Annotated in this window: 41 protein-coding genes and 2 pseudogenes; 19 read left to right on the top strand and 24 right to left on the bottom strand. The window is 70.2% G+C overall.

The features are described from left to right. Positions 1-107 precede the first annotated feature (107 nt). The gene (locus ACFWBD_RS34160; protein ID WP_385675548.1) at positions 108-749 is read right to left on the bottom strand and encodes a hypothetical protein; all 642 of its coding nucleotides are present in this window, start codon (positions 747-749) and stop codon (positions 108-110) included. 249 nt (positions 750-998) lie between these two features. Here ACFWBD_RS34160 and ACFWBD_RS34165 point away from each other — a divergent pair. Together ACFWBD_RS34165 and ACFWBD_RS34170 are read left to right on the top strand one after the other, a co-directional pair. Continuing rightward, positions 999-1136: pseudogene (locus tag ACFWBD_RS34165) on the top strand (helix-turn-helix domain-containing protein); the annotation flags it as partial. Between the two features lie 519 nt (positions 1137-1655). Continuing rightward, positions 1656-2465 carry a hypothetical protein gene (locus tag ACFWBD_RS34170; RefSeq protein ID WP_385675661.1) on the top strand — a complete coding sequence of 270 codons (810 nt, stop codon included), beginning with the start codon at positions 1656-1658 and terminating at the stop codon, positions 2463-2465. A 31-nt stretch (positions 2466-2496) separates the two neighbouring features. On the opposite strand, the gene ACFWBD_RS34175 is transcribed toward ACFWBD_RS34170, so the two are convergent. Continuing rightward, the gene (locus ACFWBD_RS34175; protein ID WP_385675551.1) at positions 2497-4239 is read right to left on the bottom strand and encodes a pyruvate dehydrogenase; all 1743 of its coding nucleotides are present in this window, start codon (positions 4237-4239) and stop codon (positions 2497-2499) included. Between the two features lie 62 nt (positions 4240-4301). Continuing rightward, a complete protein-coding gene (locus ACFWBD_RS34180) occupies positions 4302-6710 on the bottom strand; it encodes a protein phosphatase 2C domain-containing protein (protein ID WP_385675554.1) in 2409 nt (802 codons plus the stop codon). Positions 6711-7159: 449 nt separating this feature from the next. Here ACFWBD_RS34180 and ACFWBD_RS34185 point away from each other — a divergent pair, with 449 nt between their 5' ends. Then, positions 7160-8143: a helix-turn-helix domain-containing protein gene (locus ACFWBD_RS34185; RefSeq protein WP_385675557.1), complete on the top strand. Its 984-nt coding sequence runs from the start codon at positions 7160-7162 to the stop codon at positions 8141-8143. A 72-nt stretch (positions 8144-8215) separates the two neighbouring features. Continuing rightward, positions 8216-8698, top strand: coding sequence for a DUF456 domain-containing protein (locus ACFWBD_RS34190; RefSeq protein ID WP_351758969.1), 483 nt, complete (start codon positions 8216-8218; stop codon positions 8696-8698). Between the two features lie 42 nt (positions 8699-8740). Here ACFWBD_RS34190 and ACFWBD_RS34195 read toward each other — a convergent pair whose 3' ends face one another. The 6 genes from ACFWBD_RS34195 to ACFWBD_RS34220 all read right to left on the bottom strand — a co-directional run bounded on the left by ACFWBD_RS34195 (position 8741) and on the right by ACFWBD_RS34220 (position 16401). Next, positions 8741-9253, bottom strand: coding sequence for a methylated-DNA--[protein]-cysteine S-methyltransferase (locus tag ACFWBD_RS34195; protein ID WP_385675561.1), 513 nt, complete (start codon positions 9251-9253; stop codon positions 8741-8743). Further along, complete coding sequence (locus tag ACFWBD_RS34200) at positions 9250-10755, bottom strand: DNA-3-methyladenine glycosylase 2 family protein (protein ID WP_385675564.1); 1506 nt, start codon at positions 10753-10755, stop codon at positions 9250-9252. The genes ACFWBD_RS34195 and ACFWBD_RS34200 overlap by 4 nt, the downstream gene beginning before the upstream one ends. A gap of 415 nt (positions 10756-11170) precedes the next feature. Further along, positions 11171-12343 (bottom strand): ribosome small subunit-dependent GTPase A, encoded by a 1173-nt coding sequence (rsgA, locus tag ACFWBD_RS34205; RefSeq protein ID WP_385675568.1) that lies wholly within the window; start codon positions 12341-12343, stop codon positions 11171-11173. Between the two features lie 522 nt (positions 12344-12865). Continuing rightward, complete coding sequence (locus ACFWBD_RS34210; RefSeq protein ID WP_385675571.1) at positions 12866-13117, bottom strand: hypothetical protein; 252 nt, start codon at positions 13115-13117, stop codon at positions 12866-12868. Positions 13118-13144: 27 nt separating this feature from the next. After that, a complete protein-coding gene (locus ACFWBD_RS34215; protein WP_385675574.1) occupies positions 13145-14332 on the bottom strand; it encodes a hypothetical protein in 1188 nt (395 codons plus the stop codon). Between the two features lie 950 nt (positions 14333-15282). Next, positions 15283-16401, bottom strand: coding sequence for a DUF3500 domain-containing protein (locus ACFWBD_RS34220; protein ID WP_385675577.1), 1119 nt, complete (start codon positions 16399-16401; stop codon positions 15283-15285). A gap of 449 nt (positions 16402-16850) precedes the next feature. Here ACFWBD_RS34220 and ACFWBD_RS34225 point away from each other — a divergent pair, with 449 nt between their 5' ends. Beyond that, complete coding sequence (locus tag ACFWBD_RS34225) at positions 16851-17051, top strand: hypothetical protein (RefSeq protein WP_385675580.1); 201 nt, start codon at positions 16851-16853, stop codon at positions 17049-17051. A gap of 180 nt (positions 17052-17231) precedes the next feature. Here the strand turns inward: ACFWBD_RS34225 and ACFWBD_RS34230 are convergent, their stop codons facing one another. The 3 genes from ACFWBD_RS34230 to ACFWBD_RS34240 are packed head-to-tail and all read right to left on the bottom strand — an operon-like array spanning position 17232 to position 19370. Beyond that, on the bottom strand, positions 17232-18986 hold the full coding sequence (locus tag ACFWBD_RS34230; RefSeq protein ID WP_385675583.1) for a tannase/feruloyl esterase family alpha/beta hydrolase: 1755 nt from the start codon (positions 18984-18986) through the stop codon (positions 17232-17234). Between the two features lie 25 nt (positions 18987-19011). Next, positions 19012-19218, bottom strand: a complete 207-nt coding sequence (locus ACFWBD_RS34235) for a hypothetical protein (RefSeq protein ID WP_385675586.1) — start codon at positions 19216-19218, stop codon at positions 19012-19014. Further along, positions 19209-19370: a hypothetical protein gene (locus ACFWBD_RS34240; protein WP_385675589.1), complete on the bottom strand. Its 162-nt coding sequence runs from the start codon at positions 19368-19370 to the stop codon at positions 19209-19211. The genes ACFWBD_RS34235 and ACFWBD_RS34240 overlap by 10 nt, the downstream gene beginning before the upstream one ends. 183 nt (positions 19371-19553) lie before the next feature. Here ACFWBD_RS34240 and ACFWBD_RS34245 point away from each other — a divergent pair, with 183 nt between their 5' ends. Continuing rightward, on the top strand, positions 19554-19898 hold the full coding sequence (locus ACFWBD_RS34245; RefSeq protein ID WP_385675592.1) for a hypothetical protein: 345 nt from the start codon (positions 19554-19556) through the stop codon (positions 19896-19898). A 59-nt stretch (positions 19899-19957) separates the two neighbouring features. On the opposite strand, the gene ACFWBD_RS34250 is transcribed toward ACFWBD_RS34245, so the two are convergent. The 11 genes from ACFWBD_RS34250 to ACFWBD_RS34300 form a co-directional block, all read right to left on the bottom strand. Next, on the bottom strand, positions 19958-21400 hold the full coding sequence (locus ACFWBD_RS34250) for a nickel/cobalt transporter (RefSeq protein WP_385675595.1): 1443 nt from the start codon (positions 21398-21400) through the stop codon (positions 19958-19960). 3 nt (positions 21401-21403) lie between these two features. Next, the gene (locus tag ACFWBD_RS34255) at positions 21404-22492 is read right to left on the bottom strand and encodes a DUF3500 domain-containing protein (protein ID WP_385675598.1); all 1089 of its coding nucleotides are present in this window, start codon (positions 22490-22492) and stop codon (positions 21404-21406) included. 133 nt (positions 22493-22625) lie between these two features. After that, positions 22626-23009, bottom strand: a complete 384-nt coding sequence (locus ACFWBD_RS34260; protein ID WP_385675601.1) for an aldehyde dehydrogenase family protein — start codon at positions 23007-23009, stop codon at positions 22626-22628. Further along, positions 22895-23161 (bottom strand): hypothetical protein, encoded by a 267-nt coding sequence (locus tag ACFWBD_RS34265; RefSeq protein ID WP_385675664.1) that lies wholly within the window; start codon positions 23159-23161, stop codon positions 22895-22897. The genes ACFWBD_RS34260 and ACFWBD_RS34265 overlap by 115 nt, the downstream gene beginning before the upstream one ends. Beyond that, the gene (locus ACFWBD_RS34270; protein ID WP_385675604.1) at positions 23158-24183 is read right to left on the bottom strand and encodes an ABC transporter substrate-binding protein; all 1026 of its coding nucleotides are present in this window, start codon (positions 24181-24183) and stop codon (positions 23158-23160) included. The genes ACFWBD_RS34265 and ACFWBD_RS34270 overlap by 4 nt, the downstream gene beginning before the upstream one ends. After that, positions 24180-25052 (bottom strand): ABC transporter permease, encoded by an 873-nt coding sequence (locus ACFWBD_RS34275; RefSeq protein WP_385675607.1) that lies wholly within the window; start codon positions 25050-25052, stop codon positions 24180-24182. The genes ACFWBD_RS34270 and ACFWBD_RS34275 overlap by 4 nt, the downstream gene beginning before the upstream one ends. Continuing rightward, positions 25049-25810 (bottom strand): ABC transporter ATP-binding protein, encoded by a 762-nt coding sequence (locus ACFWBD_RS34280; RefSeq protein WP_385675610.1) that lies wholly within the window; start codon positions 25808-25810, stop codon positions 25049-25051. Before ACFWBD_RS34280 ends, ACFWBD_RS34275 begins: the two co-directional genes overlap by 4 nt. Further along, complete coding sequence (locus ACFWBD_RS34285; protein WP_385675612.1) at positions 25807-26757, bottom strand: DUF6282 family protein; 951 nt, start codon at positions 26755-26757, stop codon at positions 25807-25809. The genes ACFWBD_RS34280 and ACFWBD_RS34285 overlap by 4 nt, the downstream gene beginning before the upstream one ends. 125 nt (positions 26758-26882) lie before the next feature. Further along, positions 26883-27554: a GntR family transcriptional regulator gene (locus ACFWBD_RS34290; RefSeq protein ID WP_385675615.1), complete on the bottom strand. Its 672-nt coding sequence runs from the start codon at positions 27552-27554 to the stop codon at positions 26883-26885. A gap of 254 nt (positions 27555-27808) precedes the next feature. After that, a complete protein-coding gene (locus ACFWBD_RS34295) occupies positions 27809-29308 on the bottom strand; it encodes a cellulose binding domain-containing protein (protein ID WP_385675617.1) in 1500 nt (499 codons plus the stop codon). 291 nt (positions 29309-29599) lie between these two features. Further along, positions 29600-30919 carry a radical SAM protein gene (locus ACFWBD_RS34300; RefSeq protein ID WP_385675620.1) on the bottom strand — a complete coding sequence of 440 codons (1320 nt, stop codon included), beginning with the start codon at positions 30917-30919 and terminating at the stop codon, positions 29600-29602. Positions 30920-31067: 148 nt separating this feature from the next. On the opposite strand from ACFWBD_RS34300, the gene ACFWBD_RS34305 reads away from it, so the two are divergent. From ACFWBD_RS34305 to ACFWBD_RS34365, 13 genes are all read left to right on the top strand, one after another. Further along, entirely contained in the window at positions 31068-32312 is a 1245-nt protein-coding gene (locus ACFWBD_RS34305) for an FAD-binding protein (RefSeq protein WP_385675623.1), read from the top strand. A gap of 152 nt (positions 32313-32464) precedes the next feature. After that, positions 32465-33718, top strand: coding sequence for an ROK family transcriptional regulator (locus ACFWBD_RS34310; RefSeq protein ID WP_385675626.1), 1254 nt, complete (start codon positions 32465-32467; stop codon positions 33716-33718). A 290-nt stretch (positions 33719-34008) separates the two neighbouring features. After that, entirely contained in the window at positions 34009-34260 is a 252-nt protein-coding gene (locus ACFWBD_RS34315) for a hypothetical protein (RefSeq protein WP_385675629.1), read from the top strand. A gap of 284 nt (positions 34261-34544) precedes the next feature. Further along, on the top strand, positions 34545-35810 hold the full coding sequence (locus tag ACFWBD_RS34320; protein ID WP_385675632.1) for an ABC transporter substrate-binding protein: 1266 nt from the start codon (positions 34545-34547) through the stop codon (positions 35808-35810). A gap of 20 nt (positions 35811-35830) precedes the next feature. Continuing rightward, positions 35831-36796, top strand: a complete 966-nt coding sequence (locus tag ACFWBD_RS34325; RefSeq protein ID WP_385675635.1) for a carbohydrate ABC transporter permease — start codon at positions 35831-35833, stop codon at positions 36794-36796. Continuing rightward, positions 36793-37689, top strand: a complete 897-nt coding sequence (locus ACFWBD_RS34330) for a carbohydrate ABC transporter permease (RefSeq protein WP_385675638.1) — start codon at positions 36793-36795, stop codon at positions 37687-37689. The genes ACFWBD_RS34325 and ACFWBD_RS34330 overlap by 4 nt, the downstream gene beginning before the upstream one ends. A 12-nt stretch (positions 37690-37701) precedes the next feature. After that, positions 37702-40575, top strand: coding sequence for a glycoside hydrolase family 2 TIM barrel-domain containing protein (locus ACFWBD_RS34335; protein ID WP_385675641.1), 2874 nt, complete (start codon positions 37702-37704; stop codon positions 40573-40575). Positions 40576-40666: 91 nt separating this feature from the next. Further along, the gene (locus ACFWBD_RS34340; protein ID WP_385675644.1) at positions 40667-41662 is read left to right on the top strand and encodes an ATP-binding cassette domain-containing protein; all 996 of its coding nucleotides are present in this window, start codon (positions 40667-40669) and stop codon (positions 41660-41662) included. Beyond that, the gene (locus tag ACFWBD_RS34345; protein WP_385675647.1) at positions 41662-42465 is read left to right on the top strand and encodes an ABC transporter permease; all 804 of its coding nucleotides are present in this window, start codon (positions 41662-41664) and stop codon (positions 42463-42465) included. Before ACFWBD_RS34340 ends, ACFWBD_RS34345 begins: the two co-directional genes overlap by 1 nt. Next, on the top strand, positions 42465-43271 hold the full coding sequence (locus ACFWBD_RS34350; RefSeq protein ID WP_385675650.1) for an ABC transporter permease: 807 nt from the start codon (positions 42465-42467) through the stop codon (positions 43269-43271). Before ACFWBD_RS34345 ends, ACFWBD_RS34350 begins: the two co-directional genes overlap by 1 nt. Positions 43272-43512: 241 nt before the next feature. Continuing rightward, positions 43513-44598 (top strand): endo-1,4-beta-xylanase, encoded by a 1086-nt coding sequence (locus tag ACFWBD_RS34355; protein ID WP_385675653.1) that lies wholly within the window; start codon positions 43513-43515, stop codon positions 44596-44598. Between the two features lie 81 nt (positions 44599-44679). Beyond that, a complete protein-coding gene (locus ACFWBD_RS34360) occupies positions 44680-45213 on the top strand; it encodes a hypothetical protein (RefSeq protein WP_385675655.1) in 534 nt (177 codons plus the stop codon). Positions 45214-45333: 120 nt separating this feature from the next. Next, positions 45334-46662: a jacalin-like lectin gene (locus ACFWBD_RS34365; protein WP_385675658.1), complete on the top strand. Its 1329-nt coding sequence runs from the start codon at positions 45334-45336 to the stop codon at positions 46660-46662. Between the two features lie 72 nt (positions 46663-46734). Here the strand turns inward: ACFWBD_RS34365 and ACFWBD_RS34370 are convergent. Beyond that, a pseudogene (locus ACFWBD_RS34370) lies at positions 46735-47148 on the bottom strand (CatB-related O-acetyltransferase); the annotation flags it as partial. Positions 47149-47513: the final 365 nt, after the last annotated feature.

A 47513-nucleotide genomic window follows, 5' to 3' on the forward strand; every position in this document is an offset into this window, starting at 1 on the left:
GGGCGGGCCCGCCCCCTGGGGGGGTGGGGGGGGGGGGGGGGCCCCCCCCCCCCCCCCCCCGGGGGGGGGGGGGGCGGCGGCCCCGGTTCTTCCGTGGTGGTCGTGTGTCAGTGGAGCTTGTCGACGGCCGTGACGGTCGTCTTCTTGAAGGCCTTCACCGGGGCGTCGCCGAAGTCGCCCAACTGGCCCCAGTCCACGACGGTCACCGTCGTGCCGTCCCGGCCGACGGAGAGGAGGCGGATGTCGGTCGCGCCCCAGGAGGTCTCGGTGTGCAGGCCGTAGACGTGGGCGCCTTCCTGCACGTTCAGCTTCCCGTAGTCCTTGAGCGTGGCCTCGGCCTCCGGGTCGGCCTGCTCGATCCACGCGGGACAGGACTTGATGTCCTGGTCGACCCGTGAGAACCGGCCCTTCGCCGCGCTGACGCTCGACAGCTCGACGCTCACCTGACGGGCGCTCGTGTCGAGGTCGGTCCGGAAGTCCCGGTACCAGGAGTTCCAGCCGTCGCCCAGCGCCATGCCGAGGCAGCGGTCCACCTCCACGTCCGGTGACGCGCCGGCGGTGACCCTGCCGGCCGTCCAGGACGAGCTGGGGTGCGGCGGAAGGTCGGCGGCCGAGAGGAAGCCGGGCGGTCGCACAGTGGCGGCGCCCGCCGGAACGGCGAGTACGGTGCCGAGGGCGAGGCCCGCGACCGTGAGCCCGGTGAGCCCGATGAGCCCGGTGAGCGTGCCCGCTCGGGTGCGCTTGGACATGGGAGTCCCCCGTGAGTGAGTACATGGCTGTGGGTTGTCACCACGACGCCGGTTGGTCGGTCCGGCCCTGGTCGGTGCGACACCAAGAGCATCGGCGGTCCGGGCCGCCCGGTGCAACGGTCAGCGTCCGATCGGCCGAGGTGGAACCATCCCATCCCATCTGACGTGCAGGTATATGAGTGCCTGGGATGACCGCCGGGCCGGACGAACACGGGGAGAACGGTGTCGACCGACGACGGTGTGGCCGATGTGACGGAGTTCGCGGCGCTGCTGACGGAACTGAAGGGGCGCACGGAGCGCAGCTACGGCTCCCTCGCCCGCCGGCTGGGCATGAACACCTCGACACTGCACCGGTACTGCGCGGGGGAAGCGGTTCCGCAGGACTTCGCCCCCGTCGAACGGCTCGCGGGGTTCTGCGGCGCGACACCGGACGAACGCCTCGAACTGCACCGCCGGTGGCTGCGAGCGGTGGCGGCCCGCCAGCGGCCCCGGACCACGGCGGCGACCCTGGAAACACAGGAAACACAGGAAACCCGGGAAACGCGGGAAGCCTGGGAAACATGGGAAACCCAGGAAGCACGTGAGCCCCACGAACGGTCGGAAACACCGGGAACGACACGGACACCGGTAACACCGGTAACGCCAGACACATCGGTGGCGCCGGAAACGCCGGCAACCGCGACGACCTCAGGAACCGCGAAACCCTCTGAAACGCCGGCAGAAACAGAACCCCGGCCTACGGCGGACACCCAGGCTCAGAGACCGGACGGGAAACAGGTACCGCCTCGCCGTTGGTACCGCCGTCGGCGCACCACGGTCGCCGTCGGTGTCGCCTGCGCGCTGCTCGCCACCCTCGGAACGCTGTCCGCGCTGCCCGGCGGCGGCCGGCCCTCGGCCTCCGGCGACATGGCCCCGTTTTCCGGTTCCGCCACGGCCGCGCCCCGGACGACGGCCCCGTCCCGCTCCCCGACGACCGGCAAGGGCTCGACCACCTCCTCCACACCCGGCACCGCCTCCGCCCGCCCCACGAGGACCTCTCCCTCTGCGGACAACTCCCCGGCCGGTGGCAAGGCCTCGGCACCCGCGTCGGGCGTGCCGCTCGCCTGGACCGTCGACTCGCAGGTGTGGGCGCTCGGTTGCGGTCACGACTACGTCATCGACAAGCCGCCGGCGCAGGTTCCGCCGCCCCCGGCGGAGCAGGACGCCGGCCCCTGGGCGACCGCCCAGGGCGCGGTGCACGGGCGGGAGACCAATGTGGAGATCTCGGTGCAGGGCCGCAGTTCCACTGCCGTCGTGCTGACCGCGCTGCGTGTGCGGGTAGTCGGTCGTGCCTCCCCCGTGCCGGGCACCGCGTACGCCATGGACCAGGGCTGCGGTGGTTCGCTCAGCAAGCGTTACTTCGCGGTCGACCTGGACAAGGACCGTCCGGTGGCGCACTCGGTCGCCGGCAACGACGCGGGCACGCCGATCCCGGCGGTGAGCCTGCCCTACCGCGTGTCCAGCGCCGACCCCGAGGTGCTGCTGGTCACCGCACGGACCGAGACCTGCGCCTGCGACTGGTACCTCGAACTGGACTGGTCGTCCCAGGGACGCACCGGCACGGCCCGTATCGACGACCGCGGCCGCCCGTTCCGCACGAGCGGCCTCAAGGGACTGCCGCGCTACTGGTACGGCTCCGAGAACGGTGAACGTCAGTGGGTCCCGACCGGCGACTGACAGCCCTGACCTGCCGCCACCGCCCACCGTCCTACGGCCGTGGCATGTTGCGCAGATTGGAGCGGGCCATCTGAAGCATCCGGCCCACTCCGCCATCGAGAACGATCTTCGAGGCGGAGAGTGCGAACCCGGTTACCATCTCGGCGCTGATCTTCGGCGGGATGGACAGGGCGTTGGGGTCGGTGACGATGTCGACGAGGGCCGGGCCCTTGTGCCGGAAGGCGTCCTTCAGGGCGCCGGCCAGCTGTCGGGGCTTCTCGACGCGTACACCGTGGGCACCGCAGGCGCGGGCGACGGCGGCGAAGTCGGGGTTCTTGTTGGTCGTGCCGTACGAGGGCAGGCCGGCGACCAGCATCTCCAGCTCGACCATGCCCAGTGACGAGTTGTTGAACAGAACGACCTTCACCGGCAGGTCGTACTGCACCAGCGTCAGGAAGTCGCCCATCAGCATGGCGAAACCGCCGTCGCCTGACATCGACACGACCTGACGGCGGCGGTCGGTGAACTGGGCTCCGATCGCCATCGGCAGCGCGTTCGCCATGGAGCCGTGGGAGAAGGAACCGATGACACGGCGACGGCCGTTGGGCGTGAGATAGCGGGCGGCCCAGACGTTGCACATACCGGTGTCGACGGTGAAGACGGCGTCTTCGTCGGCGAGTTCGTCGAGGACGGCGGCGACGTACTCGGGATGGATGGGAACGTGTTTCTCCACTTTCCGCGTGTACGCCTTCACCACCCCCTCCAGCGCGTCGGCGTGCTTCTTCAGCATCCGGTCCAGGAACCGCCGGTTCTCCTTGGCCCGCACACGGGGGATGAGACAGCGCAGGGTCTCCCGTACGTCGCCCCACACGGCGAGGTCCAGTTTCGAGCGTCGGCCGAGGTGCTCGGGGCGCACGTCGACCTGGGCGATCTTCACGTCGTCCGGCAGGAAGGCGCTGTAGGGGAAATCGGTTCCGAGCAGAATCAGCAGGTCGCACTCGTGCGTGGCCTCATAGGCGGCGCCGTAACCGAGGAGACCGCTCATCCCGACGTCGTACGGATTGTCGTACTGAATGTGTTCCTTGCCGCGCAGCGCATGCCCCACCGGGGACTTGACCTTCCCGGCGAACTCCATGACCTCGGCGTGCGCACCGGCCGTGCCGCTGCCGCAGAACAGGGTGACCTTGTCGGCCGTGTCGATCATCGCGACGAGCGCGTCGATCTCGGCGTCGCCGGGGCGGACGGTGGGCCGGGCGGTGACGAGAGCGGTTTCGACGGCTTTCTCGGGGGCGGTCTGGTCGGCGATGTCACCGGGGAGCGACACGACGCTGACGCCACCGCGCCCGACCGCGTTCTGGATGGCCGTGTGCAACAGCCGGGGCATCTGTTTCGGGCTGGAGATCAGCTCGCTGTAGTGGCTGCACTCGCGGAACAGCTGATCGGGGTGGGTTTCCTGAAAATAACCGAGACCGATTTCGCTGGACGGGATGTGCGAGGCGAGGGCCAGGACGGGGGCCATGGAGCGGTGGGCGTCGTAGAGGCCGTTGATGAGATGGAGGTTGCCCGGTCCGCAGGACCCCGCGCAGGCCGCGAGCTTCCCGGTGATCTGGGCTTCCGCACCGGCGGCGAAGGCGGCCGTCTCCTCGTGCCGGACGTGGATCCAGTCGATGGCGGGGTTGCGCCGCACCGCGTCCACGACGGGATTGAGGCTGTCCCCCACGACACCGTAGAGACGCCGCACCCCCGCGCGGGCGAGGATGTCCACGAACTGTTCCGCGACGTTCTGCTTGGCCATGGCTCGACGCGCCCCTTCGGTCTCCTCGGGTCTCTCCCTCCACAGTGGCCGCGACGACCCGGTTACGCCTCCCAGACGGCCGCCGCCGTGCGGTCGTCGGCGTAGCCCTTCACCCTCACCTGGGTGTCGGCGAGGAAGGCGGCGAGACCGGGCGGGGTGGGGCCCGACCAGCGTCCCGTCAGGTACGCGGACAGCTCCGGCTCCCCGCGCAGAGGTTCGGCCAGACCGTCGCTGCACATCAGGAGCGTGTCACCCGGGCGGGCTACGGAGGCGCGGAAACGGAAGGGCTCGCGGGGCGGTTCCGGGTCCGGGTCGTAGGGGTTCGGCGATGTGGTGATGCCCAGGTCCATGGTGAGCCGGTCGCCCTCGGGCGTCTCGGCGGGCAGCGAGCCGAACCCGACCTCGGCGGGCAGCGAGCCGAACCCGACCACCGGCTCGCCCGCCACGTCGCCCACCCGCGGTTCGATGTCCCGCCACACACCGCCGCGCAGCCGGAACAGTCCGCCGGCGCCGACGCCGAAGAAGACGCGCGTACGGCAGGCCGGGTCGGCGGGCAGGAGCAGACAACGCAGGGTGGCCGCGTACTCGTCCGGTTCCAGGCCCTGTTCGGCGGCGCCGGCGCGGAGCCGGCCGAGGCTGCGGTCGGTGAGCCGGTGCAGACCCGACTTCAGGTCTCCGCGCCGGGCCTCCCTTATGTCCTCCGCGAGCCGGACGTGGCTGCGGCCCACGGCACGCGCGATCCACTGGCACACCTCGGCGGCCGCCCGATGCGCTCCCGGGGTCGCCCGGGCGCCGGTCGCCATGGCGACGAGGATCAGCGCCTGCTCGCCCGTGCCGAAGCGGGCGGTGAGGAGCGAGTCGCGGCGCGGCTCCCCCCGGTATCGCGCGGAGTCCCCCCGCACCGACGCGGCCCGCAGCGCCCAGGCCCCGTACCGGGCGCCCTCCAGGACGGTGTCGGCGACCAGGTCGGCGAGGTCGTCCGGGTCCGCTGGCGGAAGAGCGGTCGGCTCGGCGTCGTAGGTGGGCGGCCCGGAACCGACGTAGTCCGTGGAGGTGGACAACGGCGGCAGGGCCGGGAAGCCGAGGACGGTGGGGGGATGGTCCGGCGGGGAGGCGCTCGGGGTGACGGGTGCGCGCTCGGAGTCCGGCTCGCGTTCGGGGGCGGGCGCGGGGTCCGTCGTGCAGAGGGGAGCTGCCGAGCCGTCGACAGAGGCGGTGGGGGCCTGCGGTGGCGGTGGCGCGTGGGCCGGAACGGGTGGCATCGCGGGCGGTGGCGGCACGGCGGGTGAGGCGGACGTGGTGCCCTCCACGGACTCGGTCGCGGTCACCGACCCGGCGGGTGCGGTCGACGGCAGTGCGGGCGGGACGGACGGCGGCGCGGGTGAGACGGACGGCGGCGCGGGTGGGACGGACGGCGGCGCGGGTGAGGTCGACGGCAGCCGGGGTGAGGTCGACGGCAGCGGGGGTTCGGAGACGCCGGGGGGCGTCTCGGCCGACGCGAGGCCGTCGTCCGCGGCGAGGGCGGAGGCAGAGGCGGGGACGGCGTCATGGAGCGCCCGCTCGGCGAATCCCGGTGGCAGCGGGCGGGGCGGGAAGTTCGTGGGACCGGCGGGCGTGGCCGTCGGCGGCTCCCACGGAGCGCGGTGCCGCCCCGGGGGACGGGTGGGACGGGCACCCCTGTCCGTTTCGACGGCACCCGCGCCGAGGCCTGCACCCCGCTCGGCGACGTCACGCTCCGACCCGCGTCCGGTGCCGTCCCGTTCGGTGTCCCGCTCAGCGTCCCGCTCGGTGTCCCGCTCGGTGTCCCGCTCGGTGTCGTCCCGCTCGGCGTCGCTCCATCCGTCACGTCCGGCACCGTCACGCCCGGCACCGGCACGCCCGTCACCGGCACGCCCGTCACCGTCACGCCCGGCACCGTCACGCCCTGCACCGTCACGCCCTGCACCGTCACGCCCTGCACCGTCACGTCCGGCACCGGCACCGGCACGTTCGGGGTCAGGTCCGGTATTCCATGGGGTGTCCCACCCGGATTTCCGCCGCGGGGCGGATTCGGCGGCGGATCGGCTCCGGGGCAGCGGAACGGTGGCGTCCGGGGACGGTGGCGCCCCTGCCGTCGTCGCGGCCGACGAGGTCCACCAGTCGGTCTGCCCGGCGGAACCGGACCGCTCGGCGCGGGGTGCCGGCACCGGGCCCGCGCCGCCAGGAGCGTCCGCGCCGCCCGCGTGGCCCTCCCTGTGGCCCGTGTCTTCCGGGTGCCGTGGAGCCGCCGTGCCTCCCGGGCCGCCGACGCCGTCCGGCGTACCCGCGCTCTCCGGCGTACCCACGGAGCGCACCGCTCCGGCGGCCGACGCGAAACGGTCGTCCAGGGAGTCGGCGGTGCGCGCGGGCCCCGCGTCCTCGGTGGCGTCGTCGTACAACTGCCCCCACCAGTCGTCCTCCTGACCGGTGGCCCTTCCCCCCTGCTGGCTCATGTGCCCAATTGTCCACCGCGCGGGCCCGATGAAAACGGGGCATCCGGAAAATGCGCCACCGCACGTGTGTCGGACAGGGGGCCGAGTGACGTCCTGAACGGCTGTGCGAAGCATGAGGCGACAAAGGTCGCCGGGCGGTTCCACCCCCCACGGGGGAACCGCCCGGCGACATGGGGTGACCCGGGCTCATATCCCCTATGCGCCCCTGCGCGTCATGAGCCGGATCACGTTCTCGAAAGGTTTCCGGGCCGCGGCGTGGTGGCCGACCGGCCTGAGTCCGCACGGCGTTCCGGGACCTCCGCTGTGGATGTTCAGTGGATGATCACGTGTTTCCGCCGTGACCACACCTTGGCAGAGTGACCGGCGGTACGGCGATGATGTGCGGCGGCGGGTTTACGCCGTGGCTGTTTCCCGCCACTCACGGGACGTCAGAAGGAGAGAAACCCCCGATGCTGGGAGCGATAGGCCTGGACGAGACGCACGAGTCGGCGTACCGGGCGCTGGTGTCCGTGGGCGCCGCCGACGTGCCCGACCTGGCGCGTCGGCTGGCCCTCGGTGAGGACGACACCGAACGGGTGCTGCGCCGGCTGGAGCGGCACGGCCTCGCCGCGCAGTCCTCGGGTCGCCCCGGTCGCTGGGTCGCCGCGCCTCCGGGCGTCGCGCTGGGCGCGCTGCTCACCCAGCAGCGGCACGAGCTGGAGAAGGCGGAGCTGGCGGCGGCCCTGCTCGCCGAGGAGTACCGGGCGGCCGCCGCCGAACCGGCGGTGCACGACCTGGTCGAGGTGGTGACGGGCGCCGCCGCCGTCGCCCAGCGCTTTCTGCAGATCCAGCTCGGGGCGAGCGAGGAGGTGTGCGCGCTGGTCACCGGCACCCCGGTGGCCGTGACCGGCGGCGAGAACGACGCCGAGGAGCGGGCGACCGCCCGCGGGGTGCGCTACCGCGTCGTGCTGGAGCGGGCCGTGCTCGACCAGCCGGACGGCATGACGGAACTGACCGCCGCGCTGAACCGGGACGAACAGGTGCGGGTGGTGGACCGGGTGCCGACGAAGCTGGTCGTCGCCGACCGCTCGCTCGCCCTGGTGCCGCTGACCGGCCGCTCGGCGGAGCCCGCCGCGCTGGTGGTGCACGCCAGCGGGCTGCTGGAGCTGCTGTCGGGCCTGTTCGAGTCGGTGTGGCGGGAGGCGCTGCCGCTGCGCCTCGGCGCGGCCGGCGTCGTCGAGCAGAGCCAGGACGGTCCCGACGCCACCGACCTGGAGATCCTTTCCCTGCTGCTGGCCGGGATGACCGACGCGAGCGCGGCCAAGCAGCTCGACCTCGGGCTGCGGACCGTACAGCGCCGGGTGAAGGGGCTGATGGAGCTGACGGGAGTGACCACCCGGCTGCAACTGGGCTGGCACGCGTACGAACGCGGCTGGGTGGCCCGCGCGCACTGACCGTAGGGGGTATCGGTCCGAGGTCGTACGTCTTGACCTGCGCGTTCTCCCCGACTCGGGCACCCTGGGCAGATGGGAGTGTCGCAACTCCTGCTGGTCGGACTGGTCATTCTGCTCGGCCTGTGCGGAGTGCTGGTGCCCGGCGTGCCGGGGTCGTGGCTGGTGTGGGCCGCGGTCCTGTGGTGGGCGCTGGAGGATCCCCAGCCGGTCGCCTGGGTCGTGTTGGTCGGTGCCACGGTGACGCTGTTCCTGTCGCAGGTGGTGCGCTGGACGCTGCCGCCCCGTCGGCTGCGGGAGAGCGGCGCGACACCCCGGATGGCGGTGTACGCGGGGCTCGGCGCGTTCCTCGGCTTCTTCCTGCTTCCCGTGATCGGCGCGATCCCCGGCTTCATGGGCGGCATCTATCTCTCCGAGCGTCTCCGCCTGGGCCGCCCCGGCGAAGCCCGGGCGGCCCTGCGCACGGCGATGCGCTCGGGCGGCTCCAGCGTCCTCACGGAGCTGTTCACCTGCCTGTTGATCATGGGGGCGTGGCTGGGGACGGTTCTGTGGGGATGACGCGTTCTGTGGGGATGACACGCCCCGAGGGCGGCCCCTCGATCAGGCGAAGGCCCGGAACCGCTCCTGGAGCGAGCCCTCCAGCGTGAGCAGCCGCACCTTGCGCTCCAGCCCGCCCGCGTATCCCGTCAGTGAGCCGTCGGCGCCGATCACCCGGTGACAGGGCCGCACGATCAGCAGCGGATTCGCCCCGATCGCCCCTCCGACGGCCCGTACGGCCATCCGCGAGGCGCCGACGCGGGCGGCGATCTCACCGTAGGTCGTGGTCGCCCCGTAGGGCACGGAGTCGAGGGCGGCCCACACACGCTCGCGGAACTCGGTGCCGTGGCTGCGCAGCGGCAGCCGGAACTCCTTCAGCTCCGCGGCGAAGTAGGCGGCGAGCTGCTCCGTGGCGGAGCGGAAGGGCCCGGGGTCGGGCAGCCAGTCGTCCTGGACGGTCCGCCCGCCCTTCTGTCCGGGCACGGAGACAGAGGTCAGCGTGGCGTCGGCGTCGGCGGTGAGCAGCAGGGGGCCGAGCGGGCTCGCCACGCTGGTCCAGTACGTCAGGTCGGTCATCGTTCCTCCGCGGCGCGCAGATGGTGCAGGGCGTAGGTGCGCCAGGGGCGCCAGGTGTCGGGGACGTCCGGGCCGGGCGGCACGACGTCGGGGTCGCCGAGGGCACGGGCACGGATCTCCGCGATGGTACGGGCGTCCAGCCCGGGCACCGCGAGCAGCGCCTCCTGGGCGTCGTCCCGGTCGACGCCCGGGTCCAGCCGTACGGTGCCGTCGGCGAGGGCGGTGGCCAGGACGCCCAGCGGCCCGTCGAACGCGGACCCGGGTTCGGACCGGCACCGGGACCGCGACCCGGACCCGGATTCGGACCCGGACCCGGATTCGGATTCGGATTCGGATTCGGACTCGGCCCCGGCCCCGGCCCCGGCCCCGGACGCGGCCTGCGCCAGGACGGCCGGCTCGGGGAAGAGGTGGGTGAGGGTCCCGCAGGGCGCGTCGAGGGCCTTGCCGTAGGCGCGAACGAGCCGTTCCGCCGCCGCCCGCCCCACGACCGCCCGCACCGCGTACTCCTCCGGATCGGCGGCCCCCGGCGCACGCAGTCCGGGCCGGGCGGCGACCAGCGGGGCGAGCCGCGGATCGGCGCCGAGCCGCTCGTCGACGGCGTACGGGTCGGAGTCGAGGTCGAACAGCCTCCGCAGCCGCTGGACGGCGGTGGTGAGGTCGCGCGGGTCGGTCAGATGCAGCCGCGCGTCGAGCCAGCCGCCGGGATGGACGGCCGACCCCCGCCCCGGGTCACCCGCCCGCTCGTCCACGGCGACGATCCCGGTGCCGTACGGCAGCCGCAGCGTACGGCGGTAGGTGCGCCCGCCGGGCGGCCCGCTCACCTCCTCCACCCCGGCCACGGCCTCCCGTCGCAGCAGGTCGAACACGGCACCCGCGTGGTACGGGCCCCGATGGGCGAGCCGCAGCGGGATCCCGGCGGACGGGGTGGCGGTGCGGCGGGTCGCGCGTACCGCGGCCCGCAGTTCGGTCGGGGTCGTCGCGTACACGGTCCGGACGGTGTCGTTGAACTGGCGCACGCTGGCGAATCCGGCCGCGAAGGCGATCTCCGTGACCGGCAGGCCCGTCGTCTGGAGCAGGACCCGCGCGGTGTGCGCGCGTTGTGCCCGGGCGAGGGCGACCGGGCCCGCGCCGAGCTCGGCGGTGAGCTGCCGCTGCACCTGGCGGGCGCTGTAGCCGAGCCGTACGGCGAGCCCGGTGACACCCTCCCGGTCGACGATGCCGTCGCCGATCAGCCGCATGGCCCGGCCGACGACGTCAGCACGCGCGTTCCAGTCGGCCGATCCCGGCACGGCGTCCGGGCGGCACCGCCGGCAGGCCCGGAAGCCCGAGCCCTGCGCGGCGGCGGCCGTCGCGAAGAAACGCACGTTGTGGCGTTTCGGCGTCACGGCGGGGCAGCTGGGCCGGCAGTAGATACCGGTGGTCTCGACGGCGAAGAAGAACTCGCCGTCGAACCGGGCGTCCCTGCTGCGGACCGCCTCGTAACGCGTGTCCTGGTCCGTCATGGCTCCAGTCTTCGCGCCCGAGAGAAACCGTGCTAGCGGAAATCGGACGTGACGCTGGACCGGAAACGACTTGCCGGACCGACAAGCGTCACCGGACCGGCAAGCCGTTCCGAGTCACGCACTCGGCACCGGAACCGGCAAGCGTTACCGGAACAGGCACGTGTTACCGGGACCGGGCAGCCGTTTCCGAGTCACGCACGCGTTACCGGGACATGCGCGTGAAACTGGGACCGGGAAGCGGTTTCCGGAACAGACACGGGTTACCGGAACCGGGAAGCGGTTTCCGAAACATGTACGCCTCCCGCCGGACCGACAAGCGTTACCGAAACCGGCACGCATCGCCGGACCCCGCACGCGTTACCGAAACAGGGACGCGTTGACCGGGTCCGGCAAGCGTTACCGGAACAGGTAAGCGTCACCGCGGAGGAGCGGGTCGCCACGGCCCGCGCCCCCGCTTCGCCTCCCCGGCGGCCCGGCCGGCGGCCTGCTTGCGCTTCCAGTCATGGCGGATGTCGGCGCGCATGCGGGCGTCGGACTTGGCGACGATCCACTGGTTCTCCCGGACGAGCTTGTGGTAGCTCTCCAGCCGGCGCGGCGGCAGTTCCCCGTCCTCGACGGCCGCCCGCACCGCGCACCCCGGCTCGGACTCGTGCGCGCAGTCGTGGAACCGGCAGTCCCGGGCGAACTCCTCGATCTCCGAGAAGACCTGTCCGACCCCGGCGCCGGCGTCCCAGAGGCCGACGCCGCGCAGTCCGGGCGTGTCGATCAGGACGCCCCCGCCGGGCAGCGGCAGCAGATTGCGGGTGGTGGTGGTGTGCCGTCCCTTGCCGTCCATGTCGCGGGTGGCCTGGACGCCCATCACGTCCTCCCCGGCGAGCGCGTTCGCGAGCGTCGACTTGCCCGCGCCGGACGCCCCGAGCAGTACGGAGGTGCCCCGCCCGAGGAGCGCGGCGAGCTCCTCGACGCCGTCTCCGTCGCGCGCGCAGACGGTGAGCACGGGCACGCCGGGCGCGCTCGCCTCGACGTCGTCGACGAGGTACGACAGCGCGACCGGGTCGGGCACCAGGTCGGCCTTGGTGAGCACGACGACGGGCTGGGCGCCGGACTCCCAGGAGAGTGCCGACCTGTGCAGCAGGGCCTCACCACTCGAACAGGACATGGCCAGCGCCAGGTACCGCTCGATCCGCCCCAGATCAAGCTCGACCGCGAGCGACACACAGATGACGACGTGATCGATGTTGGTGGCCAGTACCTGGCCCTCGGAACGCTTCGACGAGGTCGATCGGACGAAGGCGGTACGGCGCGGCAGGAGCGTCCGCACGTATCGCGGATTGTTGCCCTCGGGGTCGACGGCGACCCAGTCCCCCGTGCACACGACCTTCATCGGGTCGCGGGGAACGACGAACTCGGTGTCGGCGCGAACGGTGCCGACCGGGGTGACGACGTCGCACAGGCCACGGTCGACCCGTACGACACGGCCGGGCAGGAGTCCCTGCTCGGCGTAGGGAGCGAACTCGGCTTCCCAGCCCTCGTCCCAGCCGTAGACGGCCAGAGGGTGCGACGAAAGCGGAGTGGAGGAGAAAGACAAGGGATGACCCTTCACAAGGGAGGCCCCGGCACCGCGCTCACGGGCGCGGGAGAAGAGTGAGGTCAGCCGGAGGCCGGGGAGGTGGACTTGATGTACTTCCGGATGCGGGCGGCGCCCATCTCGACGACAGCCATCGGTCACACCTCCCAAACAAGCCAAGTCACCCACGGCACCACAAGGTTGCCGCTCGAACACCACCGACCCTAGGGGGACACGAGCCGCGACGCCACCGAATTCCGGCGCACCGTGATCCGTGGTGGGCCCGCAGGAGAGCCGCGCCGGGCCCCGGGAGCAAATCGGCGCCTCCGGCACCGCCGCCCTCCCCGCCGTCAGGACGTGGATCTGCCGCGCCTCGGCGAGGCAGCGGGCCACCTGTCGGCGAGATCACCGACTTTCGCGCTTCCCAAGAACCGGGGCGCCTCGCACACGACGGCGCCGTGCTGACGCTGCATGCGATTGTGCAGATATCCGTATGTCTGAGCACGGGGCGGGGCGGACGTGCCACCGCTTCAAGCCGGCCGGTCACCCGTCCGTGCTGTCGTCACCGCTCCGCCCGGCCTCCGGCTCCCTGATGAGCCGGGTCGCCAGGTGGTAGGCGACGGTAACGTCCTGGTATTCCTGACCGGCGATGACCGTGTCCGGTAGGTGGGTGCGGTCGCTGTGGCTCGTCGACTCTCGCCTCCCGGTGCCGGGGAAGCGGACGGTCGTCCGGGGTTCCTGCGTGAAGCGGAGCCGTTCGGCGTGGACCGTCGACCGGAACAGGATGTCCCCCACCGGGCTCCCGGCTTCCGCGCCTCGCGTTCAGGGCGGCTCCCCCGGCTCCCTGACGGTACGGGCGCGACCGGACCTCGGCGGCAGCTTCCCGTCCTCTCCACGCACCCGGCGCGTGCGGGTGCCGCCTTGGCTCCGGCCGGCTCGGCCCCGCTCTCTCTCCGCGCCCTCGCGCGCCGCACGCGGCTCGGCCGGCTCGGTCCGTTCCGCGGTGGCGTTCGCCGTCTCCGCGGCTTCCGCAACGGCGTCGCCGCCGTCCCGTACCGTGTCGCCCGACGCTTCCGTCACACTCGCAGCCTGCCCGGCCACGCTCCCGGCGGTGCCGCCCACCGCCTCGCCGGCGCTTCCGACGGCCCGGCTCGTCTCATGGCCGACGTCCTCCACCGCGCGCCCGGCACCACCCCCCACGTCCTGAACGGCCCTCCCGGCTCCCTGACCGACATCGCGCGCCACGGAGCCGGCTCCCCGGCCCACGTCCTGTACGGCAGCCCCGGCACCCTGGCCCACATCCTGTACGGCAGCCCCGGCACCCTGGCCCACATCCTGTACGGCAGCCCCGGCACCCTGGCCCACATCCTGTACGGCAGCCCCGGCTCCCCGGCCCACATCCTGTACGGCAGCCCCGGCACCCTGGCCCACGTCCCGGACGGCGGTCCCCGCACCCCGGCCGACCTCCTGGACTGCCCTTCCGGCACCCGTACCCAGCTCCCCCACGGCCTGACGCGCTCCGCCGCCGACATCCTGCACGGCGGACCCGACTCCACGCGCCAGCTCGTGCAGGATCTCCGGGTTGCGGTCGAGCGTGGTGAGCACTCGGTCGATGATCTGCGCGACGTGGTGGAGACGCACCTTGAGCTGTGCCTGTGCCTCGACGCCCGAGATGCCCAGGTGCACCCGGCCGAGCGAGACGTCGGCGCCCACATTCAGTTTGAGCAGATCCAGCACCTCGGCCTGCAGCGAGACATGCGCCCGCAGGTCCTCGACGTCCAGGTCGATCTCGTCGACCTTCAGGAGCGGAACGTCGAGGAAGACGTCAGGGCTCGCACCGGCTGCGTCCTCCTCGTCGTAGGACACCGGCTCGTCTTCGTACGATGCCGGCTCCTCGTCGTAAGCGTCGGGATCGGTGTACTCGTCACTGTCCTCGGTGTCGAGTTCGTCACTGTGCTCGTCGTCGTACTCCTCGACGGAGCCTTCGTCGTTCTCGGCCTTGCCGCGCATCGCCACGCCTCCGCGGTTTTGGCGTATGTTTCGACCATTTTCATCGATTATGCGCATCGATGCGCGGTCAGTACCGACCGTCCGGGCGAGGGTGGTGGCCGTCAGGCGTGCGTGGATGGGTTCGTCGAACTGCGCAGAGTTGGGTTGACGCGCAGGTCAGAGTGGGGTTGGACCACTAAGCCGACAGGCACGCGGAGCGGCGAACGAGCGGCACGCCCGGGATGCGGCGATTTCTCCGGGCAGCTGTCCGGACAGGACGCGGAGTTCCGGCAGCACAGGCAACCCACCACGTCGGCACTGAACGTCGGCACGAAAATCCTCGGCCAATCGGTGTCCGGTGACCCTTTCTCGACCGGGACATCCTTACCGCCGGCACCGTGAACTCGGTGCCGGCGCGGACGATGCCGACCGGGGTGACGATGTCGCACTGGCCGCGGTCGACAGGTACGACAGATGCTCGCCGTACTCGAGTCGGCCGTCGGAGGCGGGGCGGGGCCGGGGCCGGGGCCCGGGATGGTGTGCTGCTCGTCCCCGCACACATCGAGGCGGGGCGGATCACCGTCGACTCGTACCACTGGATGCGGACGGCGGACCGCTGCCGGCCGGCGAAAACGGCCTCGCACGCCACGCGACGTTCGGTCACCGCAGCTCCGCGCTTCCCGAGTGGGTCGAGGAGACGGCCGGCGGGCGGGCCGCCGCAGCCGACGTGCTGCGGAGGTCTGCTCCGTCCGCCGCAGGGCGACATCGCCCGAAGTCGCGGCCCGTGCTTCGCCCTTGACGGTGGAGGGGCGCAGGTGGGCCGCCGGGTAGGTGGTGTCGGTCAGGTCGATTCCGCTCGCCATGGGATGCACGACGGCCGACGGCGCTGCCAGAAGCAGCGCCGCCAGGACCGCCGCCGCCACCCCGACGTCACGCGCAAGCTGTGGACAGCGGGATCGGCAAGCGGTTCATCAGAACGAGAACTCTCCCCCGTAGTCGGTGTCGTGGTCCCGGAACACCGTGTGGTAATGGACCTGGTTCTGGTAGACCAGACCGTTCTGGCAGACGAACTCGATCCAGACGCCCGGTCCGTCGATGCGCACGTAGTCGCCCGTGGCGTCCAGGCCGGTGCCGCCGGAGTACGAGATGTAGGTCTCGTCGAGTTCCGACTTGTAGGCGCTCAGGACGGAAGCCGCGGTCGTGTCCTCCGCGACCTCGACCCACGGTTCGATGGCGTTGAGCACCAGTTCCTGCTGGTCGTCGGTGAGTTCGCCGACCGCTAACCCCTCCTTGGTCTCCGGGAAGTCGCCGTCCTCACCCGGGCCGAGCAGCACATCGCTGTAGGACGCGGAGAGCTTGGCCTGCGACAGCTGGGAGGAGTTCAGGCTGTCGAGCATGTCCAGCATTCCGTCGCGCATCCCGGCCAGGGGTGCGTACGAGGTGCCGTCGTCGCCGGTCCAGCTGGTCGGCTCCACCCCGATGAAGAACGGTGTGATGCCCTCGACCTCGCCGTCCTTGTAGGTGAGGTTCACCGCGAGGTGGTGACCGCCGAAGTGCAGTTGCCAGGTGCCGTCCGTGCTCGGGGTGCCGAGGAACGCCAGGTAGTAGTTGCCGCTGCTGTATCCGCCGGCGGTCTCGCCGAGGACGTCGTCGGCTGCCAGGATCTGCGAGACCTGGTCGTACCCGGTACCGCTGCCGGTGCCCGTCCCCGCCTCGACCACGGCCTCGGCTGCGGTGAGCTGGTCGTCGCTGAGCGAGCCCAGCTCGATGCCGACCCGGCAGGTCGAACCGCACGGAAGGTTCGACCAGGCGGTGGCGTTGGCCTCGGTGAAGTCGAGGAGCGCCTCGGCCTGCTGGTCCTCGTCCAGGGTGTCCAGGAAGGCGTTGGCTGCGTCCACCACATCCGGGACGGCGGTGGTCGACGCGGTCGAGGTCGACGACTCGGTGGACGAGGAGTTGCTGTCGGCGGACGCGGCGTTCGCCGTAGCGGCGTACACCGCTCCGCCGAGAAGGGCCGACGTGACGGAAAGGGCCAGGCCGGCTCGCTTCCAGCGTCCCGTCGACCTGCGGTGCACGTTATTTTTCTGCAATTTACTGCCTCCTTCAGAGAAAAACTCCGGAGGACTTCCAGAAACTCCTACATTCCACACTCAGGCGAAACGTGGGCTTCACGGCGTCCTGCCCGTTGTCGGGACGGGATAAATTGCACCGCGCGGCACTGTGTTTTACGCCCAGGGAGGCTTTGATTTACCCGTGCATTGCGGTCGGGCTTCACAGATTTGACCGTCAAACGATCAATACGAAGTCCATGGAGCACACACCGTGTGAGGGCCAGGAGGAATCCTGGCCCTCACATGGTCGAGAACTCACACGGTCGAGAACTCACACGGTCGATAACTCACGCGGTCGAGAATCTCGTCCCGTCAACTTGGCGGCCCAGGTGATGAAAACGGCCGCGTCGCTGTTCGCGCCGTGACCCTCGTCCCAGCGCATCCGGTGATTGCCGTCGCCCCCGAGACTGCCCAGTGCGGCCGTGTCAGTGGACGACACCGTGGAAGTGACGGGCTTTCGTCCTGTCCTTGCCGAACTGACTGTTCTCGCCGGACGACAGGTCGAAGGCGTCGAAGGCGTCAAAGGCCGGGACGCCTTTTCTGCGGGCACCGGTGTGAGTGAGGAAGTCCTCCTCCGTGAAGGCGCCTGGTTGTTCTTCCAGGTGGTGAACGTGTTCTTGGCCAGGTAGGTCGCGCGGTCGCATTCCGAGGGAGCTCCGAGATATTCGGTTTGCGGACGGCTGGAGATTCTGCCTGACCAAGTGCGCTGCGTAGGTGCGGGCGGTGAGGGTGTCGAAGCCGTCGAGCCCGCGCGGTTTCAGTCCGTCCTGGTACGCGGTGAACCGGTCCTTCAGCTCCTCGTGGGACGGTCAGCTCTTGCCCGGGCGGGTGACCCACTGGCCGTTCACCCAGCCGCTGACGGTCTCGTAGCCGGAGCGGAACGAGCCGCGGTAGTCCACCCGCAGGTTCTGCTCGGCGGTGGACAACTGGGCCGTGTAGCTGTCGGGGTCGTCGGCCGAGCCGCCCGTGGTGTTGACCGCCACGTAAGGGTAGGGATAGACGGGCCGGGCTGCGGTGACGTCGCCGCTGTTGTCGACGTCCTGGCTGAGCAGGCTGTCGGGAGCCTGGCCCGCCGTGACCCAGGCGATGACCGCGGACAACACGTCGATGCTGTCCGGGCCCTGGCCGCCGCCGCAGTGCGCGACCCCGGGGAGCAGGAACAGCCGGGCGAATTCCTTGGCCGTGCTCACGTCGCCCGTCTTCTTCTCGACCGCCTGGTAGTAGGCCATGGCGGCGACGGAGGAGATGTTCGGGTCGGCCAGGCCCTGCCAGATGATCAGCTTTCCGCCGGCCGCCCTGAACGCGGACAGGTCGGGGTCGGTGGCGTCCATCGTCCCTTCGTTCAGCTTCATCAGCTTCCGGTAGGCGGCTGCGGTGAACTTCACGTCTTTCCAGGTCAGTTCGGGGTGGGCCTCGGGGTAGAGCGTGTAGCGCACCCGTTCGTTGACGTTGGTCTGGTTCGTCGTCGGGCCGGTAGCCGTGGCCGGGACGATGACACCGGCCCAGTTCAGCTCGTTGCCGCGCAACTGCCATCCGGGATAGAGCAGTTTGCCGGTCTCGTCGAGGGGGCCCGTGTACAGGTCGCGGACTGTGGTGACCTGTGCGGAGGTCAGGCAGAAGTCGTCATCTGCGGAGGTCTGTCCGCTCGCGCACTGGATGCTGCCCGGATCCCAGGTGCAGGCGAGCGGGTCCTCGATGATGCCGTCGCCGGTGGCGTCGCACCCTTCGAGTACGGCGGCGTGCAGTGGTGACAGGTCGGCCGTGGTCAGCGTCGCCGTGCCGTTGTCGCCTGCGAAGACGGCGTGGGCGTTCCAGGCGTGCTGGAAGGTGTGCGCGGTCCAGTTGTTGGCGGGAGCGCCGGCGACGATGCCGTCGAAGTCGGTCGGGTAGCGCTGGGCCTCGGTGAGGGCTTCGTGGCCACCCTGCGAGCAGCCGTCGTAGTAGGACCGGGAGGCGGACTGGCCATAGAACCGCCCGATGATGTCCTTGGCCACGACGGCGAGCTGATGCTCGGACTTGTACCCGAAGTCGACCTTGAGCGTCGGGTCGGTGCCGAACAGGCCGGAGCTCATGCTGGTTCCGTAGTGGCCCTGGTTGTCCGTGGCCACGGCGAGGGCGCCGTCGGTCAACGGGACGCAGCCGGTGGCGGCCGGGGCGCTGCCCGAGCCGACCACCCCGCAGTTGCCGCCGCAGCCGACCTGGAGGTAGCTCCCCTGCCAGGCCGTCATCGGCAGGCGCAGGTCGAACTGGATCTGCGGGGCGATGAGACCCTTGACCTCGCAAGCGGCCCAGTTGCCCAGGGTGTTGTCCTCAGCAGCCAGTTCGGCCGCCGAGGCGATCTGTGTCGGCGCGCCCTGGATGCCGCCGAGGTCGAGTTTCGCGATGCCGGCGCAGGTCATGGCGGGTGCGGTGCTGGTCGCGGTCGCGGTGCTGGTCGCGGTCGCGGTGCCGGCTTCGGCGGAAGCCGTCGTCAGTACGCAGGCCGTGCCGATGATCAGCGCCAGGACGGCCGCGAGGGTCGTGGTGACGTGCCGGACTCGCGGGCGTGGGGTTCGTGGTGTCACAGAAGATCTCCAGAGGGTCCGTGGGTCACTCGCTCTGGGCGACGGTGAGGGCGAGGGACCCGGAGCAGGTGGTGCCCCGGGTGAGGCCGGCGGGGGTGCCGTTCACGGTGAGGGTGGGGGACTTGCCGGGCGGGGCCTGCAGCGACGGCTTCGCGACCAGGTCCGGACGCGTCAGGTACGACGTATGGGTGACCGCCCACTGGGATGCGGCGGTCAGCACGATCACGCCCATGTCGGAGCACCGTCGGCGACGAAGAACCCGAGGAACGCCTCGCCGGTGGAGGTGAGGGAGACGCTCTTCGGGCATGCGTCGGTGAGGCGGTCGCCCCGTACGCTCGACGGTGCCGAGTTCCCGCCGGCGATGCCGTCGGCGCCTGCGTACACGCCCTGCCGCGGGTGGAAGGGGGCGCCGCGAAGGGCTCCGGGTGCTCGACGGCCGGGGTGAGGACCATGGCGCCGCGGTAGGTGCCGACGGTGATCACGGTCGTCCAGCCGTAGGTGCCGTCCAGGACGGAGCCCGTCTCCACACCGTCCACGGTCAGGGTCAGGCGGTCCCCCTGTGGGGCGGTGAGTGCAGCGCCGTGCTCCACGAGGAGTTCGTCGAGCCGGGTGATCGCGGCGGCCTCCCAGGTCTCGCCGCAGGCAAGGGTCTTCCTGCGGCCGGGCGCCACGGCCGGTGTCGCCGCGACGCCGCTCCCGACGGCGAGCAGCGCGCGCACCCGCGACCTCAACGGCACTCCGCGTTCCGCGAAGGTCTGCTCCGTGGTCTCCGTGGTCTCCGTCGTCTGGGTGATGACTTCGCACATACTCAACTCCCTTGCTCTCAAGGCAGTTCATGGGAGGACCGGTTCGAGGGTGGGTGGCAGGGCGTGGACCAGCGACCAGGGAGCCGCAGAAGTGCGCGTCCTGTGATTCGGTCGGCAGATCACGGCCGGCCGGAATACGAGCCGTTCCGCATCCCGGCGCATGGCCTACCCCGTGAGCCCGCCCACCCCGTTGACCGCGATGGTCAGGCCGAGAACCGTCACCACACCGGCGGAGATTGCCGGCAGCCACCGCATCACCGAGCTGGGCGGCCCAGGACACCGGAAGCGCTCCAGACCCGCGCGGGCGTGCACCAGGATCAGACCCAGTCCGACGAGCACACCGGCGAGGCCGGCACTGAAAGCGACGATCATGGCAAGGCCCAGGGCTGTGCGGCCCAGCCCGATGGCCAGCAGAAGAACGGTGAGCGCCTCGGGGCAGGGCACGATTCCACCGGAGACGCCCATGGTGGCGATGGACCGGAAGGTCGTGGGCATGACGGGCGGGTGATCGTGATGACGGTGTCCGCCGTGGCCGTGGCCGTGGCCGCCGCGTGTGTTCGCGTGGGCGGGCGCATGCTCGTGCGCACGGGCGGGCGCGTGCCGGTGGGCGTGGTCGTGCGCGTGCTCGACCTCGTCCGCCCGCGGCCACCGACCCCGCAGCAGTCGGACCCCCAGGACCAGCACCACCACCCCGCTGGCCACCTCGAGCACCGGCACCAGTACGCCCGGCACGATGAACTGCCCCGCGACCAGCACCGCCGTACCGAGCGCGATCACGGAGGCGGTGTGCGTGACAGTGATGACACCGCCGAGAATCACCGCCTGACGAGCTGTGCTGTGGGTTCCCACCAGGTAGGAGGCGAGCAGGGCCTTGCCATGGCCGGGCGTGAGGGCGTGGAAGGCGCCGAGCAGTGCGCAGGTGGCGATCAGCGCCAGCAGGGCCCAGGGCGAGGACAGCGGGGTGCGCAGAGCACTGAGCATGGCGCCGCCGCTCGATGTGTCCTGCTGCGCGGAGCCGGTTGAAGTCGTCGTCCCTCCGGGGGTGCTGGAGAGGTCGACGGTGATCGTGCGCCCCTCGTCGGCGCGTTCGACATCCGCCGGTCCCGCCGGCTTTCCTGCCGGCACCAGCACGTTCGCCTGCACGGTCGTACCGAAACCGCCGGGTGGGTCGTACGTGTTGGTGAAGGTGATGCTACGGCTGCCGGACGGCAGGGCGGCCGTGAGGTCGAGGGTGACCGCACCGCCTGCGGAGGCGAGCAGCGCGTAGTCCGCGTACGTGCTCCTGGTCAACTCCAGTTTGACGACCCTCCCCTCGGATTTCAGCCCGAGTGCCGAGGTCACGCGCCGGGCGTGCGCGGCCGTCTCGTCGGCTCCGAGTTTCCCGTCGCCGTCGGTGTCGAGGGCTTCGATGAATGCGGGCGCCACCAACACGCCGGGTGTGAGCACGAGTTGGATGTCGAGCCGGGAGCCGTCGGGGGTGAGGTACGCCTGCTGGACGATCTCGTCGGTGGGGTGGGCCCAGGCCGGGGCGGCCGCGAGGCCTGACCCGGCGGCGGCCAGCACGAGGCCGGCCGTCCAGCGGGCCAGGCGGCGTTCGATGGCGCTCACGGATCAGTCTCCCACGCCGTAGTCGTTGCCGGTCTCGCGGTAGATGGCGTGGATGTGGCTCGCACCCCCCATGTTCCGCTGGTGGGCGAACTCGATGGTGAAGTCGGGGCTCTGGACGCGGTAGTAGACTGGCTGACCGCTCGACGTGGAGCCCGACCAGGCGAAGTACGTGGAGTCGAGGTTCTCTTCTGCCGACTCCAGCTTGGCCGCGGCCTGTCCGTCGTTGAGCGGGCTGATCCACTCGGTGACGAGATCGAGCAGCAGGGTCTTCTGCGCGGTGGTGAAGGTGGAGGCCTGGACGCCCTCGTAGGCCAGGGTCTTCCCGTCCTGTCCGGCGCCCAGGATGATCTCCGTGACGGCCGTGTCCAGGACGGCGGCGGCGAGTTGCGTGCTGTTGAGCGACTGGACGACCGCGAACGCCTTGTCGGTCTCGCCGGCCAGCGGCTCGTAGCTCACGCCGTTCAGGGTGTAAGTGGCCGGCTGGACGCCGAAGAGGGTCGGGGCCAGGGTCATGGTGTCCCCGGTCAGCGTGATGTTGACGGCCAGGTGGTGGCCGCCGTACTGGACGGTCCACCGGCCCGTCGAGGACGGGGTGCCGAGGATGCGGATCCAGTAGTGGTCCGAGCCGTAGTCGTCGCTGCCGGTCGAGGTGTGCAGGACGCCGTCGGCGGTGGTGATGCCGGTGACCTGCTCGTAGCCCTCGTCACTGAGCGCCGTCTGCAGGATGGCGAGCACCGCCGTCTGCTGTGTGGAGGTCAGGGTGTCCATGCGCAGGCCCGCGCGGGTGAACAGGCCATCGGGCAGGTTCGACCACTGGGAGAGGTTGGACTGGGTGCGGGACGCCTGGACGGTCGACTTCTGCGTGCTGCTGAGAGTGGCCAGGAGCGCGTTGACCGCGGTGAGGGTCTCGGAGGCAGCCGCGGCCTCGGCGGAGTAGGCGACGGCGGTGGTATCGCCGCGGGTGACGGTCGCGACTCCGACGTCACTCGTTGCGAGCACCGAGGCGGCCAGGGCCGCGGTAGCTACGGTGAGGGCGACACGGCGGGTGCGACGGGCGGGGCGCCCGGCCGGGTCTCTCTGGGGCAGTAACACGTGGCCTCCTGATCGGAAGACGGCATGACCGTTCGTGTGGGAACGCCAAGGATTTTGAACCGGCCACGTCAATTCCGGTTCAAGAGAGCATCAAATTCGTCAACGATTCCGTTAACAACGGGGCTGCCGTGATTCATGTGAGATTCACAGCCGTGCCCCGCGTACCGGACCGGGGCCGTGCGCGTCGCACCAGCCGCTCGGGCAGACCGGTTTCGAGGAGTGCGCGCACGAGGGCGGTCACGCACAGTGGGGTCTGCCCGGCAGGCTTGAGCATCACCGCGTTGCCGGCCGCGAGGGCGGGTGCGATCTTGTGCGCGAAGGTGCTGAGCGGTGTGTCGAAGTGAGGGCCGGCGGGCGCCGTGGCGGTCGTCCAGGCGGACGCGACCAGTGAGTGACTGACCGTCAGACCTGCCGAGTGGTCGTCCCCCGGCCCCTCCCCCACCCCGCACAGGTCGCGCCGGAGTTCATCGAAGGGGTAGGGACCGGTGGTGAACTCGTCATGGTGCCGCGTGCGCACCCGATGTTGCGGGTGTGCCGGCTGTTGCCGCCGCGGAAGTGCACGGGTGCGCGTTCCAGCACCCGTGCTCCGGCGTCGGCGGCGGTCAGCGCGCTCACGAACGCCGCGTCGCCGCCGCCGATGACCACGATGTCCGCGTCGTCCGCGTTCACGTCTCGCGCAGGTTCGCCGGGACGAGCTGGTCGTAGTCGGGACCCTTCGTGATGAGGCCCGCGGCCTTGTGGAACGCGACCGCGGCGTCGAAGGAGGAACGCGGGAAGCCGTTCGTCGTCCGGATCTCCCCCTTGAGCAGCGGAAGCAGTGCCTGCAGTGCGGAGTCGGGCATGCCGCTGCGGTATGCGGCGAGCAGCCTCCTGATCTCCGCGGAATCGCCTCCGTGGATGTCCTTCCTCGCCCGTACGAGGGCTCTTTGGAAGGCGGCTATCTCCTTCGCCTTCTTCTTCAGGACGCTCTGGGTGGTGAACATGACGCCGTGGGACACGTGCTGCAGGCCGGGGACATCGCCGCGACACGGGGAGATGTACGTGGTGCCGGCGCCGGCCCCCTCCGCCTGCTGGGCCAGCGGCTGGGCGAAGGAGAGGACGTCGACCTGGCCGCCCTTCAGGGCGCCGAGCGCGGCGGTGGGCTCACTGCCGAGGTTGACCAGTTCGGCGTCCTTCCTCGGGTCCAGTCCGGCCTTCCTGAACAGGTAGACGACCAGTGCCTCGGTGCCGCTGCCCGGGCCGGTGATGCCGATCTTCCTGCCCTTCAGGGACATGATCCGCTCGTCCAGCGAAGCGCTGTCCGCTGCTCCCTCGAACTTCGTGCCGGTGATGATGTCGATGTAGTAGGTGTCGACCATGTCCGCGACGAGGCCGAGGGCGCTGCCGGTCTCGGACAGTTTGAGGACGTCGGTCATCACCCCGCCGCCGAGCTCGATGCTGCCGGACTTCAGCGCGGCGGCCACCTTGGAGCCGTTGCCGAGCACCACGGGCTCCTCGAAGGTGACGCCCTCCTCGTCGAAGTAACCCTTCTCGGTCGCGACGAACATCGCAAAGAAGGCGATCGACGTGCTGACCTGCCCTATCGACAGCTTGCCGGTCTCGGTCGCGCCGCCGGAGTCGGTGCAGCCCGCGCCGGCCAGCGTGACCACTCCGGTGGCAAGCACGCTTCTGACGAGTTGACGACGGTTCATGTGCGGCCCTCCAGAGGCTTCCAGCGGTTGGCCCGGCGATCGAGTACGCCGACCATCAGGTTGAGCACCGTGGCGATCGTCCCGAGCACGACGAGCGTCGCGAAGACGCCCGCCGTGTCGTAGTTGGCCGCCGCGTCGCTGATGAGGTAGCCCAACCCCCGGTTCGAAGCGACCAGTTCACCGATCACCGCACCGATCAGGGAGTAGGGCACGGCAACCTTGAGACCGGTCAGCAGCCCCGTCATCGAAGCGGGAAGTACCACCTTCCACACGACGTCACGGCGGCGGCCGCCCATCAGCCGCACCGCGTCGATCAGTCCGCGGTCGACCTCGCGCACGCCGACGGCGGTGTTGAGGAAGACCAGGAAGAACACGGTGACCGCGGCGAGCACCACCTTCATCTGGAGGCCGATGCCGAACCAGACGATGAACAGGGGCGCGAGCGCGACCTTCGGCAGCGAGTACAGCGCCACGATGAACGGGTCGACCACACGGTAGAAGGTCGGCAGGGAGGCGAGGACGAATCCCGTGAGCGCGCCGGAACCGGCACCGAAGGCGAACCCGAGCATGACCTCCTGGAGGGTGACCCAGGTGTTGGACCACAGCAGACCGTCCCGCTGCCAGTCGGCCAACCGGTGCACGACGTCGAGCGGCCGACTGGTGAACGTGACGTCGAACAGGCGGCCCGCGGACAACTGCCAGGCGACCAGCAGCACCACGACGAAGACCAGCCGACCGCCCCAGATGATCACCGCGCCACCGTGCTTGTCCCACCAGCTGCGGTTCAACGGCACAGTGACCGACTGGCCGATGTTCTTCTCGGTGCTCATCGTCGTGTTCGTCGTCTCGCTCTCCTCCACCGTGCTCACTGCGCCTCCCGGAGTGCCACTGTCGTCTCCTTGTGCAGGCTCACGAAGTGCGGGTCCACTCGCAGTTCGTCCGCGTCACGCGGCCTCGGCAGGTCGATCTCCTTGTCCAGGACCACCCGGCCGATCCGGCCGAGCACCACGACCCGGTCACCCAGCAGCAGCGCCTCCTCGATGTCGTGGGTCACGAACACCACGGTCTGTCCGCTGCCCTGCCACAGCCGCAGCAGCTCGGCCTGGAGCACGGAACGCAGTTGTGCGTCGAGTGCGCCGAAGGGCTCGTCGAGCAACAGCACTTCGGGGTCGCCGGCCAGCATCCGGGCCAGGCTCGCCCGGCGCCGCATGCCGCCGGACAGTTCACGCGGGTAGTGACGTTCGAAGCCGGTCAGGCCGACCCGCTCGACGAGGTCCATGGCGCGCCTGCGGCGCTCCTTCGCGTCGACTCCCCTGATCTCCATGGGCATCTCGACGTTGCGGACGACGTCACGCCAGGGCATCAGCGTGTCGGACTGCGTCATGTAGCCGACCTCGGTACGCGGACCGGACACCGGCTTGTCGCGGTAGGTCACCACGCCCGACGTGGGGTGCATGAGCCCGGACATCATGTTCAGCATGGTCGACTTGCCGCAGCCGCTGCGCCCGAGGACCGTGACGAAGCAGCCCTCCTCGATCCCGAGGCTCAGCTCGCGCAGCGCCACGATCCCCAGGTCGCCCTTGACGAACTGTTTGGTCAGCCGCCGGACTTCCACGACGCTGCTCACCGCTGCCGCCGATCCTTCGTCGCGCCGGCGAGCCAGCGGGTGTTGCCCACGGCCATGGTGTGAATCTCCGCCTCGGTGAAGCCCGCGTCGAGCAACCGGTCGGCGAGGAGCGGCAGGCCGTCCTCGACCGGAGGGTTGAAGGGCTGCCCCAGATCGCTGGAGAGCACGGAGTGCTCCGGGCCGACCGCCCGGATGTTCTCCAGCCACAGCTCCCAGGAGACCTTGCCGGTGTACGGAGTAGCGAAGCACCGTTCCAACAGGGCTCCTCGGGCGGCGAGTTCACGCTGAAGCCGCACTCCCACCCGCTGGGAGGTGAACTCGGGATGGGTGACCACGATGCGCCGTACACCCTCCTCGGTCGCGGCGTCCACGACGGCGGCGATCTCGTCGGAGTGGAGATGGCCGGTGGCGAGCGTCATGTCGTGCGCGGCGATCACCCGGAGCACCTGACGGGTGATCTCCAGGACTGCGCCGTCCGCCCCGACCACGTCCACCGGGTCGGCCGCCATGCCGGCGGCGCGCAGTTCGTTCTGGAGCCGAACCCACATGGGCGGCGTGGCGCCCTCGGGACTGCCTGCCGCGCAGGCCCGTTCATTGGCGCTGTCCACGGTCGGCAGCCAGACGAACCGCGCCCCGCCGCGACCGGCGATCTCCACGGCGACCGGGTTCATCCCACCCACCGAGCCGTTCAGCGTGATCGCCCCGACCGCACCGAAGCCTGGCACGGCGGTCCGGACCACCTCGGCCCGTTCCGCTGTCGGAACGTAGTGCGATTTGAGCACGAATCCGTCGAGGCCGACCTCGGCGAAGCGGGACGCGAGAGTCAGATCGTCGACCCGGCGCTTCATCAGGTCGGGTGCGATGTGGACATGGATGTCGTAGGCCCCCGCGACGAGCGCGCGGGACCGGTCCGAAGGTGTCGGATGCGTGGCTGATCGGTGGGCCATGTACGGCTCCTGTCGCCAATTTGGTGACCCAGATTGTTGACAATCATCCGGGAGTCGTCAATGGTCCGCGCAGAAAGTGGTGCCTGATCCCCGACCGAGCACCTCCCCCACCAGGGCCGACGCGTCTAACTCACAGAAAAAGGAGGCGAGTTGTTCGTCCCGCGCAGGGCGTCGATCACGCTCCCGACGTGGTGCCGGACGGCCTTCTCCGCCGCATCGGGATCACGACTGCAGAGGGCGTCGATGATCGCGAGATGCTCCGGCAGCGAGACGGACGGCCGCCCCGGCTGCATGGCCAGCCGGAACTGGTGGCGAACCGCCTGACCTCGCAGCCGCTCGATCACACCCTCGGCGATGCCCTGTCCGCTCATCTCCAGGACGCGGCGGTGCAGCCGGTTGTTCAGCTCCGAGTAGGCCATCACCGCACCGGCGTCGACCGCAGCCGCCATCTGCCGGCGTATCTCGCGCAGTTCGGCCATCTCCTCCTCGGTCACCCGCTGCGCGGCCTTGGCCGCACAGAGACCCTCGACCACCATCCGGACCTCGGTGATCTCAATCGCCTCGGCCAGCGAGACGGCCCGCACCCGGGCGCCCCGGTTGGGGATGCGCTCCACCAGCCCTTCGTTGCCCAACTGGAGCAGCGCGGAGCGCACGGCTCCGCGGCTGGCCGCGAACCGCTCCGACAGATCGGCCTCCACAAGCCGTTGGTCCGGGGCGTAATCCCCGCTCACGATCGCCCTACGGATCGCCTCGACGACCGGGTCGGGCCCGGACGGGACGTTGCGCGCAGCCGGCACGTGACCTCCTTTCCAGGTCTCCCCCGCTCAGAGGGCAGACTGACAACGATATTGTTGCCAATTCTGGGGAGTGTCGATGAATTCCACCAGCGTCGAGGAACTGTGCGTCGCCGTACTCGGCCTGGGACACGCGGGCGGCGCCATCGCGGGAGACCTCGTCGGCGCGGGCGTGCACGTGAGAGGGGGGCGGGAACCCCGCCCCCCTCTCCGTCCTGCGCTCAGCTTCCGCCGGCGCCCGGTTCAGCCGCCGTGCGTCAAGAGCTCGTGCACGTCTGTCCGTTGAGGGTGAACGCGTACGGCGCGCTGTTCCTGCTCTGCCAGGAGGCGAGGAAACCGAAGGTGAGCGTGCCGTTCGCCGAGACGGACCTGTTGTAGTCGGCGGCGGTCGCGGTGACGCGCGAGCCGTTCTGGGAGAGGCTCGCGTCCCACATCTGGTCGACCTTCTGGCCGTCGCGGAAGGACCAGGCCACACGCCAGGAGTCGAGCGTCACGGCGGTGGTGACGGTGACGGTGGCCTGGAAGCCGTCGGGCCACTGGTTGACGAGGTCGTACGTGACCTCGCAGACCGCCGCGTCCTCGCTCCCCCCGGCGCCGGCGGTGGCCGAGGAGGTGCCCTGGGGCTCGGGGTCGGGCTTCCCGGCGCCGTCGCCGCCCGTCGCCGAGGGCGTACCGCTCGCGGACGCGGCCGGGCCGGACGAGGACGGCGCGGCGGAGGTGGCGGGATCCGCGGACGGCAGGACGGAACCGGGGCCGGCCACCGGGCTGCTGTCCGCGGGGTTGCCCTGGGCGACGTTCTCGCCGCCGGTGCCGCCGCCCGTGCCGCCGGGCATCATCGACACGGCGAGTGCCACCACGGAGACCAGGATGGCGGCGGCGAGCATTCCGCCCCGCAGCACGCGCGCCCTGCCGGCGGCGGCCTGCGCCGCCGCGCCCTCGGCGTCCGGCGCGTCGGGGCGTCCGGCGCCGAGGCGCACCTCGGCGGCCCGCCGGCGGCGCTCCAGGTAGGCGAGGCCGCCCCAGCCGATGACGCCCTGGGCGAGGGCGGCGGGCAGCCCGCCCCCGTGCAGCCGCAGACAGGCGGCGGCCTCCGCGCACTCCACGCAGGTGGCGAGATGGCGGGAGAGGTCGGGGGGCGTGTCGGCGGCGGGCGAGCGGGTGACGGCGTCCAGGAGCCGGACGTAGCTGCGGCACTCCGCGTCCATCGGCGTGTCGAGATGGTTGCGGTGGCAGCGGTCCCGGAACAGTCCGCGAACCTGGTTCAGCTCCTCCACCGCGGTGGTCGGGTCGAGGCCCTGCCTGCGGACCACGGCGTGCAGCGGCAGTGCCTCCACCTCCGCCAGCCACAGCAGAGCGGCGTCCGGTTCCTGCATGTCACGCAGTCCGCGCAGGGCGATGGGACGGCTCAGGGGCGGTCCGACGTACCGTGCGGCCTTGTCGGAGTTCAGCCACAGGCGCAGATCGGGGTCGAGTCTGTGGCCCTGTCCTCGGGCCTCCCAGGCGGCGGCCGTGGTGCGCACGGCGGTCAGCAGCAGCGGGATCCGGGGCAACCGGGACGAGCGACGGCCGGCACCGCGTGCGGTACCGTCCTCGGCGGCGCGGGCCTCGCGTATGCCGAGTGCGAACGCCTCACGGGCCAGTTGGTTCGCCGCGGTCGAGCCGGACGTGCACAGGTCGGCGTACGACAGGACGGCGTCCCAGCACTCGGAGAACAGCGCGGCCTCGGCGGCGTCCTTCGGGGTCGGCAGGTCGGGCATGAGTCTCCTGCATCCACAAGCGAGGTCAACTCACCATGACGGCAATGGAGTTGGGGGGAACCTCGCGGCAGGGGCAGAGCTTTTCACGTTTCCAACACAACTGACAAGCGCCCTGTTCAGATGTCATGTCAGGACACCAGGACAGGCAGCGGAACAGAGGGCGAGAAGGCGGCCGCGCCCGGTACTCCGGCCTGTAGTACGGACGCGGACCGCCCTGTGCTCAACACCGAGGCCAAGTTTCGACACCGGTTTCGGGGACTGTTTCACGGACCGTGGAGACCGTTGCGGGGACTATACGGTCGCCGGGTCCTCTGCCGGAAGGCTGTCCATGAAGGAGCTCACGGAGAACACCGCGCGGCCGGGTCCGGGCTGTCCGTAGCCGGGCGGCGAGGCGAGACCGAACTCGTCCATCGTGGCGCGGTAGGCCTCCAGCAGCCGGATGTGGTACTCCAGCGGCGCACCCTGCGGGTTGGCCTTGCCCAGCGGGGTGGTGGGCTCCGGGCACCAGGTGGTGAAGCGCGGCGTGATGCCCTGCGACATGAAGAAACGCAGGCCCTCCGTGGTGGAGGCGATGGCCTCGTCGACGGTGGTGAAACCGAACGGCTCGGCCATCTCCACGCCCGCGACGAAGTTGGGGATCACGTTGCGCGCGCCGAAGATCTCCGCCGAGTCGAGGATCCGCTTGTGCCACTCGTCGCGGCCGACGTAGCGCTCCTTGCCCGGGCAGTACAGCTCGAACAGGCGGCGGTCCCACACCTCGTAGTTGGGGTGGTAGATCTGCACTCCGTAGTCCTTGAAGCGCTGCACGTCGTCGCGGGGCAGTGCCTGGGCGACGACCTTGCCGATCCAGCGGCCCGGGAAACGCTCCTCGATGGCCTTGGCGTAGTGCCCGTAGAAGTCGGCCTCGTCCCGCCCGGCGACGGTCTTGGTGATCGCGCCGCCGGTGAGGGTGTAGGCGGTGGACGCCTTCTGGGTGTCGTACCGGTCGATGATCTCCAGGGCTTCGAGGACCTCCTCGACGTCCTTCACCCCCGTGTACGGGCGGCCGGCCGCCTTGTGCTGGCGCCAGTTGTGGTTGATGTCGCAGTACTGGCACTCCTCCTTGGCGCCGAAGTACTGGCAGACCCGGAAAACGGTCAGGTAGATCAGGTAACCCCACTGGATGGTCGGGGCGACCTCCATGACGGACTTCCCGTTGGAGAGCTTGTGCCGGTAGTACTCCGGCATCGGCGGCACGCCGACGTCGGCGATGCGCTTTCCGTCGAGGTAGAGCCCGAGAAGACCCTCGTCGTCCGCCGCGACGCGGTACGGGGAGGAGGGATTCACCCGGACCGAGACGACCGTCCGCCGCAGGTCGTACGGGCCTCCCGTGAGGATGATCTCCTCCGGCGGGCGCCGCAGCGCGGCCTCGCCCAGCTCGGGCAGGGTGCCGTGGTCGAAGGAGAAGATGAAGTAGGACTTCGGTTTGACCTCGCCAGACTCGTTGTCGCTCAGCGCGGAGGGGTCGAAGGCCACACCTCCGCGCAGCAGGTCCTCCTTGAAGACCGCCTCCCGCGGAACATGCGGAAACCGCTCCATCAGATCCTCGACCAGCGCGGTACGGCTGCCCATCCCTCTGTCCTCCCGGCTCAGGCGTACGACTCCTCACGGTATGCCCCCGGCGGCGCGGAGGTGGGGGCGGGGTCTCGTGTTGCGGGCAGGGTAGGTTCCACCTGGGAATTCCGGGTTCTCGATCTCCTCGGAAAGGGCGAGCAATCGCATGACCGAAACCGTTACCAACTGGGCCGGCAACATCACCTTCGCCGCCGGGGAGCTGCACCGTCCGCGCTCCCTCGACGCGCTCCGCTCGCTCGTGGCGGGAAGCGGGCGGGTGCGGGTGCTCGGCAGCGGGCACTCGTTCAACGAGATCGCCGAGCCCGGCGGCGACGGGGTACTGCTGTCGCTGAGCGCGCTGAACGGTGAGGTCGACGTCGACACCGCGGCCCGGACCGTACGGGTCGCAGGCGGGGTCCGGTACGCCGAGCTGGCGCGCCGCGTGCACGAGCGCGGGCTCGCGCTGCCGAACATGGCCTCCTTGCCGCACATCTCGGTCGCCGGGTCGGTGGCGACCGGGACGCACGGGTCGGGGGTCGGCAACGGCTCGCTCGCCTCGGCCGTGCGGGAGGTGGAGATCGTCACCGCCGACGGTTCGACCGTCGTCATCGGGCGCGGCGACCGGCGGTTCGGCGGGGCCGTGACCTCGCTCGGCGCTCTCGGGGTGGTCACCGCGCTCGTCCTCGATCTCCAGCCCGGCTACGAGGTCGAGCAGCACCTGTTCACCGAACTTCCCCTGAACGGGCTGGACTTCGAGACCGTCGCGGCGGCCGCGTACAGCGTGAGCCTGTTCACCGACTGGGGCGCGCCGGGCTTCCGGCAGGTGTGGCTGAAACGACGCACGGACGAGCCCCTCGCCGACTTCCCGTGGGCCACGCCGGCCGTGGAGGCGTTGCATCCGGTGCCGGGGATGCCGGCGGTCAACTGCACCGAGCAGTTCGGGGTGGCGGGGCCGTGGCACGAGCGGCTGCCGCATTTCCGGGCGGAGTTCACCCCGAGCAGCGGGAACGAGCTGCAGAGCGAGTACCTGCTGGCGCGCCCGCATGCCACCGAGGCGCTGTATGCGATCGACGGTATCCGGCAGACAGTCGCCCCCGTGCTCCAGGTCTGCGAGGTGCGTACGGTGGCCGCCGACGAGCAGTGGCTGAGCCCCGCCCACGGGCGGGACACCGTGGCGCTGCACTTCACCTGGATCGAGGACACGGCGGCCGTGCTCCCGGTGGTGCGGGCGGTGGAAGCGGCGCTGGAGCCCTTCGAGCCGCGGCCGCACTGGGGCAAGGTGTTCGAGGTACCGGCCGACGTGGTGCGCGGGCGGTACCCCCGGATCGACGACTTCACGGCTCTCGCACGGGTGCTGGATCCGGCCGGGAAGTTCACCAACGCCTTCGTCCGGGACGTCCTGGCGGGCTGAGCGCGCGCGACCATCGGGCGACTTCATAAAGCCCCTTTCCTAACCCCTTGTCGAACGGTTCGGCAGCCCATAACCTGGCGCGGCGCCGGTGCCGTCGCAGTGCGGGCCCGCCCGGCACGCAAGGGCACGGAAGGGATGAGGGGGCACGCTCCATGAAGCGCGGCACATCACGTGACATCCGCACCGCGAACCGCTACGAGGTTCTGCGTCAGATCATCGCCGCCTCGCCCACCTCCCGGCAGGAGCTCGCGGCCGCGACCGGTCTCTCGCTCGCCACCGTCGCCACCCTCGTCGGCGAACTGCTCGATCTCCGCATGATCACCGAGGTCGGGTTCGAGGACTCGGCGGGTGGCCGCCCCCGGGGCCTCGTGGCCGTCAACGCGTCGGGGGGCGCGTTGATCGGCGTGGACATCGCGGAAACCTACGTCCATGTCGAGCTCTTCGACCTCGCGCTGAACGTGCTGGCCCGCGCCGAGGAGAACATGCGGCCCGGTGAGAGCCGCCCCGAGCAGGTGGTCGGCCACGTCGCCGCGGCCGCCGGTTCGGTGGTCGCCCAGGCCGGGGTCGAGGCCGCCCGGGTGCTCGGCGTCGGGGTGAGCGTGCCGGGGCAGGTGGACCGCGCCACCGGCATCTCCGAGTACGCGCCCAACTGGGACTGGCACGACGTGCCGTTGCTCGACCTGCTCTCCGAACACATCGCGTATCCGCTGTACTTGGACAACCCGCTGCGTGCCGGCGCGGTCGCCGAGCTGTGGTTCGGGGCGGCGCGCGGGCACGGGGACGCCGTGGTGGTAAACCTGGGCACGGGAGTCGGGGCCGGCCTGGTCCTCGGCGGCGGGCTGCACCGGGGCGTCAGCAACAGCGCGGGCGAGTGGGGGCACACCACGCTCGTGCTCGACGGGCGACTGTGCCGCTGTGGCAACCACGGCTGCGTGGAGACGTACGTCGGCGCGCCCGGCATCATGCAGAACCTGCGTGAACTCAGCCCGCGAAGCCCGCTGTTGCATCCCGATGACCAGACCGCCACCATCGACGCCCTGGCCGCCGGGGTCGCCGCGAACGACCCGGTCGCCGTCAAGGTCGTCCGCGGCACCGCCCGCTACCTCGGCGCGGGCATCGCCAACCTGGTCAACGTGCTCAACCCCGAGGTGGTCGTCCTGAGCAGCTGGGTCGCCGCCCGGCTCGGCGAACCCCTTCTCGACGAGGTGCGGGAGGCCGTCGCCCGGCACGCGCTGAAACGACCGCTGGCCGCCAGCCGGATCGTCCTCTCCCCGATCCCCACCGACCCGGCGTGTCTGGGCGCGGCCACGTTCGCCCTCGAAGGGGCGTTGCAGTCGGTCGGGCAGAGAAACGCCAAGCGGGCCGCTTTCGCCGCCGTGAGGAGCCGTACCGCACCGCCCGCATGAACCATGCGGAACCGCACCACCTTCACGACGCCGGAAGGGACGCAGTGTTACGCGCACCGACAACGCCGTACGTCCTCTGCCCGGCGAAAACCGGGCAACCCGAGAAAGCCGAAGAAACGCGACGATTCGCTTGCCGTGACGGAGCGCCTGGCGGAAAACGCTCTCGCAAACCGCTGCCCGCCGACGCGGCTGATTCCTGCACCGGCACCCGCACCGGCACCCGCACCCGCACCGGCACCGGCACCCGGACGGGCCCCCGCACCGGCCCCGACACCCCCGCTCGGACGGCGGTGAGCAGTCCTGCCGTACGCCGCCGAGGGGGTGCCCAACGACGCCGCCGAACATCCACCGGCCGGCCGTCGGAGGCCGGAACAGTCATCACGCTCGCCGGTGACGACACCCCGGGCCGGTCGCCGAAGACCGGCGGACAGCGCGCCGGCCGGGCGGACGGCGAGTACCCCGCCGTCGGCGTCCGGACGGTCGTCGACGGCTCGGAAGTGATCCTCCACGGCGAGGCCTACGAGGCCCTGGCCAGGCGATAGCCGTCCGGAGATCACCCCACTGACCGAGGGCCGCCGGCCCTGACACCGGCGGCCCTCAACCCTCCTTCGACGCGCCCGCGTTACCCCTGCGGCAGCCGCTCCACACTCTTTGCTGCGGCCCCTCTCGTTCGCCATGCCGAACCGATCACAACGCTTCGAACAGACTTCGCCCAACCCCTTGCCGAAGGCTTAGCCGAAGGTTAACGTCCCGCTCCGCGACAGGAATTGAGCCACCTGCGCCGCGCCACAGAGCCGTAGCCGCACTTCGAGACAAGGACGTCGCCATGTCGGCAATGAGCAACAGCAACTGGTCCCGCAGGTCCCTCTTCCGAGCCGCCGCGGGCATGGCCGCCGCCGGCACGCTCGCCGCCTGCGGCGGCAACAACGGCCGCGGTGGCGGGTCCGGTTCGGGTGTCGGCCTCACGCAGTACTTCCACGCCTACGGCGAGGCGGGCACCGAGCAGGCCATCAAGAAGTACGCGAAGGCCTACGACAAGGCCGACGTGACCACGCAGTGGATCACCAGTGCCGACTTCGAGAGCAAGCTCTTCGCGACCCTGCTCACCAAGAACGCGCCCGACCTCTTCGAGTTCCACCCGCAGATCCAGATGATCAAGAGCGGTCAGGTGGCGGACCTGACCGACCTCATCGATCCGGTCAAGAGCGACTTCAATCCGGCCGACATCCAGTCGCACACGGTCGACGGCAAGATCTACGGCGTCCGCATGATCGACGACCCGCAGTTCTTCTTCTACCGCAAGTCGATGCTGGAGAAGGCCAAGGTCGAGGTGCCGACCACGCTCGACGAGCTGATGGAGGCCGCCGCCAAACTCACCACCGGCAAGGTCAAGGGCCTGTACATGGGCGACGACCTGCACAGTGTCATCAACCCGATGATCTGGTCGGCCGGCGCCGACACCCTCGATGAGAAGAACGAGATCGCCTACCACACGGACGGCGTCGTCGAAGGCATCAAGAAGATGCGCAAGCTGTTCACCAGCGGCGACCTCCTCCTCGGCGCACCGACCGCGTCCTGGGACCCCTCCTCCCTCAACCAGGGCCTGTGCGCCATCCAGTTCTGCGGCATGTGGGCGATGCCGGGGATCCAGACCGCGCTCGGCGACGACTGGGGGGTCTTCCCCTTCCCGAAGACCATCGACTCCGGCAAGCAGTCGGTCTACAACGGCGGCTGGTCGATGTTCGTCAACGCCAAGGGCAAGAACGTCGAGGCCGCCAAGGAGTACGTCAAGTGGCTCTGGATCGACCAGAAGAAGTACCAGGAGGAGTGGGCTACCGACTTCGGCTTCCACATTCCGCCGCGCACCTCGATCGCGCAGGCCGCCACCAAGCTCAAGTCGGGCAACGCCGCTGAAGGCGTCCGGCTCTTCAACGAGTTCGGGCACTTCGACAACATCGGCTGGACCCAGGCCATGATCACCTCCCTCGAGGACGTCTTCGCCAACAGCGTCCGCAAGGACATGGACCCGGAGGCCGCGCTCGACAAGGCCGACGCGGCCGTCAACCGCGAGCTCAAGAAGCTGTTCGGATAGGCCGCGGGACGGATCACGACATGTCGACGACCAAGACGCGCGACCGCGCGCGCCCCGCCCCGGCCAAGGCCTCACCGGCCAAGCCGCGGCGGGGTCTGCGGGGCAGCCCCACCTTCAACTTCTGGCTCTTCACGGGGCCGTTCCTCATCGGTCTGGCGGTCTTCGTCTACGCGCCGATCCTCTGGAGCCTCTGGCTCAGCTTCTTCGAGGCCCGCTTCACCGTCACGCCCGACAAGTTCGTCGGCTTCGAGAACTACACCTACATGCTGACGAACGACGACTTCGTCGGCTCGCTCGGCACCTTCACCGCCTTCGCCGCGTTCATCGTGCCCACCACCTGGGCGCTCTCGCTGGGGCTGGCCCTGCTGGTGAACCGGATGCGCCTCATGCGGGCGTTCTTCCGGTCGGTCTTCTTCCTGCCGACCGCGTGCAGTTACGTCGCCGCCTCGCTGATCTGGAAGATGTCCATCTTCAGCGGGGTCAGGTTCGGCCTGATGAACACGGTCCTCGGCTGGTTCGGGATCGAGAACATCGCCTGGCTGGCCGACCCCAGTCCGCCCTGGTACTGGGTGGTCATCGTCAGCGCACGCCTGTGGCTGCAGTCCGGCTTCTACATGATCCTGTTCATCGCGGCGCTGCAGAACATCCCGGACGAGCTGTACGAGGCCGCCGCCATCGACGGCGCCAAGCCCGGCTGGCAGACCTTCCGGTACATCACCCTGCCCCAACTGCGCGCCACGTCCACCGCGGTGATCCTGCTGCTGCTGATCGCCGCGTACCAGGCCTTCGACGAGTTCTTCAACCTCCTGTCGAAGACCACCTGGGGTCGCCCACCCCTGGTCGAGCTGTACTACAAGGCTTTGGGCGAGAGCCAGGACTACGGTGCCGGCAGCGCGGGCGCGGTGATCCTGACCGTGCTGATCTGTGCAGTGACCCTGCTCCAGGGCAAGTTCCTGGGCTTCGGAAGGGGGGAGGAGTCCAAGTGACCACCACATCGCCCGCAGTACGGGAATCCGCACCGCCGTCGGACAGGCCCCGCCGCGGCCGTCGCGGCGGCGGCGTGATGAGCTCCACCGGCCTCTACATCGCCACCGGCGTCGCCGCCTTCTTCTTCCTGGTCCCGTTCTACCTGCTGATCCGCAACGCCCTCTCCACGGACGCCGAGATCACCGGCGAGAACTGGAAGTTCTTTCCCACGGACATCCAGTGGGGCAACGTCAGCGAACTGTTCACCGACGAGACGGTCCCCTTCGCCCAGTCGTTGTGGAACTCCGCGGTCGTGGCAACCCTGCACACCGTCGGCGTCCTGCTGGTGTGCTCCCTCGCGGGGTACGGTCTCGCCCGCATCCCCTACCGGCACGCCAACAAGGTCTTCTACGCCGTCCTGGGCACCCTGATGGTCCCGACGGCGGTCACCTTCGTCCCGAGCTTCGTCCTGGTCTCGTCGCTCGGCTGGGTGGACACCTACCGGGGTCTCATCATTCCGGGCCTGTTCAGTGGTTTCACCTGCTTTCTGTTCCGGCAGTACTTCCTGGGGTTCCCCAGGGAGCTGGAGGAGGCGGCGCGGGTGGACGGACTCGGCTACTGGGGTGCGTACTGGCGCATCGTGGTGCCCAACTCGCTGAACTTCTTCGCGGCGATGGCGACCATCACCTTCATCAACGGCTGGAACTCCTTCCTGTGGCCGCTGGTCATCGGCCAGGACCCGGGGTCGTGGACCGTCCAGGTCGCGCTCTCCAACTACATGACCAACCAGACCGTCGTCTTCCATCTGATCTTCATGGCCACCGCCTTTTCCATCCTGCCCCTGGTGTTCGTGTTCCTCTTCCTCCAGCGCTGGCTGGTCCAGGGAATCGCACAGACCGGCATCAAGGGCTGACCTAGGAGACCGATGACTTTCCGCACCACGGCCGCCGACTACGTCGAGAACGTCTCTCCGGGCAGCGGGGCCCTTCCGCCCCGCGCCTGGTATGCCTCGTCGGACGCGAAGTCCTTCTCGCTGAACGGACGCTGGCGACTGCGCGTGTCGGCGACGGCCGACGCCGAGGACGACTCGTTCGCCGAAGACGGTTTCGACGCCGCGGGCTGGGCCGAGGTCGCGGTGCCGGGCCACTGGGTGCTTCAGGGCGACGGGGCCTTCGGCTCGCCCGTCTACACCAACCATCTCTATCCCTTCCCGGTCGACCCGCCCCGGGTGCCGACCGAGAACCCGACCGGCGACCACCTGAGGGTCTTCGACCTGCCGGCGGGATGGCCCGACGTTTGTGAAGGCGGTTTCCTTCTCCGTTTCGACGGTGTGGAGTCCTGCGCCCGCGTCTGGCTGAACGGAAGGGACATCGGCGAGTTCAAGGGCTCGCGGGTGTCGCACGAGTTCGTGGTGGGGCATCTGCTCAGGCCGACGGGCAACGTCCTCGCGGTCCGGGTCCACCAGTGGTCGGCGGGCTCGTACCTGGAGGACCAGGACCAGTGGTGGCTGCCGGGCATCTTCCGTGACGTCACCCTGCTGCACCGCCCCGCGGGCAGCGTGCTCGACTTCTTCGTGCACGCCTCCTACGACCATGTCACCGGTGAGGGCACCCTGCGCGTCGACTCCGATGTCGACGGGCGGGTGTCCGTGCCGGCTCTGGACATCGATGTCGAGACCGGGGAAGCGGTTACGGTACCGGTTCGGCCGTGGACGGCGGAGACGCCCGCGCTGTACGACGGTGAGCTGGTGACGGAGGGCGAGCGGGTGCCCCTGCGCATCGGTTTCCGTACCGTCGAGCTCGCGGACGGCCTGATCAAGGCCAACGGCCGGCCGATCCTCTTCAAAGGCGTCAACCGGCACGAGTGGCACCCCGGGACGGGCCGGGCCCTCGACCTGGCGACGATGCGCGCGGACGTACTGCTCATGAAGCGGCACAACATCAACGCCGTCCGCACCTCGCACTACCCGCCACACCCGGCCTTCCTCGACCTGTGCGACGAGTACGGGCTGTGGGTGATCGACGAGTGCGACCTGGAGACCCACGGCTTCGTCGAGCAGGACTGGCGGGACAACCCCGTCGACGACGACCGCTGGACCCCCGCGCTCCTCGACCGTGCCGCACGCATGGCCGAACGGGACAAGAACCATCCGTCGGTCGTCATCTGGTCCCTCGGCAACGAGGCCGGCACCGGGCGCGGTCTGACCGCGATGGCCGAGTGGATCCGCGACCGTGACGACTCGCGCCTCCTGCACTACGAAGGCGACATCGACTGCCGTGACACGGACGTCTATTCGCGCATGTACGCCTTCCACGACGAGGTGGAGCGGATAGGGAAGGGACTGGACGGCGGTACCCGCAAGCGACGCCGACTGCCCTTCATTCTCTGCGAGTACGCCCACGCCATGGGCAACGGGCCGGGCGGACTGGCCGACTACCAGCGGCTGTTCGAGGCGCACGAACGTCTCCAGGGCGCCTTCGTCTGGGAGTGGATCGACCACGGCATCAAGCACCCCGAGCTGGGCTACGCCTACGGCGGCGACTTCGGCGAGGAACTGCACGACGGGAACTTCGTCTGCGACGGTCTGCTCTTCCCGGACCGGAAGCCGTCGCCGGGCCTGGTCGAGTACAAGAAGGTGATCGAGCCGGTCCGTATCGCGGGCGACGGCACGGGCGGGACCGTGCGGGTCACCAACGCGTACGACTTCTCGGACCTCTCCCATCTGGAGTTCGAGTTCTCCCACCAGGTGGACGGGCTTCCCACCGGTGCGAGGGAACTCGACGTCGGGCCCCTCGCACCTGGGGAGTCGGCCGAGATCGAGCTCCCGGCGGGCCCCGACGGCCAGGGCGCAGAGGTCCGGTGGACGGTCCGCGCGCTGCTCGCCGAGGACACCCCGTGGGCGCCCAAGGGTCATGCGGTGGCATGGGGCCAGGAGACGATCGCCCCCCGCGCACCCGTGACCGTCGCCGCCTCGGAGGGTCCCGTCCCCGGTGAGCGGCTGATCACGCTCGGCCCCGGCGCCTTCGACGCCCGTACCGGCGAGCTGAGGACGATCGGCGGCGTCGAGGTGACCGGACTGCGCCTGGACGTGTGGCGGGCGCCGACCGACAACGACGACGGCGCCCCCTGGCAGGACGACACGCGCTACGGCGTGCTGTGGCGCTCGTACGGTCTGCATCGCATGCGGCACCGCCTGGACGGCGTCGAGCCGGGTGCCGACGCGCTGACCGTGCGGACCCGGGTGGCGCCGGCCGCCCGGGAGGCGGGCCTGCGCACCGTGTACCGCTGGACGTCCGACGGGACAAGGCTGAAGCTGACCGTGTCCGTGGGACCCGAGGGCGACTGGAAGGTGCCGCTGCCCAGGATCGGCATCCGCTTCGGGCTGGCGTCCTCCGCGGGGCACGCGCTGTGGTTCGGCGGTGGTCCCGGCGAGGCCTACCCGGACACCAGGGCCGCGGCCATGCTCGGCCAGTGGGACGGGAGCATCGAGGAGCTGCAGACCCCGTACGTGCGCCCGCAGGAGAACGGCGCCCGGGCCGACGTCCGCTGGGCGGAGCTCGGCGGACTGCGGATCGAGGGCGACCCGGAGTTCTGGTTCTCCGCGCGGCGCTGGACGACCGAGCAACTGGACGCGGCGCGGCACCTGACGGACCTCACACCCGGCGACACGGTCTGGGTCAACCTCGACCACGGCCAGCACGGCATCGGTTCCCAGTCGTGCGGCCCGGGCCCGCTCCCGCGGTACCTCCTGAACGCCGAACCCGTCGAGTTCTCCTTCGTGTTCTCGGAGATCGATTGACCGATCGACCATTTGATCGACATTCCGACTGATGGCGTCTCCCGCGGCCGGCCCCCAGCCGGCCGGCCGCGCTGCACTGGAGGTTGAACGAGTGATCGGCAGCATCGAGGTGCGCGACCTCTCCCGCACCTTCCACACCACCGTCCGACGGCCGGGCCTCGCCGGCGGCCTGCGCTCCCTGGTCAACCCCGAACGGGTCGCCAAGCACGCCGTCTGCGACATCACCTTCGACGTGGCCGCGGGCGAACTCCTCGCCCTGCTCGGCCCGAACGGCGCCGGGAAGTCCACCACCATCAAGATGCTCACCGGCATCCTCACCCCCACCTCCGGCGAGGCGCGCGTCGCGGGCGTGGTGCCGTACCGGGAACGGGAACGCAACGCCCGCAACATAGGCGCCGTGTTCGGGCAGCGCACGCAGCTGTGGTGGGACCTGCCGGTGCGCGAGTCGTTCGCGATCCTGAGGGACATCTACGAGGTGCCGAAGACCGAACACGCCGCCCACCTACGGGAGTTCGACGCCCTGCTGGACCTGTCCTCCTTCTGGGACACCCGCGTACGCCACCTCTCCCTCGGCCAGCGCGTGCGCTGCGACCTCGCGGCGGCACTGCTGCACGACCCGCCCGTCGTCTTCCTCGACGAACCGACGATCGGGATGGACGTGGTGGTGAAGGAACAGGTCCGCGAGTTCCTGCGCCATCAGGTCGAACAACGGGGCCGGACCGTCCTGTTGACCACCCATGACATGACGGAGGTCGAGCGGCTCGCCGAGCGCGTGGTGCTGATCAACCACGGACGGCTGGTCCTGGACGGCACCCTCGACGAGATCCGTCGCAAGTTCGGCTCGACCTGGCAGGTGCGGGCCACTCTCGCCGACCCGCGCACCGAGGTCGTGGCACTGCCGGGCATCGCGGTACTGCGACACGACGGCTTCCGCGTGGTGTTCGGACCGGACGGACCCGGCGCGCCGACGGTGCACCAGGCGCTGAAGTCGGTCATCGAACGGTACGAGGTCACCGACATCGCCCTGGACGAGGCCGAGTTGGAGGACGTTATGCGCGCCGCGTACGTACAGGCCCAGGACGCGTGATGGCGGTCCCGCACGCCTGGCGCACGGCCCGGGTCACCCCGCTCGGCGAGTTGCACACCCCGCCCCGGATGACCGCCGCCCTGCTGCGACTGGCCGTCCAGGTGGTGCTGGTCGCGTCCCTGTGGCACGGCCTCTACGCCCACACGGGCACCACCGCCGGAATGACCCGTGACCAAGCGGTCACCTACGCCGTGCTGGCCGTACTCGCCTCTCGCCTGCGGGAGTTGGACCAGTACGCGGCCCGGGACACCGTGATCCAGCACATGCACTTCGGCACCATCGTCTACTGGTACCTGCGCCCGCTCTCGCCCCAGCGCTACTACGCACTACGGGCACTGGGCGAGCAACTGTACGGTCTGGCCTGGGCCTTGACCGGCTACACCGTCTGCCTCGCTGCCGGAGTGGTGGATCCGCCCGGGTCGGCCGCCGTGGCGGGGGTGTTCGCACTGAGCCTCCTGCTCGGCCAGTGGATCCTGTACTACGTCATGCTGGCCATCGACCAGCTGTGTTTCTTCACCCTGCGCAACAACGCGGCGATGCTCATCCTGATCTTCGCGCAGAACCTGCTGTCCGGGGTGTACGCACCGCTGTGGTTCTTCCCCGACTGGTTCGTCACGCTGAGCGGTTTCCTTCCGTTCCAGGCCACGCTGAGCGTTCCGCTGTCGCTCTACGTCGGCCGCATCCCGCTGTCGGACGCCGTCCCCGCCCTGCTGGTGCAGGCCGCCTGGGTGGCGCTGCTGGCCCTGTTCACCCGGCTGGTGTGGCGACTCGCCGCGCGGCGGGTCATCTCCCAAGGGGGCTGATGCTCTTGAAAGCCGTACGCCTCGCCTGGCGCATCACCCGTCTCAACTTCCGCGCCCAGCTGGAATACCGTTCCGAGTTCCTGATGATGGTCGCGATCGGCGCCGTCTGGCAGGTCTCGGTGATCGTGTTCGCGACCGTGCTGCTGACCCGTTTCAGCGGGATGGGCGGCTGGGACAGCTCGGACGTGCTGCTCATCCCGGCGACCCGGATGCTCGCCCACGGCCTGTTCGTCCTCTTCCTGGGACGCATGCACGGAATCGGTTACTTCATCCAGGAAGGCCAGATCGACGTCTGCCTGGTGCGGCCCATGCCGGTGCATCTCCAGGTCCAGCTGCGCGTGTTTCCCACCAACGCCATCGGCGATCTGACCGTCGCGGTGGGGCTGATGGTGGCGGCGCTCGGCCGCAGTCACCTCGACTGGACCGCGGGCCGGATCTCCTACCTGGTCGCGGCCGTGCTCGGCGGCATGCTGCTGGAGGCCGCCCTGTTCACGGCGGTCGCCTCCGCCGCTCTGCGTTTCCCGACCGCCGACTACTGGGGCCGCTGGCTGGAGGAACTCCTCGGCACGTTCGGCAGCTACCCGCTCAACGTGCTGCCCAAGGCGGTGGGCGGCCTTCTGACATACGGCCTCCCCCTCGCGTTCGTCGCGTACTTCCCGGCCGCCGTCCTGACCGGCCACGGCCACGAAACCGGTGTTCCCTACTGGCTGGCGGCGGTCTCCCCGCTGCTGGGCCTGCTGGCGTACCTCGGCTCGCGGCTGCTGTGGCGGTGGAGTCTGGGGCACTACACGGGGGTGAACGGCTGACCGGACACCCCCGGATGAGGGCCGGCCGCTGCCGCGTGGGCCGGCCGCTGCCGCTTGGGGGCCGGACACCGCCGGGCGGGAGCGGAACACCGCAGGGTGGGGACTCGGGAGTAGCGCCTCGGGGCGGTGGTGTGGCCGCGCCGGCGCCTACCCGCCGTCCCCAAGTCCTCGGCAACCTTGTGTGCGTCACCGGCGACAAGGGGGTGAGCACCCGCATCCCCCACTCCCCCGAGGAGCAGCCGTGCCCCACACACCGGGATCCCACCGTCGCCGCCACCGCGCCCTGCGCCCCGTCCCGCTCGCCCTCGCCGGCGCGCTCGTCGCCACGGCCGCCGTCGCGCTGCCGCAGCTCACGCCAAAGGCCTCGGCCGCCACCACCCTGCGCGGATACGCCGACGGGCGGGGTGTGAAGGTCGGCGCGGCGGTCGGCGACACCCCGCTGACCTCCGACGCGTCGTACACCGCGGTCCTGGACCGGGAGTTCAACTCGGTGACGGCGGAGAACGCGATGAAGTGGGACGCCGTAGAGCCGAGCCGGGGCAGCTTCAACTGGGCCGCCGCCGACCGGCTGGTGGCCCATGCGGTCTCCCACGACCAGGGCGTACGTGGTCACACCCTGGCCTGGTACGCCCAGTTGCCGTCCTGGCTGAAGAACGGAAACTTCTCCGCCACCGAGCTGAACACCATCCTCAAGAGTCACATCGACACCGAGGTCGGCCGCTACAAGGGCAAGGTGTACGCCTGGGACGTGATCAACGAGGCGTTCAACGAGGACGGCTCGCTGCGAAGCTCGCTGTGGCAGGACAAGCTCGGAACCGGTTACATCGCCAACGCACTGCGTTGGGCGCACACCGCCGACCCCGCCGCGAAGCTGTACATCAACGACTACAACATCGAGGCGGACAACGCCAAGAGTGACGCCCTGTTCGCGCTCGCACAGCAACTTCTGGCACAGGGAGTGCCGTTGCACGGCATCGGCTTCCAGTCGCACTTCGAGGTCGGCAAGCTTCCGACGTCGATGAAGGCCAACCTGAAACGGTTCTCCGACCTCGGCCTGGAGGTGTCGATCACCGAGCTGGACATCCGTATCCCGTTGCCCGTCTCCTCCGCCGAACTCGCCCAGCAGTCCACGGACTACAAGACGGCGAGCGAGAACTGTCTGGGCGTGCCACGCTGCGCCGGCGTCACGCTCTGGGGCGTCAGCGACAAGTACTCGTGGGTGCCGGGAACGTTCAGCGGGTACGGGGCGGCCCTCCCGTACAACGAGAGCTACGCGGCGAAGCCCGCGTACACCGGACTGTCGAACGGGCTCGATCCGAACGCCTGAGGGGACCTCCTGCAGATCCTGAGGGGCGACGCTCACCTTATGGAAGTGCCGTCGAGGTGGCGCCTGATACAGGATGACCTCATGTACGACCCCTTCGGCACGCCCCGTGCCCGCATGGTCGAGCCCGGCGAGTACCCGGTGTGGGACGAGGTGCTGGCCCTCGTCAACCATGACCTGAACGCCCATCTGCCGGGCCGGGGCCCGCTGCGTCTGGTGGCGCTGCCCGCCTGGCCGGAGGAGCCGGCCGATGACGAGCACGCGGCCGAGCACGTGTATGTCGCCCTGCCCGACGGCCGCTGGCACGGCAACGACCTGCCCCCGGAGGCGGGCACCGGGCCCGGCACCGCCCTCGCCACTGTCGCCGAGGCCGCACAGGACACGGTGCTCGAGTGCCTGTGGCAGGTGTGGCCCGTCTGCGCCGAGCACCGGCTCGGGATGCACCCGGGTCAGGAGAACGGGCTGGCGGTGTGGAGGTGCGCCGGCGGAAACGACGAGCGGGACCTGGGACACGTACAGGCGCCGGTCGGGAAGCTGGAGGAGGAGTACCGGTCGCGGAGGGAGCGCCGCAAGCGACGCAAACAGAACAAGCGGAGCAAGCAGAACCAGCAGCGGTAAGCGTTTTCCCTTCCGCGCTCACTGTTTCCTCAACAGCCCTTGTGCGTCACTCCGGACGGCCCCAATCTGAGCTTTGTTCAGCTCCTCCGCCGCTCTTTCCCCCACCGGAGACACCCTCACATGAGACGACTCATCGGCACCCTGGCGGCCGGCGTCCTGGCCCTGACCGGCCTCACCGCGACCGCCGCAGCCCCGGCCCAGGCGGCCACCGCCGCCACGTCCGGCACCTTCAACGTCCTGACGTACAACGTCGCGGGCCTGCCCGAGGGCCTCAGCTCCGGCCACCCGGCAACCAACACCCCCCTGATCTCACCGCGGTTGGCGGCATACGACATCGTCAACGTCCAGGAGGACTTCAACTACCACGCGGCGCTCTACGCGGGCGACAACCACGCCTACCGCACCGCGACCAGCGGCGGAGCAGGCATAGGCGACGGCCTCAACACCCTCTCGGACTACGCCTTCGACGACTTCGAGCGGGTGCGCTGGAATGACTGCACCGGAACCAACTGCCTGACACCGAAAGGTTTCACGCTGTCCCGGGTGCGGTTGGCCGAGGGCGTCTTCGTGGACCTCTACAACGTGCACACCAACGCGGACGACTCGGACGACGCACTGGCCGCCCGCCGCGCCAACATCGAGCAGCTGTCGGACTTCGTCCAGGCGAACTCGTCCGGCAACGCGGTGCTCGTGATGGGTGACACCAACACGCGCTACACCCGCGCCGGAGACAACATCCGCACCCTCGCCGACGAGAACGGCCTCACGGACGCGTGGGTACAGCGGGTGAAGGGCGGCACGCGGCCCGCCCAGGGCACGGACGCGCTGCTGTGCCCGACGACCGCGCCGACCAACGACTGCGAGGTCGTGGACAAGGTCTTCTACCGGGGCAGCAAGCTCCTGACCCTGAACGCAACCCGTTACAACAACGAGTGGGCGTCGTTCCTGGACTCCGCCGGCGGCAACCTGTCGGACCACTTCCCGCACACGGTCGACTTTTCCTACACCCTCAACTCGACGTTGCGGGCCAGTGACTTCTTCGGGGGCCCGCACGGTACCGCGTTCAACGACGCGGACGACCTGCCGGCCGCTCCGGCCCCGCGCACGCTGACCCTGCGGGGCGGCGCCCGCCTCGACGCGGTGACGCTGACCCACGACGGCGGTACGACGGTCACCCACGGAGGCACGGGCGGCACGGCGACATCACTGACGCTGGCGACGGGCGAACACCTCACCTCGGTGAAGCTGACCCAGGGCCAGAAGGACGGCCGTACCAGGATCTTCTCGGCCGCGTTCACGACCGACAAGAGCCGCACACTGGCCTCCGGCACGGCGACGACCGACGCCGCCACCTTCACGGCCCCGTCCGGCTGGCAGATCGTCGGGTTCACGGGCCGCGCGGCCGACGAGGTGGACAAGCTGGGCGTGCTGTACGCGCCGATCGGCTGATCCTCGTCCGCGTCCGCGAGTATGCCGCCGCCGGGGTCCTGCGGCAGAACCGCCGCCCAGGCGCCCGGCGGGCTAGGCGGGCCCTCGCGTGGAAGCCTCCGGGGAAACGGTCTCCGGGGCAGCCGTGCGCGGGGCTGCGGAACCCGGCGCGGCGGCTTCGAGGTCGTCGACGCTGCCGGACATGATCGTCCGCACGTGGTCGATGATGTGCTCGGCGGCCAGTCCCACCAGGCGACAGCCAGCAGCCGGGCGACGTCCGCTTCGCTGTAGGGTGCGGATGAGACGGGCCGGGTCGCCGCCGACGATCCCGTAGTCGGGTACGTCGGCGGTGACCACGGACCCGGCACCGACGATCGCGCCGTGCCCGATCCGGACGCCGGGCATCACCGTCGTGCCGTAACCGAACCAGACGTCGTTGCCGACCACGGTATCCCCGCGGTTCGGCAGGCCGGTGAGCAGGTCGAAGTGCTCGGACCAGGAACCGCCCCGAACTGCCGGAGCGACCACCCGCGTTGAGCGGGACAGCCAGGACAGGCGGGACCGGTCAGCCGTTGCGGTCTCCGGAGTCGGCACGTGGTCCGGAGATCTGGATCGGTACCGGTACCGGTACCGGTACACGGACCGGGCGACGGGAGTTGGATCGAGGCAGGAAAGCCGTTACAGAGTGTTCCAGGGCCCCGGGCTCGGCCCCACGGTGGAGTCTCCACCCGCCGTCCGCCGTCCCACCTGCGAAACCCTTAGGCGCTGTTTCTCGGTTCTCCTGACGTGAGTGGGGTGTTGGGATCAGGCTGGTTGTATGGGTCGTGGGGATCTGACGAATGCGGAGTGGGATCGGCTGGAGTCGTTCTTGC

Source organism: Streptomyces sp. NPDC060002 (assembly GCF_042737245.1).
GTDB lineage: Bacteria > Actinomycetota > Actinomycetes > Streptomycetales > Streptomycetaceae > Streptomyces.

Bases quoted from the DNA above. Each gene is read 5' to 3' on its own strand.
- ACFWBD_RS34160 (WP_385675548.1), bottom strand. From the start codon at position 749: ATGTCCAAGCGCACCCGAGCGGGCACGCTCACCGGGCTCATCGGGCTC.
- ACFWBD_RS34170 (WP_385675661.1), top strand. From the start codon at position 1,656: ATGGCCCCGTTTTCCGGTTCCGCCACGGCCGCGCCCCGGACGACGGCC.
- ACFWBD_RS34175 (WP_385675551.1), bottom strand. From the start codon at position 4,239: ATGGCCAAGCAGAACGTCGCGGAACAGTTCGTGGACATCCTCGCCCGC.
- ACFWBD_RS34180 (WP_385675554.1), bottom strand. From the start codon at position 6,710: ATGAGCCAGCAGGGGGGAAGGGCCACCGGTCAGGAGGACGACTGGTGG.
- ACFWBD_RS34185 (WP_385675557.1), top strand. From the start codon at position 7,160: ATGCTGGGAGCGATAGGCCTGGACGAGACGCACGAGTCGGCGTACCGG.
- ACFWBD_RS34190 (WP_351758969.1), top strand. From the start codon at position 8,216: ATGGGAGTGTCGCAACTCCTGCTGGTCGGACTGGTCATTCTGCTCGGC.
- ACFWBD_RS34195 (WP_385675561.1), bottom strand. From the start codon at position 9,253: ATGACCGACCTGACGTACTGGACCAGCGTGGCGAGCCCGCTCGGCCCC.
- ACFWBD_RS34200 (WP_385675564.1), bottom strand. From the start codon at position 10,755: ATGACGGACCAGGACACGCGTTACGAGGCGGTCCGCAGCAGGGACGCC.
- ACFWBD_RS34215 (WP_385675574.1), bottom strand. From the start codon at position 14,332: ATGCGCGGCAAGGCCGAGAACGACGAAGGCTCCGTCGAGGAGTACGAC.
- ACFWBD_RS34235 (WP_385675586.1), bottom strand. From the start codon at position 19,218: ATGGGCGTGATCGTGCTGACCGCCGCATCCCAGTGGGCGGTCACCCAT.
- ACFWBD_RS34270 (WP_385675604.1), bottom strand. From the start codon at position 24,183: ATGAACCGTCGTCAACTCGTCAGAAGCGTGCTTGCCACCGGAGTGGTC.
- ACFWBD_RS34285 (WP_385675612.1), bottom strand. From the start codon at position 26,757: ATGGCCCACCGATCAGCCACGCATCCGACACCTTCGGACCGGTCCCGC.
- ACFWBD_RS34295 (WP_385675617.1), bottom strand. From the start codon at position 29,308: ATGCCCGACCTGCCGACCCCGAAGGACGCCGCCGAGGCCGCGCTGTTC.
- ACFWBD_RS34300 (WP_385675620.1), bottom strand. From the start codon at position 30,919: ATGGGCAGCCGTACCGCGCTGGTCGAGGATCTGATGGAGCGGTTTCCG.
- ACFWBD_RS34305 (WP_385675623.1), top strand. From the start codon at position 31,068: ATGACCGAAACCGTTACCAACTGGGCCGGCAACATCACCTTCGCCGCC.
- ACFWBD_RS34310 (WP_385675626.1), top strand. From the start codon at position 32,465: ATGAAGCGCGGCACATCACGTGACATCCGCACCGCGAACCGCTACGAG.
- ACFWBD_RS34320 (WP_385675632.1), top strand. From the start codon at position 34,545: ATGTCGGCAATGAGCAACAGCAACTGGTCCCGCAGGTCCCTCTTCCGA.
- ACFWBD_RS34325 (WP_385675635.1), top strand. From the start codon at position 35,831: ATGTCGACGACCAAGACGCGCGACCGCGCGCGCCCCGCCCCGGCCAAG.
- ACFWBD_RS34335 (WP_385675641.1), top strand. From the start codon at position 37,702: ATGACTTTCCGCACCACGGCCGCCGACTACGTCGAGAACGTCTCTCCG.
- ACFWBD_RS34345 (WP_385675647.1), top strand. From the start codon at position 41,662: ATGGCGGTCCCGCACGCCTGGCGCACGGCCCGGGTCACCCCGCTCGGC.
- ACFWBD_RS34350 (WP_385675650.1), top strand. From the start codon at position 42,465: ATGCTCTTGAAAGCCGTACGCCTCGCCTGGCGCATCACCCGTCTCAAC.
- ACFWBD_RS34360 (WP_385675655.1), top strand. From the start codon at position 44,680: ATGTACGACCCCTTCGGCACGCCCCGTGCCCGCATGGTCGAGCCCGGC.
- ACFWBD_RS34365 (WP_385675658.1), top strand. From the start codon at position 45,334: ATGAGACGACTCATCGGCACCCTGGCGGCCGGCGTCCTGGCCCTGACC.